Origin of the sequence: Streptomyces sp. NPDC020801 (assembly GCF_044334385.1) — a bacterium.
Classification (GTDB): Bacteria; Actinomycetota; Actinomycetes; order Streptomycetales; family Streptomycetaceae; genus Streptomyces.
This window is the reverse complement of sequence record NZ_JBIRST010000003.1, coordinates 461374-518171: the sequence shown is the minus strand read 5'-3', so window position 1 is coordinate 518171 and position 56798 is coordinate 461374. Positions and strand designations below refer to the sequence as shown.

51 protein-coding genes and 1 riboswitch (1 of these 52 running past the window's edge) are annotated in these 56798 nt (G+C 72.7%); of the genes, 31 read left to right on the top strand and 20 right to left on the bottom strand.

Translation table 11 applies throughout. From position 1 onward, the window contains the following. A protein-coding gene (locus tag ACH4UM_RS09730; protein WP_398175871.1) for a rhomboid family intramembrane serine protease crosses the window boundary here: on the bottom strand, positions 1 to 724 show its 5' portion. The gene continues 62 nt to the left of window position 1, outside the view; only the first 724 of its 786 coding nucleotides appear in the window; the start codon lies at positions 722 to 724; its stop codon lies beyond the left edge, outside the window. Positions 725 to 880: 156 nt separating this feature from the next. Here ACH4UM_RS09730 and ACH4UM_RS09725 point away from each other — a divergent pair, with 156 nt between their 5' ends. The 5 genes from ACH4UM_RS09725 to ACH4UM_RS09705 all read left to right on the top strand — a co-directional run bounded on the left by ACH4UM_RS09725 (position 881) and on the right by ACH4UM_RS09705 (position 6348). Beyond that, a complete protein-coding gene (locus tag ACH4UM_RS09725) occupies positions 881 to 1120 on the top strand; it encodes a hypothetical protein (RefSeq protein WP_189702999.1) in 240 nt (79 codons plus the stop codon). 61 nt (positions 1121 to 1181) lie between these two features. After that, positions 1182 to 2531 (top strand): NYN domain-containing protein, encoded by a 1350-nt coding sequence (locus ACH4UM_RS09720; protein ID WP_398175869.1) that lies wholly within the window; start codon positions 1182 to 1184, stop codon positions 2529 to 2531. A gap of 237 nt (positions 2532 to 2768) precedes the next feature. Next, complete coding sequence (locus ACH4UM_RS09715) at positions 2769 to 3803, top strand: NlpC/P60 family protein (protein WP_398175867.1); 1035 nt, start codon at positions 2769 to 2771, stop codon at positions 3801 to 3803. 263 nt (positions 3804 to 4066) lie between these two features. After that, positions 4067 to 5125 carry an NlpC/P60 family protein gene (locus ACH4UM_RS09710; RefSeq protein WP_398175865.1) on the top strand — a complete coding sequence of 353 codons (1059 nt, stop codon included), beginning with the start codon at positions 4067 to 4069 and terminating at the stop codon, positions 5123 to 5125. A 32-nt stretch (positions 5126 to 5157) separates the two neighbouring features. Further along, positions 5158 to 6348: a hypothetical protein gene (locus ACH4UM_RS09705; protein WP_398175863.1), complete on the top strand. Its 1191-nt coding sequence runs from the start codon at positions 5158 to 5160 to the stop codon at positions 6346 to 6348. Positions 6349 to 6357: 9 nt separating this feature from the next. On the opposite strand, the gene ACH4UM_RS09700 is transcribed toward ACH4UM_RS09705, so the two are convergent. Then, a complete protein-coding gene (locus ACH4UM_RS09700) occupies positions 6358 to 7602 on the bottom strand; it encodes a glycosyltransferase 87 family protein (protein WP_398175861.1) in 1245 nt (414 codons plus the stop codon). Positions 7603 to 7730: 128 nt separating this feature from the next. Between ACH4UM_RS09700 and ACH4UM_RS09695 the strand changes: the two genes are divergently transcribed. Beyond that, positions 7731 to 8873, top strand: coding sequence for a glycosyltransferase family 4 protein (locus ACH4UM_RS09695; RefSeq protein ID WP_398175859.1), 1143 nt, complete (start codon positions 7731 to 7733; stop codon positions 8871 to 8873). 127 nt (positions 8874 to 9000) lie between these two features. After that, a complete protein-coding gene (locus ACH4UM_RS09690) occupies positions 9001 to 10587 on the top strand; it encodes a GMC oxidoreductase (RefSeq protein ID WP_398175941.1) in 1587 nt (528 codons plus the stop codon). 13 nt (positions 10588 to 10600) lie between these two features. On the opposite strand, the gene ACH4UM_RS09685 is transcribed toward ACH4UM_RS09690, so the two are convergent. After that, positions 10601 to 12397 (bottom strand): AMP-dependent synthetase/ligase, encoded by a 1797-nt coding sequence (locus ACH4UM_RS09685; RefSeq protein WP_398175857.1) that lies wholly within the window; start codon positions 12395 to 12397, stop codon positions 10601 to 10603. A gap of 318 nt (positions 12398 to 12715) precedes the next feature. Between ACH4UM_RS09685 and ACH4UM_RS09680 the strand changes: the two genes are divergently transcribed. From ACH4UM_RS09680 to ACH4UM_RS09655, 6 genes are all read left to right on the top strand, one after another. After that, entirely contained in the window at positions 12716 to 13513 is a 798-nt protein-coding gene (locus ACH4UM_RS09680; RefSeq protein ID WP_398175855.1) for a metallophosphoesterase, read from the top strand. Between the two features lie 159 nt (positions 13514 to 13672). After that, positions 13673 to 14170, top strand: a complete 498-nt coding sequence (locus ACH4UM_RS09675) for an SRPBCC family protein (protein WP_398175853.1) — start codon at positions 13673 to 13675, stop codon at positions 14168 to 14170. 395 nt (positions 14171 to 14565) lie between these two features. Then, positions 14566 to 15744 (top strand): ArsA family ATPase, encoded by a 1179-nt coding sequence (locus ACH4UM_RS09670; RefSeq protein WP_398175851.1) that lies wholly within the window; start codon positions 14566 to 14568, stop codon positions 15742 to 15744. 57 nt (positions 15745 to 15801) lie between these two features. Next, positions 15802 to 16341, top strand: coding sequence for a DUF5304 family protein (locus tag ACH4UM_RS09665; protein ID WP_398175849.1), 540 nt, complete (start codon positions 15802 to 15804; stop codon positions 16339 to 16341). 129 nt (positions 16342 to 16470) lie between these two features. Further along, positions 16471 to 17424: an ROK family glucokinase gene (locus tag ACH4UM_RS09660; RefSeq protein WP_398175847.1), complete on the top strand. Its 954-nt coding sequence runs from the start codon at positions 16471 to 16473 to the stop codon at positions 17422 to 17424. 313 nt (positions 17425 to 17737) lie between these two features. Beyond that, complete coding sequence (locus ACH4UM_RS09655; RefSeq protein ID WP_398175845.1) at positions 17738 to 18496, top strand: endonuclease/exonuclease/phosphatase family protein; 759 nt, start codon at positions 17738 to 17740, stop codon at positions 18494 to 18496. Between the two features lie 168 nt (positions 18497 to 18664). Here ACH4UM_RS09655 and ACH4UM_RS09650 read toward each other — a convergent pair whose 3' ends face one another. Both ACH4UM_RS09650 and ACH4UM_RS09645 read right to left on the bottom strand, forming a co-directional pair. Next, complete coding sequence (locus tag ACH4UM_RS09650; protein ID WP_398175843.1) at positions 18665 to 19408, bottom strand: hypothetical protein; 744 nt, start codon at positions 19406 to 19408, stop codon at positions 18665 to 18667. Then, a complete protein-coding gene (locus ACH4UM_RS09645) occupies positions 19401 to 20180 on the bottom strand; it encodes an alpha/beta hydrolase (RefSeq protein ID WP_398175939.1) in 780 nt (259 codons plus the stop codon). Before ACH4UM_RS09645 ends, ACH4UM_RS09650 begins: the two co-directional genes overlap by 8 nt. 179 nt (positions 20181 to 20359) lie before the next feature. On the opposite strand from ACH4UM_RS09645, the gene ACH4UM_RS09640 reads away from it, so the two are divergent. The 5 genes from ACH4UM_RS09640 (at position 20360) to ACH4UM_RS09620 (ending at position 25426) form a co-directional block, all read left to right on the top strand. Next, positions 20360 to 21136, top strand: a complete 777-nt coding sequence (locus ACH4UM_RS09640; protein WP_398175937.1) for a lysophospholipid acyltransferase family protein — start codon at positions 20360 to 20362, stop codon at positions 21134 to 21136. A 62-nt stretch (positions 21137 to 21198) separates the two neighbouring features. Beyond that, positions 21199 to 22479, top strand: coding sequence for a MacS family sensor histidine kinase (gene macS / locus ACH4UM_RS09635; protein WP_398175841.1), 1281 nt, complete (start codon positions 21199 to 21201; stop codon positions 22477 to 22479). Beyond that, positions 22476 to 23153 (top strand): response regulator, encoded by a 678-nt coding sequence (locus ACH4UM_RS09630; protein WP_398175839.1) that lies wholly within the window; start codon positions 22476 to 22478, stop codon positions 23151 to 23153. Before macS ends, ACH4UM_RS09630 begins: the two co-directional genes overlap by 4 nt. 154 nt (positions 23154 to 23307) lie before the next feature. Continuing rightward, positions 23308 to 24336 carry a 6-phosphofructokinase gene (locus ACH4UM_RS09625; RefSeq protein WP_398175837.1) on the top strand — a complete coding sequence of 343 codons (1029 nt, stop codon included), beginning with the start codon at positions 23308 to 23310 and terminating at the stop codon, positions 24334 to 24336. A 94-nt stretch (positions 24337 to 24430) separates the two neighbouring features. Further along, the gene (locus ACH4UM_RS09620) at positions 24431 to 25426 is read left to right on the top strand and encodes a 2-hydroxyacid dehydrogenase (RefSeq protein ID WP_398175835.1); all 996 of its coding nucleotides are present in this window, start codon (positions 24431 to 24433) and stop codon (positions 25424 to 25426) included. Here ACH4UM_RS09620 and ACH4UM_RS09615 read toward each other — a convergent pair. Both ACH4UM_RS09615 and ACH4UM_RS09610 read right to left on the bottom strand, forming a co-directional pair. After that, positions 25378 to 27288 (bottom strand): anthranilate synthase family protein, encoded by a 1911-nt coding sequence (locus ACH4UM_RS09615; RefSeq protein WP_398175833.1) that lies wholly within the window; start codon positions 27286 to 27288, stop codon positions 25378 to 25380. The genes ACH4UM_RS09620 and ACH4UM_RS09615 overlap by 49 nt on opposite strands. 129 nt (positions 27289 to 27417) lie before the next feature. Next, positions 27418 to 27480 carry a trp operon leader peptide gene (locus tag ACH4UM_RS09610; protein ID WP_358864531.1) on the bottom strand — a complete coding sequence of 21 codons (63 nt, stop codon included), beginning with the start codon at positions 27478 to 27480 and terminating at the stop codon, positions 27418 to 27420. A 93-nt stretch (positions 27481 to 27573) separates the two neighbouring features. On the opposite strand from ACH4UM_RS09610, the gene ACH4UM_RS09605 reads away from it, so the two are divergent. The 3 genes from ACH4UM_RS09605 (at position 27574) to ACH4UM_RS09595 (ending at position 30754) form a co-directional block, all read left to right on the top strand. Continuing rightward, positions 27574 to 28935 carry a glycoside hydrolase domain-containing protein gene (locus ACH4UM_RS09605; RefSeq protein WP_398175831.1) on the top strand — a complete coding sequence of 454 codons (1362 nt, stop codon included), beginning with the start codon at positions 27574 to 27576 and terminating at the stop codon, positions 28933 to 28935. Positions 28936 to 29003: 68 nt separating this feature from the next. Beyond that, entirely contained in the window at positions 29004 to 30356 is a 1353-nt protein-coding gene (locus ACH4UM_RS09600) for a class II 3-deoxy-7-phosphoheptulonate synthase (protein WP_398175829.1), read from the top strand. Between the two features lie 155 nt (positions 30357 to 30511). Continuing rightward, on the top strand, positions 30512 to 30754 hold the full coding sequence (locus ACH4UM_RS09595) for a bacterioferritin-associated ferredoxin (protein WP_398175827.1): 243 nt from the start codon (positions 30512 to 30514) through the stop codon (positions 30752 to 30754). A gap of 171 nt (positions 30755 to 30925) precedes the next feature. On the opposite strand, the gene bfr is transcribed toward ACH4UM_RS09595, so the two are convergent. Then, complete coding sequence (gene bfr / locus ACH4UM_RS09590) at positions 30926 to 31405, bottom strand: bacterioferritin (RefSeq protein ID WP_398175825.1); 480 nt, start codon at positions 31403 to 31405, stop codon at positions 30926 to 30928. Positions 31406 to 31559: 154 nt separating this feature from the next. Between bfr and ACH4UM_RS09585 the strand changes: the two genes are divergently transcribed. Then, complete coding sequence (locus ACH4UM_RS09585; protein WP_398175823.1) at positions 31560 to 32216, top strand: sulfite oxidase-like oxidoreductase; 657 nt, start codon at positions 31560 to 31562, stop codon at positions 32214 to 32216. Between the two features lie 18 nt (positions 32217 to 32234). On the opposite strand, the gene ACH4UM_RS09580 is transcribed toward ACH4UM_RS09585, so the two are convergent. The 5 genes from ACH4UM_RS09580 to thiO all read right to left on the bottom strand — a co-directional run bounded on the left by ACH4UM_RS09580 (position 32235) and on the right by thiO (position 37462). After that, complete coding sequence (locus ACH4UM_RS09580; protein ID WP_398175821.1) at positions 32235 to 33125, bottom strand: deoxyribonuclease IV; 891 nt, start codon at positions 33123 to 33125, stop codon at positions 32235 to 32237. A gap of 56 nt (positions 33126 to 33181) precedes the next feature. Next, on the bottom strand, positions 33182 to 35131 hold the full coding sequence (gene pknB / locus ACH4UM_RS09575; RefSeq protein WP_398175819.1) for a Stk1 family PASTA domain-containing Ser/Thr kinase: 1950 nt from the start codon (positions 35129 to 35131) through the stop codon (positions 33182 to 33184). A 109-nt stretch (positions 35132 to 35240) separates the two neighbouring features. Beyond that, on the bottom strand, positions 35241 to 36035 hold the full coding sequence (locus tag ACH4UM_RS09570) for a thiazole synthase (protein ID WP_398175817.1): 795 nt from the start codon (positions 36033 to 36035) through the stop codon (positions 35241 to 35243). A 3-nt stretch (positions 36036 to 36038) separates the two neighbouring features. Then, the gene (gene thiS, locus ACH4UM_RS09565; RefSeq protein WP_398175815.1) at positions 36039 to 36251 is read right to left on the bottom strand and encodes a sulfur carrier protein ThiS; all 213 of its coding nucleotides are present in this window, start codon (positions 36249 to 36251) and stop codon (positions 36039 to 36041) included. Continuing rightward, entirely contained in the window at positions 36248 to 37462 is a 1215-nt protein-coding gene (gene thiO, locus ACH4UM_RS09560; protein WP_398175813.1) for a glycine oxidase ThiO, read from the bottom strand. The genes thiS and thiO overlap by 4 nt, the downstream gene beginning before the upstream one ends. Beyond that, a riboswitch (TPP riboswitch) is annotated at positions 37460 to 37571 on the bottom strand. It overlaps the preceding gene by 3 nt. 53 nt (positions 37572 to 37624) lie before the next feature. Between thiO and ACH4UM_RS09555 the strand changes: the two genes are divergently transcribed. The 6 genes from ACH4UM_RS09555 to ACH4UM_RS09530 all read left to right on the top strand — a co-directional run bounded on the left by ACH4UM_RS09555 (position 37625) and on the right by ACH4UM_RS09530 (position 43242). Next, entirely contained in the window at positions 37625 to 37975 is a 351-nt protein-coding gene (locus ACH4UM_RS09555; protein ID WP_398175811.1) for a hypothetical protein, read from the top strand. A 32-nt stretch (positions 37976 to 38007) separates the two neighbouring features. Continuing rightward, positions 38008 to 39237, top strand: a complete 1230-nt coding sequence (locus ACH4UM_RS09550) for an NAD(P)/FAD-dependent oxidoreductase (RefSeq protein ID WP_398175809.1) — start codon at positions 38008 to 38010, stop codon at positions 39235 to 39237. 57 nt (positions 39238 to 39294) lie between these two features. Beyond that, entirely contained in the window at positions 39295 to 39660 is a 366-nt protein-coding gene (locus ACH4UM_RS09545) for an Rv2175c family DNA-binding protein (RefSeq protein ID WP_398175807.1), read from the top strand. 781 nt (positions 39661 to 40441) lie between these two features. Then, positions 40442 to 41104, top strand: a complete 663-nt coding sequence (thiE, locus tag ACH4UM_RS09540; protein ID WP_398175805.1) for a thiamine phosphate synthase — start codon at positions 40442 to 40444, stop codon at positions 41102 to 41104. Between the two features lie 186 nt (positions 41105 to 41290). Beyond that, positions 41291 to 42214: a methylenetetrahydrofolate reductase [NAD(P)H] gene (gene metF, locus ACH4UM_RS09535; protein WP_398175803.1), complete on the top strand. Its 924-nt coding sequence runs from the start codon at positions 41291 to 41293 to the stop codon at positions 42212 to 42214. Between the two features lie 56 nt (positions 42215 to 42270). Next, positions 42271 to 43242, top strand: coding sequence for a hypothetical protein (locus ACH4UM_RS09530; protein WP_398175801.1), 972 nt, complete (start codon positions 42271 to 42273; stop codon positions 43240 to 43242). Between the two features lie 58 nt (positions 43243 to 43300). Here the strand turns inward: ACH4UM_RS09530 and ACH4UM_RS09525 are convergent, their stop codons facing one another. From ACH4UM_RS09525 to ACH4UM_RS09510, 4 genes are all read right to left on the bottom strand, one after another. Next, positions 43301 to 44851 carry a phytoene desaturase family protein gene (locus tag ACH4UM_RS09525; protein WP_398175799.1) on the bottom strand — a complete coding sequence of 517 codons (1551 nt, stop codon included), beginning with the start codon at positions 44849 to 44851 and terminating at the stop codon, positions 43301 to 43303. Positions 44852 to 45286: 435 nt separating this feature from the next. Further along, positions 45287 to 45916 carry a TetR/AcrR family transcriptional regulator gene (locus ACH4UM_RS09520; RefSeq protein ID WP_398175797.1) on the bottom strand — a complete coding sequence of 210 codons (630 nt, stop codon included), beginning with the start codon at positions 45914 to 45916 and terminating at the stop codon, positions 45287 to 45289. A 73-nt stretch (positions 45917 to 45989) separates the two neighbouring features. After that, a complete protein-coding gene (locus ACH4UM_RS09515; RefSeq protein WP_398175795.1) occupies positions 45990 to 48074 on the bottom strand; it encodes a YhgE/Pip family protein in 2085 nt (694 codons plus the stop codon). Beyond that, complete coding sequence (locus ACH4UM_RS09510; RefSeq protein ID WP_398175793.1) at positions 48046 to 48912, bottom strand: ATP-binding cassette domain-containing protein; 867 nt, start codon at positions 48910 to 48912, stop codon at positions 48046 to 48048. Before ACH4UM_RS09510 ends, ACH4UM_RS09515 begins: the two co-directional genes overlap by 29 nt. Positions 48913 to 49073: 161 nt before the next feature. On the opposite strand from ACH4UM_RS09510, the gene ACH4UM_RS09505 reads away from it, so the two are divergent. From ACH4UM_RS09505 to ACH4UM_RS09495, 3 genes are all read left to right on the top strand, one after another. Beyond that, positions 49074 to 49637, top strand: a complete 564-nt coding sequence (locus ACH4UM_RS09505; RefSeq protein WP_398175791.1) for an SAV_6107 family HEPN domain-containing protein — start codon at positions 49074 to 49076, stop codon at positions 49635 to 49637. 186 nt (positions 49638 to 49823) lie between these two features. Further along, positions 49824 to 50594 carry a methyltransferase gene (locus ACH4UM_RS09500; protein WP_398175789.1) on the top strand — a complete coding sequence of 257 codons (771 nt, stop codon included), beginning with the start codon at positions 49824 to 49826 and terminating at the stop codon, positions 50592 to 50594. Positions 50595 to 50890: 296 nt separating this feature from the next. Then, entirely contained in the window at positions 50891 to 51280 is a 390-nt protein-coding gene (locus ACH4UM_RS09495) for a DUF3040 domain-containing protein (RefSeq protein WP_398175787.1), read from the top strand. Positions 51281 to 51691: 411 nt separating this feature from the next. Here ACH4UM_RS09495 and ACH4UM_RS09490 read toward each other — a convergent pair whose 3' ends face one another. The 3 genes from ACH4UM_RS09490 to ACH4UM_RS09480 form a co-directional block, all read right to left on the bottom strand. Further along, positions 51692 to 54076 (bottom strand): DUF3488 and DUF4129 domain-containing transglutaminase family protein, encoded by a 2385-nt coding sequence (locus ACH4UM_RS09490; protein ID WP_398175785.1) that lies wholly within the window; start codon positions 54074 to 54076, stop codon positions 51692 to 51694. Positions 54077 to 54143: 67 nt separating this feature from the next. After that, entirely contained in the window at positions 54144 to 55535 is a 1392-nt protein-coding gene (locus ACH4UM_RS09485; RefSeq protein WP_398175783.1) for a DUF58 domain-containing protein, read from the bottom strand. Beyond that, positions 55535 to 56572 carry an AAA family ATPase gene (locus tag ACH4UM_RS09480; RefSeq protein WP_398175781.1) on the bottom strand — a complete coding sequence of 346 codons (1038 nt, stop codon included), beginning with the start codon at positions 56570 to 56572 and terminating at the stop codon, positions 55535 to 55537. The genes ACH4UM_RS09485 and ACH4UM_RS09480 overlap by 1 nt, the downstream gene beginning before the upstream one ends. Positions 56573 to 56798: the final 226 nt, after the last annotated feature.

Here is a 56798-nt window from a genome sequence, read left to right as displayed (position 1 = left end):
CACCGGGCAGGCCCGCCGTGCCGCCGAACCGTACCCACGCATAGGCGAAGCCCAGCCCGAAGCCCACCACGTGGGCCAGGTAGGCCACGCCCGGTCCCTGGGTGGAGCGGCCGGCCGCCAGCCACTGCAGGGCCGCCCAGAAGGGCAGGACCACCCAGGCGGGAAAGCGCAGCGGCAGAAAGAACAGGAAGGGAAAGAGACTGGTCACCCGCGCCCGGGGGAACAGGTACAGGAATGCGCCGAGGACCGCCGAGATCGCTCCCGAGGCCCCCACCAGGGTCTGCCCGGAGGCGGCGTGGGCGGCCGCGTAGCCCAGCAGGGCGAGGTAGCCGCAGCCTACGTAGAACAGCGTGAACTGCAGGCGGCCCATGCGTTCCTCGGTCATCGCCCCGAAGACGTAGAGGAAGAGCATGTTGCCCAGCAGATGCACCCAGCTGCCGTGCACGAAGAGGGCCGTCGCGGGGGTGAGGGCGGCCCGTGGGGCTCCGGTGAACAGTTCGGCGGGGATCACGCCCCAGCGCCGGAAATAGGCCCGCTGGGCGAGCAGCAGCCGCTCACCGGTGCCGTAGGCCGGATCGAGGCCCGCCGCCGGGCCCACCACGAAGATCAGGCAGCACAGGACGATCAGGGCGGACGTCACCGGCGCCGGTACGGCCCGCACCGCCCGTACCGCCCTGAGCGCCCTGGCTGTCCGGAGGGCCACCGCGTTCCTGTCGCCGATCATGTGAACAGAGCATGGCGTAACGGGACGCACCAGCACAGACCGCCTCGCCGCCGCGGACACTCGGGCGGTGAGTCGCCGCCAGGCCGTAGGGTTACGAGCCATACGCCCAGGGAAGCTGGCGCGTCACGGAGACTAGAAGGAAAGCGAACAGCCACGATGACGGTTCCCCTGCCGACCGCCACGACGCGGTGGCGCTGCGCCCTCTGCGGCAACCTCACCCGCTTCGACGTGACGCGCTCGTCGAAGGTCGTCGAGTACGTCCATCTCGACCTCGCCGGAGAGCCGAAGGTCGAGGAGCGCGAGGTGGTCAGTGAGACCATCGAGTCGGTGCGCTGCCGCTGGTGCAACGCCGTGGACCAGGTGGAACTCGTGGACAGGCCGGGCGCCGGCTCCTGAGCGGAGCGGGCCCGCACAGGGATCCCCCGCCGGGGGATCCCGCAAGGCAATGGGGTGACGGATGGTGGAGACACAAGGCGGGGAGCCGGCCGACGGCGCCGCTGAGGTGCTCGACCGTCCGCTGCCCGACGGGGTGCGCCGCCGGGTCGTGCAGATCGTGTCCGATGCGTTCGGCCGGCTGACCGTCGGCGAGCTGCCCGCGCAGCTGCGGCAGTACGCCCGGTTCGCGCCCAACCGCCGGGCGAAGTTCGCGGGCAACGCGATGGCGGCGGCGCTGGAGACGGACACGCTGTTCCGGCAGCGCATCGCCGAGAAGTTCAGAGAGGCCCAGCCGGAGCTGTCCGGCGCCCTGGACTCCGGCTCGCCGCCCCCGGCCGCGGACCCGCTCGACGTGGCGGCCGCGGCCTATGTACTGCGGCCCGCGGGCTGGGTGAAGCAGGTGACGGCCGCCGGCGAGGAGGCCCAGCGGGCGGACGCCGAGCGCGTCGACGAGGAGAGCCGGGCCGAGCTCGACCGGCTGCGCGCCGAGGTCGCGGCGGCCCGCGAACAGACCCGCACCGAGACCGAACGGCTGCGTGCCGAGCTGGACGCGGCCAAGAAGGAAGCCGAGTCACTGCACCGCAAGCTGCGCGCCGCGCTCAGCGACGTCAAGCGGGGCGAGGCCGCGTTGCGCAAGACGCAGGGCGAGATCGAGGCGGTGCGCGCCGAGGGGCAGGCCCAGGTGTCGGCCGCCGAGAGCGAGGCGCGGCGGCTCAAGGCGCGCCTGGGCGAGTCGGAGTCCGCCCTGGAGGCGACCCGCAGAGCGGCCCGCGAGGGGCGCAGCGTGGAGGACATGAGGGTGCGGCTGCTGCTGGACACCGTCCTGGATGCGGCCCAGGGGCTGCGCCGCGAGCTGGCCCTGCCGCCGGTGTCGGTGCGGCCGGCCGAGACCGTGGACGCGGTCGAGCCGGGGCGGATGACGCCCAAGGACATCGCCGCCCGTGCGCTGTCCGAGCACGACCCGGCCATCCTCGACCAGCTGCTCGCGCTGCCGCAGGCCCATCTGGTCGTCGACGGCTACAACGTCACCAAGACCGGCTATCCCCAGATGCCGCTGGAGAAGCAGCGGCTGCGGCTGCTCGGGCAGCTCTCGCAGCTCGCCGCGCAGACCGGCGCCGAGGTCACCTGTGTCTTCGACGGTGCCGAACTGGCCGCGCCGGTGCTGCTCGCACCGCCGCGCGGGGTGCGGGTGCTGTTCTCCAAGCCGGGTGTCACCGCCGATGAGCTGATCCGTCAGCTGGTGCGCGCCGAGCCGCCCGGCCGGCCGGTCATCGTCGCCTCCACCGACCGCGAGGTGGCCGACGGGGTCGCGAAGGCGGGCGCGCGGCCGGTGGCGTCGGTGGTGCTGCTGAAGCGCCTCTCGCGCGGCTGAAACCGGTCATAACGCAATCTACGCCTCATTCCCAACGTAGCGGCTTAATGCCTGAATTGACGGACCTGTCACGCCACTCAGCGTCAACCGGGTCTCACCTCTTGTGAGTTGAGTGCAAAGAATGGCTTGCGTGGCGGGATTTTTTGCTGTGGGATTTGAATTCATCACGATGAGGTCACTAGGGTCTGGCGTCGAACCTCCGAGCGGGTGATCACTCAGAAGAAGGAGCTCGCTTCCGTGGCGTCCCACCGTCGACCCAAGCAGCCGAGCCGCACTCGCGTGACCGTGCTCACCACCGCGGCCGCTGCTGCCGTAGCCCTCAGCGCTCAGGCCGCCAACGCCGCGCCCAGTGCGAAGCCGAGCAAGGACGAGGTCAAGTCCAAGGTCGACGCCCTGTACGAGCAGGCGGAGCAGGCCACCGAGAAGTACAACGGGGCCAAGGAGAAGCAGGAGAAGCTCCAGAAGGAGATCTCCACCATCCAGGACAACGTCGCCCGCGGCCAGCAGGAGCTCAACAAGCTGCGCGACAGCCTCGGTTCGATGGCCGCCGGCCAGTACCGCTCGGGTGGGATAGACCCCTCGCTCCAGCTCTTCCTCTCCTCCAACCCGGACGACTACCTCGACAAGGCCTCCACGCTCGACCAGTTGAGCGGCCAGCAGGTGGACGCGCTGAAGAAGATCCAGGACAAACAGCGCGAACTGGCCCAGGAGCGCGCCGAGGCCACCGAGAAGCTCAAGGACCTCGCCGCCACCCGTACCGAGCTGGGCAAGAAGAAGAAGGAAGTCCAGGGCAAGCTCGCCGAGGCGCAAAAGCTCCTCAACTCCCTCACGGCTCAGGAGAAGGCCCAGCTCGCCGCAGAGCAGAGCAGGGCCAGCCGCGCCAGCCAGCGCAGCGCGCTGGACGGCAACACGCCCCCCGCCTCCGGCCGCGCCGGCGCCGCCTTCTCCGCCGCCCAGAGCAAGATCGGCACGCCCTACGTCTACGGCGCCTCCGGCCCCTCCTCCTTCGACTGCTCGGGCCTGACCTCCTGGTCCTACGCACAGGCCGGCGTCTCCATCCCGCGCACCTCCGAGGCGCAGGCGAACATCGGCACCCGGATCTACTCGCAGAGCCAGCTCCAGGTCGGCGACCTGGTCTTCTTCTACGGCGACCTGCACCACGTCGGCCTCTACGCGGGCAACGGCCAGGTGCTGCACGCCCCGCACACCGGAGCCGTCGTGCGTTACGAGACGATGGCCGACATGCCCTTCCAGTTCGGCGTCCGCGTCTGACGCCGGACCCCGCTTCGGGAACCTCCCGGATCAAGGCGCCGTGCCGCCCGAACGAGCGAATCACGTCGGCCCACGCTGACCCCACGCCCCGCCCCTGACCTGTGTCAGAGGCGGGGCGGCCGCGTTCTGTGCCGGCCCGCGTCTTTGGCCGCTGCGTGTCCGCGCGGTTACTGTCTGGCGCGTTTCCCCCCGCAGCCGGGGCGCACTGCGCCCCGGCACCGGGGGAAGAGCCATGTCAGCCAGTGGAGGGAGTTCGGCTTCCCGTGGGGTTCCATCGCCGTCTTGCACCGTCCGGCTTCGACCGGGGCGCCGGCGCCGCGTTCTGCGTCCTGTCCGCCGCGGCCGCCGCCCTCGCCGCCGTACCGGCCACCTCCACCTCCGCAGTCGCCGCACCGCACGGCGACGCCCGGGCCGAGGTGAACCGCCTCTACCAGGAGGCCGAGAAGGCGACCGAGGCCTACGACAAGGCCGACGAGCGCGCCGGTGTGCTGCGCCGCCAGGTGCGTGACTGCCAGGACCGCATCGCGCGCCGGCAGCAGCACGTCAACGCCCTCAGGGAGACGCTCGGTTCCCTGGCCGGTGCCCAGTACCGCTCCGGCGGCCTCGACCCGTCCCTGGCGCTGCTCTTCGCCCGGGACCCGGCCGACTACCTCGACAAGGCGGCCGCGCTCGACCGGATCGGCGCGCAGCAGGCCGGCGAACTCCGGGACCTGCAGAAGGCCCTGCGCGAACTCGCCCAGGAGCGCGCCGAGGCCGCCCGGGCCCTCGCCGAACTGGACAAGAGCCGCGAGGCCGTCGTCACCCACAAACGGACCGTCGAGCAGAAGCTCGCCCGGGCCCGGCAGCTGCTCAACTCCCTCTCCCCGGCGGAACGTGACGCCTACGACCGGACCTCACGCTCCGGCCGCGACGGCTTCATGGCCGGGCTGTCGGGACTGTCCGGCATGTCCGGCGCCGACGACGGCCCGGCCGCCTCCGGCCGTGCGGCCGCCGCGCTGGCCGCCGCCCGCTCCGCCCTCGGCCGCCCCTATGTCTGGGGCGCCAGCGGCCCCTCGGGGTTCGACTGTTCGGGTCTGATGCAGTGGTCGTACGCCCAGGCCGGGGTGCATCTGCCGCGCACCTCGCAGGAGCAGCGGTACGCCGGCCGGCGCATCCCGCTGTCCCAGGCCCGGCCGGGCGACCTGGTCGTCTACCGGTCCGACGCCGGCCATGTCGCGATGTACGCGGGCCACGGCCGGGTGATCCACGCCCCCTATCCGGGCGCGGCCGTGCGCTACGACCCCGTGAACATGATGCCCATCTCGTCGGTCACCAGGGTCTGACGGCCGCCGCGAAGCCGCCGTACGATCGGGAAGTGGCTGGTCGAAGGCGGGTGTCGGGATCCTCGGTAGGGGCGGTGTGCCTGCTGCTGTCGTCCCTGGTGGCATGCGGCGGGCAGTCCGCGACCGACACCGCCGGGCACCAGGTGCAGCGGGTGCTCGACCGGCGGGCGGCGGCGGTCCTCCACCACGACCCGGCGGCGTACGCCGCGACCGGCACCCGTGCGCCGTACGCGAACCTCGAAGACGTGCCCTTCGCGGACTTGTCCTACCGCCTGACCGCGCTGCACCGCACCGGCCACACCGCCACCGCCGAGGCCGAGCTGCGCTACCGGGTGACCGGCTACGACACGGCGCCCGTCACCACCGGCCGCACCCTGACCCTGTCCACCGGGGCGGACGGGACGTGGCACGTCGACTCCGACCGGCCCGAGAAGAAGTCCGCCCAGCAGCTGTGGGACCAGGGCGCGGTGTCGGTGGTCCGGGGGCGGCGCAGCATCGTCCTCGGTGTGGGACAGAGCGGTGGGGCGCTGCACGGCTACGCCGGCCTGGCGGACAACGCGGTGCCGGCGGTGTCGGACGCGTGGGGTACGGACTGGAGCCGGCACGTCGTCGTACTGGTCCCGAAGTCACTGGAGGGCATGGCCGGACTGCTGGGCTCACCGGCCTCCGGCTACCGCGGCATCGCCGCTGTCACCACCGGCGAGGCGGGAGGCACGGGCCGGGCCCCCGCGGACCGGATCATCGTCAACCCCGACGCGTACGGCATGCTCGGCCCACTCGGCAGACAGGTCGTGCTCACCCACGAGGCGACCCACGTCGCCACCCGCGCCCACACCGGCCGGGCCACCCCTTTGTGGCTCTCCGAGGGGTACGCCGACTGGGCCGGCTACCGCGGCACCGGACGCACCCCGGACGAGGTCGCGCCCGAGCTCCAGCGGGCCGTGTCCGACGGGCACGTGCCGGCCGCGCTGCCCGCCGACGGGGAATTCGGCTTCGCCGGCGACGCGACCCGGCTGGCCCAGTCCTATGAGAGCGGCTGGATGGCCTGCCGCATGATCGCCGCCCACTGGGGCGAGAGGCGGCTGGACGACTTCTACCGGGCCGTCGGTGCCCACGGCAGCCGGGCCGGGGCGGTCGAGGACGCGCTGCACAAGGTGCTCGGGACGACGCTGGAGCAGTTCACCGAGCGGTGGCGGGAGTATCTGCGGGCACAGCTGGGGTGACGCGGGCCGTCAGGGGGAGGTGGAGGTCTCCCTGCTGCGGGAGGCCTGATCGGGCAGGGCCGCCGGGGCCGTCCGGGAGGCCGTGGCGCGCCACAGCTCCCGGCCGGCCCCCACGCAGGCGGCCACCAGCAGGGCGTTGCGGACGAGCAGCAGCGTGACGCCCAGGCGGTCGCTCGCGACCACGTCCGCGAAGTACACCGGGAACTCCAGCACCGTCACCGGGGCCGCCGCCAGGACCAGCGCGACCGGCAGCCGCATCCGGCTCTCCCGGAAGCACAGGCAGACGGCGCCCGTCCCCACCAGCCACACCAGGTACTGGGGGCTGATCACCCGGCTGGTGGCCGTGAACAGCAGCACCGCCGTGAACGCGGCGTCCGCAGGCGTGTGCGGCCCGAACCGCCGCGCCCGCAGCCGCCACAGCAGCAGCCAGCCGAAGGCGGCCCCGGTGAGCGCCAGCGCGGCGGTGCTGACCACGTCGACGTACGGCCCCAGGAACTCCACCGAGCCGTAGTTGAGCAGCACCTGACCGCTCCAGCCGAAGTGCCGGGCCACATGGAAGACCAGCGCGCCCAGCGACTCGACCTCCGTGCCCCGGTCGCGCTGGGCGGTCAGGAAGGACAGGGAGCCGGGCAGGGCGAGCGCGAACAGCGACGCGAGCGCGGCCACCGTCACCGCCGCCGCGGACCACGCCCGGCGCCGGGCCGTCCCCCGCACGCCCACGAGCAGCAGCACCGGCCACGCCTTGAGCAGCGCCCCGAGACCGGCCAGCGTGCCCAGCGCGCGCGGATGCCGGACCCCCGCCAGCAGCGCCGCCACCGCCACCGCGGTCACCATCACGTCGTAGCGCGTGTAGAGGGTCGGGCCCAGCAGGCCCGCGCCCGCCGTCCACACCCAGGCGCCGCGCAGCGGGCGGCCGGGGCGCCGGCCGCCGTACAGCAGCAGGCACAGCACCACCAGGTCGGCCAGCAGCGCCAGGACGGCGAACGCGGTGGCGTAGCCGAGGAAGGGCAGCACGGCGGGGGAGAGGATCGCCAGGGCGGCGGCCGGCGGGTACTGCCAGGTGATGTCGTCCAGCGGGAAGGAGCCCTGCCGCAGCACCTCGTACCAGCCCCGGTAGATCACCGACACGTCGCCGGTGACGTCCGGGCCGGGGAGGACGAGGACCCCGAGCGCGAAGAGCAGCAGCGCCAGGCGGGTCGCGCCCCAGGCCGTGAGCAGTCCCGCCAGGCTCCGCGGCGTGCCCGTCCCGTCCACCTCAGCCCCCGTCCGTCCGCTTTCCGCCGTCCCGCCGAGGACCACATGATCTCCCCACGAGCCGTGCCCCGGCCATGAGGCACGGCCGCGGCCGGCCGGCACTCCCCTGTTGGGTAGGGTCGGCGGCGATGCACAAGACCCTCATCGTGACCAATGACTTCCCGCCCCGCCCGGGTGGCATCCAGGCGTTCCTGCACAACATGGCGCTGCGGCTGGACCCGGAGCGGCTGGTCGTCTACGCCTCCACCTGGAAGCGCGGCCGGGAGGGCGCCGAGGCGACGGCCGCCTTCGACGCGGAGCAGCCCTTCACCGTCGTACGCGACCCCACGACGATGTTGCTGCCGACCCCCCGGGCCACCCGGCGCGCGGTCGGGCTGCTGCGGGAACACGGGTGCGCATCGGTGTGGTTCGGGGCGGCGGCGCCGCTCGGGCTGATGGCGCCGGCACTGCGGAAGGCGGGCGCGAAGCGGCTGGTGGCCACCACCCACGGCCACGAGGCCGGCTGGGCCCAGCTGCCCGTGGCGCGCGGCTTGCTGCGCCGGATCGGTCAGTCCACGGACACGATCACCTACCTCGGCGAGTACACCCGCTCCCGGATCGCCGGCGCGCTGACGCCCGAGGCCGCCGCGCGGATGGTGCAGCTGCCGCCGGGGGTGGACGAGAAGACCTTCCACCCGGGGTCGGGCGGCGACGAGGTGCGGGCCCGGCTCGGGCTCACCGGCCGGCCGGTGGTCGTGTGCGTCTCCCGGCTGGTCAGGCGCAAGGGGCAGGACACCCTGATCCGGGCCATGCCCCGGATCCTGGCCGCCGAGCCGGAGACGGTGCTGCTGATCGTCGGTGGCGGGCCCTACGAGAAGGACCTGCGCGGGCTGGCGCGGGAGACCGGGGTGGCCGGCTCGGTGCGCTTCACCGGCCCGGTGCCCTGGGCGGAGCTGCCCGCGCACTACGGCGCCGGTGACGTCTTCGCCATGCCCTGCCGTACCCGGCGCGGCGGACTCGACGTCGAAGGGCTCGGCATCGTCTACCTGGAGGCGTCCGCGACCGGGCTGCCCGTCGTCGCCGGGGACTCCGGCGGCGCACCCGACGCGGTGCTCGACGGGGAGACCGGCTGGGTCGTGCGCGGGGGTTCTCCCGAGGGCGCCGCCGACCGCATCGTCGCCCTCCTCGGGGACGCCGGGCTGCGTCGCCGCATGGGGGAGCGGGGCCGGCAGTGGGTCGAGGAGAAGTGGCGCTGGGACCTGCTCGCCGACCGCCTCGAGGAGCTGCTGTAAAAGTTTGCCCAAAGGGGTTGCCCCGAACCCGGTCGCACCCCTAGGCGGAATCGAAAAATCCGCACATGCTGCGCGCATGACAGTAAAACTGATGCAGCGTCAGCTGACGAGACGTCACATCCTTGGTATGGCGGCCCTCCAGACGGCCGCCACCCTCGGCTTCACCCGAGTCGGCCTCCAGTCCGCACGGGCCGCCGAGCCCGCAGCCGTCGAATCCGCCCCCGCCATCGTCGTCGGCTCCGGCTACGGCGGCGCCGTAGCCGCCCTCCGCCTCGGCCAGGCAGGCATCCGCACCCTCGTCCTGGAGATGGGCCGGCTGTGGAACACCACCGGCTCCGACGGCAAGGTCTTCTGCTCCACCCTCGCCCCGGACCAGCGCTCGATGTGGTTCCGCACCCGCACCGAGGCCCCACTGGCCACCTTCCTGTGGCTGGACCTCGTCAACAAGGACATCAGCCCCTACCCCGGTGTCCTCGACCGCGTCCACTTCGACGCCATGTCGGTCTACGTCGGCCGGGGTGTCGGCGGCGGCTCCCTGGTCAACGGCGGCATGGCCGTAACCCCGCTCCCCGCGTACTTCGCCGAGCAGTTCCCGACCGTGGACGTGAACGAGATGTACGGCACCTACTTCCCGCGCGCCCGCGCCATGCTCGGCGTCAACTCCGTCGGCCCGGCCTGGTTCGAGTCGACCGAGTGGTACCGGTTCGCCCGCACCTCCCGGAAGGCCGCCGCCAACACCGGCCTGAGGACCACCTTCGTGCCGAACGTCTACGACTTCGGCTACATGGAGCGCGAGGCGGCCGGCACGGCCACGAAGTCGGCGCTCGCCGGGGAGGTCATCTACGGCAACAACCACGGCAAGAAGAGCCTCGACAAGACCTACCTCGCGGCCGCCCTCGGCACCGGCAACGTCACCATCCACACCATGGAGAGGGTGCGGAGCGTCGGCCGGGCCCCCGACGGGACGTACGTCCTGACCACCGACCGCATCGACGACACCGGCACCGTCGTCGGGACCGGTCAGTACGGCTGCACCTATCTCTTCCTCGGCGCCGGCAGCCTCGGCACCAGCGAACTCCTCGTCCGCGCCCGGGACACGGGCACCCTGCCGGACCTGAACTCCCGGGTGGGCGCCGGCTGGGGCACCAACGGCAACACCATGCTCGGCCGCGCCAACCACCTCTGGGACACCGTCGGCGCCCATCAGGCGACCATGCCGGTCATGGGCATCGACGACTGGGCCAACGCCGACAACCCCGTCTTCGCCGAGATCGCCCCGCTGCCCATGGGCTTCGAGCACTGGGTCAGCCTCTATCTGGCGATCACCAAGAACCCGGAGCGGGCCTCGTTCACGTACGACACCGCGAGCGGGTCGGTGAAACTGGGCTGGAGCGCCGCCCAGAGCGCGGTCTCCGTACGCATGGCCAAGAAGCTTTTCGACCGGATCAACGCGGCCAACGCCACCATCTACCGCTACGACCTCTTCGGCTCGCCGAGCAAGGTCTTCGCCGACGACTTCACGTACCACCCGCTCGGCGGCTGCGTACTCGGCGAGGCGACCGACGACTACGGCCGGGTGAAGGGCTGTTCACGGCTCTACGTCACCGACGGCTCGCTCGTGCCCGGTTCGATCGGAGTGAACCCCTTCGTGACCATCACGGCCCTCGCCGAACGCACGATGGCGCGGGTCCTCGCCGAGGACACCGCGCCATGAGCAGGCTGCCGCGCTACTTGGCGTAGATCGCCTCGATCTCGTCCGCGTAGTCCTTCGCCACCACGTTCCGCTTCAGCTTCAGCGACGGGGTGAGGTGGCCCGACTCCTCCGTGAACTGGGAGGGCAGAATGCGGAACTTCCGCACCGATTCCGCCTTCGACACCGCGGCGTTGCCGTCGTCGACCGCCGCCTGGATCGCCGCGAGCAGATCCGGGTCCTCGCGCAGCGACGCCGCGGTGGAACCCGCCGGCTTGCCGTGCTCGGCACACCAGCGGCCCAGGAACTCCTCGTCAAGGGTGATCAGCGCGCCCACGAACGGCCGCCCGTCGCCCACCACCATGCACTCCGCGACCAGCGCGTGCGCCCGGATACGGTCCTCGATCACGGCCGGGGCGACGTTCTTGCCACCCGCGGTGACGATGATCTCCTTCTTCCGGCCGGTGATCCTGAGGTAGCCGTCCTCGTCGAGGGTGCCGATGTCACCGGTGTGGAACCAGCCGTCGGCCAGCGCCTCGCCGGTCGCGCCCGGGTTGTTCCAGTACTCCTTGAACAGGTGCTCGCCGTGCAGCAGCACCTCCCCGTCGTCCGCGATGCGGATCACCGAGCCGGGCAGCGGCTGCCCCACCGTGCCGATCTTCTGCCGGTCCCAGGGGTTGAACGCGGTCGCCGCGCAGGACTCGGTCAGGCCGTAGCCCTCGAGCACCGTGAAGCCGATGCCGCGGAAGAAGTGCCCGAGACGCTCACCCAGCGGGGCGCCGCCGGAGATGGCGTACTCGCCACGGCCGCCGAGCACCGCGCGCAGCTTGCTGTAGACCAGCCTGTCGAACGCCTTGTGCTTGATCCTCAGGCCGATCGACGGACCGGACGGCGTGTCCAGCGCCTTGCTGTACGCGATCGCCGTGTCTGCCGCCTTGTCGAAGATCTTGCCCTTGCCGTCGGCCTGTGCCTTGGCGCGCGCCGAGTTGTAGACCTTCTCGAAGACCCGCGGAACGCCGAGGACCAGCGTCGGCCGGAACGCGGCCAGCTCGTCGGTGAGGTTCTTGATGTCCGGGACGCAGCCCAGCTTGATCGGCGCCATCATCGGCGCGATCTGCACCAGCCGCCCGAAGACGTGCGCGAGCGGCAGGAAGAGCAGCACCGAGCACTCGCCGGTGCGGAAGAGCGGACGCAGCCGCTCGACGATGTTGCCGCACTCCGCGAAGAAGCTGCGGTGGGTGAGCACACAGCCCTTGGGCCGGCCGGTGGTGCCGCTGGTGTACACGATGGTCGCCGGATCGTCGGCCTTCGCCAGCGAACTGCGCTCCTCGACGGCCGCGTCGCTGATGCCCTGTCCTGCCCGGCCCAGCTCCTCGATCCCGCCGGCCTCGATCTGCCAGACGTTCTTCAGCGCGGGCAGCGTGGCGCGCACCGACTCGACGGCGGCCGCGTGGCCGTCCAGCTCCACCACGCAGGCGGTGGCGCCCGAGTCGCTGAGGATCCACTGCACCTGCTCCGGCGAGCTGGTCTCGTACACCGGCACGGTGATCGCGCCGGCGCTCCAGATCGCGAAGTCCAGCAGTGTCCACTCGTAACGCGTCCGGGACATCAGGCCCACCCGGTCGCCGGGCTGGATGCCGGAGGCGATCAGACCCTTGGCGGCGGCGTGCACCTCGGCGAGGAAGGCCGTGGCCGTCACGTCCTGCCAGGCACCGCCCACCTTGCGTGCGATGACGGCGACGTCGGGGTGCTGCGCGGCGTTTCTGCGGACGATGTCGGTCAGATTGCCGTCCGCAGGGACCTCGTACAAAGCCGGAAGGCTGAACTCGCGCAAGACTGCTGCTCCTCATAGGGCGCCGGCGCCACGACGTTGTGTGATGCGACGGTGCGGTCCAAGGCTCGGTCTGGTGCCCGGGGCTTCGCCAGGGAGCCACTGCAGGCTCGGTGGTTGAAATCCAGAGCACGACTGGACGGCCCGGACGTTACCCGCCGGTATGGCTTCTTCGACAGGGGGTTCCGGCGAGATGTTCGCTGCGTCACACGGATTGGTGTTCCTGTGCGCACAGTAGTCGACCCGCTAACTGACTGGCCAGTAACCCCAGGTTCGGCCGCCACTGTTCACGTATGCCCCACACGCCTACCCTTGATCGCCATGGCACCCACACCGGCCGGTGACGGCAGGACACGCATCCACGTGGTCAGCGATGTGCACGGCAACGTCCGCGACCTGGCCAGAGCCGGCGAGGGTGCCGACGCCCTGATCTGTCTCGGCGACCTGATCCTCTTCCTCGACTACGCCGACCACTCGCGCGGGATCTTCCCCGACCTGTTCGGCGTGGAGAACGCCCACCGCATCGTCGAGCTGCGCACCGCCCGCCGCTTCACGGAGGCCCGCGAGCTCGGCGCCCGCCTCTGGGCCGGCATCGAGGGCGACCGTGCCGCCGTGATCGAACAGGCGGTACGAGGGCAGTACGCGGAACTCTTCGCCGCGTTCCCGACCCCGACGTACGCCACCTACGGCAATGTCGACATGCCGCCCCTGTGGAAGGAGTACGCCCACGAGGGCATCACCGTGCTCGACGGCGAGCGGGCGGAGATCGGCGGCCGCGTCTTCGGCTTCGTCGGCGGCGGCCTGCGCACCCCCATGCGCACGCCGTACGAGATCGACGACGAGGAGTACGCGGCGAAGATCGAGGCGGTCGGTGAGGTCGACGTGCTGTGCACCCACATCCCCCCGGACGTACCCGAACTCGTCTACGACACCGTCGCCCGCCGCTTCGAGCGCGGCAGCCGGGCCCTGCTGGACGCCATCCGCCGCACCCGCCCCCGGTACGCGCTCTTCGGCCATGTCCACCAGCCACTGGTCCGCCGGATGCGGATCGGCTCGACCGAGTGCGTGAACGTGGGCCACTTCGCCGGCACCGGCCGGCCCTGGGTCCTGCGGTGGTGAGCGTTCCAGCCGATCACGCAGGTGGGGGTGGAGTCCGGCGGGCAGCCGCGCGGTAGCCTTCACGCTGCACACACGTGCGCACGACGACCTCTTCCCCATGGCTCGCGACGAGCAGGGGGGAGACCCCCGATACGGCCCGCATCTGGAGGAGCCACGGCGATGGCGGAACACACCAGCTCGAGCATCACGATCGAGGCGGCACCGGCCGACGTCATGGGGGTGATCGCCGACTTCGCCCGCTACCCCGACTGGACCGGCGAGGTCAAGGAGGCCGAGGTCCTCAAGACCGACGACCGGGGCCGCGCCGAGCAGGTCCGCCTCGTCATGGACGCGGGCGCCATCAAGGACGACCAGACCCTGGCGTACACCTGGACCGGCGCCAACGAGGTCTCCTGGACCCTGGTGAAGTCCCAGATGCTCCGCTCCCTGGACGGCTCCTACCTGCTGAAGCCCGCGGGCGCCGGCGCGACGGAGGTCACCTACCGCCTCACCGTCGACGTCAAGATCCCCATGCTCGGCATGATCAAGCGCAAGGCCGAGAAGGTCATCATCGACCGCGCGCTGGCCGGGCTGAAGCAGCGGGTCGAGTCGGGCGAACCTGGCGAGGCGGCCGAGGCGGCCGGGTCGGCCGGGTCGAGCGAGCCGGGCGAGAAGTAGTCACGGCGTCCGCGGCTGCGGGCGGGCCGCCGGGGGTGCGCTGTTTGGGGCGGTGACCGGTGGCTGCCCATGGCCCGACGGCGAGGGCTCTCGACGGCACCTGTCCCTGGCTGCCGGTCGTGGGTGGGCCGCCGGGGGGCAAGCCGTTTCGGGCGGTGACCGGTTGCCGTGCAAGCACTGGGGGCAACGGCCCACCCACGGCACATCTCCCCGGGCGCCGGCCGCGAGTGGGCCGAAGGGGCGCGCCGGCGCGGAGACGGCAGGGGGCAGGGGGGTCCCCTGCTCGTGAAGAGCCTGGGGGGAGCGCGGAGGCGCCGAGCACCATCGCCGTCCCGACACCGGCCGGGGCGCCCCGTAGGCGACCGAGCCATCAAACACAGCTACCGTTCAACCTCATGCGCACCCTGCTGATCACAGGCCCAGGCGGTTCCGGCCGTACCACGGTAGCCGCGGCCACCGCGATCACCGCCGCCCGCGAGGGCACCCCCACCCTCGTCCTCACCGCCGACCGCACCGACACTCTCGGCGCCGTGCTCGGCGTGCCCACGGGTGCGACCCCGGCCAGCGTCGCGGAGAACCTCACCGCCTGGCGTCCCGACGCCGCCGCCGGCTTCCGCGCCGACCTCGCCGCCTTCCAGGAGCGAGCCGCGAACGTCCTGGACCTCCTCGGAGCCTCCCGCCTGGACGCCGAGGAGGTCACCCCGCTGCCCGGCGCCGAGGAGCTGGCCCTGCTGCGCGCGCTGCGGGACGCGGCCCTCTCGGAGCGGTTCGAGCTGCTGGTCGTCGACCTGCCGCCCGTCCCGCAGGCCCTCGCCCTGCTCGCGCTGCCCGAGGAGCTGCGCCGCTATCTGCGCCGGCTGCTCCCGGCGGAGCGGCAGGCGGCCCGCGCGCTGCGCCCGGTCCTCGGCCGGCTCGCCGGTGTGCCCATGCCGGCGGAGTGGCTGTACGAGACGGCCGCCCGCTGGGACGTGGACCTGGCCGCCGTCGCCGCGGTCGTCGCCGACCCCGGCACCGCCGTCCGCCTGGTCGCCGAGCCCGGCCCGGCCGGCACCGACGCCGTCCGGGACGCCGCCCTGGGGCTGGCCGTTCGAGGCCTGACCACCGAGTCCCTGGTCGCGACCCGGGTGCTGCCCGAGGCCCCCGCGGACTCCTGGCTCGCCGGCCCGGTCGCCCAGCAGCGCAAGGCGCTCGACGAGTGGCGGGAGACGTACGACGTCCACCCGGCGGTCCACCTGGGCCGGGACCCGCGCGGCCCGGACGACCTGGCGGCCCTCGCGGTGCCCGGCGTCAACCCGGCGCCCGCCCCGGTCGAGTGGCCCGTCGCCGACCGCCCCGCCGAGGACGGCGACGGCCGGGTCCTGGTGTGGCACATCCCGCTGCCCGGCGCCATACGCGACGAGCTGGACCTCATCCGGCGCGGCGACGAACTCGTGCTCACCGCCGGGCCGTTCCGCCGCGTCGTGCCGCTGCCCTCGGCGCTGCGCCGGTGCACCGTCGACGGGGCCGCCCTGCGCGAGGGAGAGCTGCGCATCCGGTTCGTTCCGGACCCCGCGCTGTGGCCCCGCGAGAGGTGAAGCGAGCACCCCCGTTCGGGTAACGTCGTAAGGACGAAACGTAGTCAGGAGCCCGCCATGAGCGAAGAGCGCCCACCGTCCGACGCCGCTCAGGAGGAGACCGGCGACGAGGTCCGGGCGACCGACGCCGACGCCAATGCCGACGCCGATGCCTGGGCCACGGCCTGTGCCGAGGACCTCGCGGCGGAGAAGGCCAGGCGCCGCGCCGAGCACGGCCCGCCGCCCGGCTCGGCCGCCGAGGAGCTGCGCCGGCTCGTCGACACCGTCGCCGACAAGCTCTCGTCGATCCAAACGCCGCTGCTCGGCCCGGTCGCCGGACCGGCGGCCCAGCAGGTGGTCCGGCAGGTCGTGCAGCAGGCCAAGGCGGCCGTGGAGCCGGTCATAGACCGCAACCCGGACGTCTTCGACCACCTCGCGGCGGCCGGCGGTGAACTGCTCGCCGCCTACCGCTCGGCCGTCGCGGCCCAGGAGCGGCGCTGGACGAGCGGCACCAGCGCCCCGGAGGACGACCTGAAGAACCTGGAGGACCGTGACCGGGACCGCGGTCGCGACCGGGGCGAGGGCACCGGTGGCGGGGAGCGCATCGACCTGGACTGACCGGGCCCACCGCCCGCGAAGGGACCCTTGGGGCCGCCCGGCCCGTTCACCGGTCGGACGACGCGAATTCCACGGCAGGGCCTCGGGTACGGTTGGCCGTAGCGGGGCTCGACCGAAACTGAGGGATTCATGGGACTCACCATCGGCGTCGACATCGGCGGCACGAAGATCGCGGCCGGCGTGGTCGACGAGGAAGGCAACATCCTCTCGACCTTCAAGGTGCCCACTCCCACCACGCCCGAGGCCATCGTGGACGCCATCGCCTCGGCGGTGGAGGGCGCAAGCGCGGGGCACGACATCGTCGGCGTGGGCATCGGTGCCGCCGGATACGTCAACCGGCAGCGCTCCACGGTCTACTTCGCGCCCAACATCGACTGGCGCCAGGAGCCGCTGAAGGAGAAGGTCGAGGCCCGCGTGGGCCTGCCGGTCGTCGTGGAGAACGACGCCAACGCCGCGGCCTGGGGCGAGTACAAGTTCGGCGCCGGCAAGGGCCACCGCAACGTCATCTGCATCACGCTCGGCACCGGCCTCGGTGGCGGCATCATCATCGGCAACAAGCTGCGCCGCGGCCACTTCGGCGTGGCCGCCGAGTTCGGGCACATCCGGATGGTCCCGGACGGTCTGCTGTGCGGCTGCGGCTCGCAGGGCTGCTGGGAGCAGTACGCCTCGGGCCGCGCCCTGGTCAGATACGCCAAGCAGCGCGCCAACGCCACCCCGGAGAACGCCGAAGTGCTGCTTTCGCTCGGCGACGGCACCCCCGACGGCATCGAGGGCAAGCACATCTCGATGGCCGCCCGGCAGGGCGACCCGGTGGCCGTCGACTCCTACCGCGAGCTGGCCCGCTGGGCCGGTGCGGGCCTGGCCGACCTGGCCTCCCTCTTCGACCCCTCCGCCTTCATCGTCGGCGGCGGCCTCTCCGACGAGGGCGAGCTGGTCCTCGACCCGATCCGCAAGTCGTACAAGCGCTGGCTGGTCGGCGGCAACTGGCGCCCGGTCGCCGACGTGATCGCCGCGCAGCTGGGCAACAAGGCCGGCATGGTGGGCGCGGCGGACCTGGCCCGGGAGCCCGACCCGATCATGTGACACGGGTTTGTCGGCTCGGTCGCCTGCGGGGCGCCCCAGCCGGTGTCGACAGGACGATCGTGCTCAGCGCTTCGAGCCTTCGCGCTCCCCCAAGCTCTTGACGAGCAGGGGGACCCCCATGTCCTCTCGACACCGGCGGCGCCCCTTCGGCTCCCTCGCGGCCGGCGCCCGGGGAGATGTGCCGTGGGTGGGCCCTTGCCATGGATGAGCCCTTGCCGTGGGCTCGTGCACAGCCGGCGGTCACGGTCGCAGCCACCGGTCACGGCCCAGAACGGGGCGCCGCCGCGGCCCGACCGTGACCGGCACGCGGCGTATGTTGATCGTCATGCTGCTGCCCAACTCCAGCACCGAGTCCGAAGGTTCCGCCGTCGTCCGCGTCCTGAGCTACAACATCCGCTCGATGCGGGACGACACCGACGCCCTCGCCCGGGTGATCAGCGCCTGCGTGCCCGATCTCGTCCTCGTCCAGGAGGCGCCGCGCTTCTTCCGCTGGCGCAAGAAGCTCGCCCGGCTCGCGGCCGCCTCCGGGCTGGTGATCCTCACCGGGGGCGCCACGGCGGCGGGCCCGGCGATCCTGTGCTCGCTGCGGGCCACCGTCGAGCGCACCGAGGACGTACTGCTTCCGCTCACCCCCGGCCGGCACCGGCGGGGCTTCGCGACGGCGGTGGTCCGGTTCGGCGGCGCCCGGGCCGGGGTGCTCAGCTGCCACCTCTCCCTCGACAGGGAGGAGCGGTACGAGCAGGGCGGCATGCTGCTCGACCGGCTGGCCGGGATGGGTACGGAGCACGTGATCGCGGGCGGCGACCTCAACGAGCGGCCGGATGGCGCGACCTTCAGGCGTCTGGCCGGCCGGCTCCAGGACTGCTGGGCCACCGCACCCAGCGGCGCCGAGCACACCTGGACGCCCGCCGACCCCTACCAGCGCATCGACGCGGTCTTCGCCGGCCGCGGCATCGAGGTGCTCGGCTGCGGCGTGCCGCTCGGCCATCCCGGAGTGACCGAGGCGGACCTGCGGGCGGCCACGGACCACCTTCCGGTGCTGGCCGCCCTCAGGATTCCCGCGGTGCGCTAGTGCTGCGGCCGGAAAGGTTCACCGGCTCGCGACGCCCGGCACGGCACCTCGCCGTGTTGTCGCATCACCCGAGTACATCCGCAGTACGCGGGCGATGCTCCGCCTTGCGATGCACCGCACCGGACGCCGCGAGCTTTCCGGCAAACTTTCCGGCCACAGCACCAGGGATCAGACCACGGCCCCGCGGCCCGGGTCGTCGTCGTCGTCCTCGTCGTCCGTCTTCATCCGCGTCACCAGCGTCGCGAAGCCGCCGAGGAAGCCGCCGATGGCGAGGGTGGTGAGCCACCAGGTCATGTCCCAGCCGAACAGCACGGCCAGCAGGAGCAGGACGGGGCCGCCGACGACCCCCAGCCACGCGAACTTCGCGGTCACGTCCGCGTCCGGCAGCGGCGGCGGCTCCGGCGGTACGAAGTGGCCCTCGTCGTCCTCGTCGAAGTCCTCGTCGGACGGCTCACGCACCGCGTAGTCGCGGGGACCGACGCCGGGCGCGAAGGAGATGGAGCCGCCGAGCGGCCTCGCCGCGGCCGGCCTGCCCTCCTTCGGCCTGTCTTCCGCCGGCCGCTCCTCGCCGGGCATCTGCTGCTCGGGCGTCCCGCCCGTTCCGTCCGTCCCGCCCGTCCCGGTCGGGGCGGTCGTGCCTGTCGTGGGGTTCGTGCCGGTCGCTTCGTTCGTGTCGTCGGCGTCGATGTCCGGCAGCTTCAGATCCTCGACGGGCCGGTAGGGCTTCGCGCCCGGCGGGTCCGGCGGTTCCTTGCCGTACCCGGCGACGATCGCGGCCCAGGCGGCCTCCTCGTCGAGGGGGGCGCCCGCGCTCCCGGCGGGCCCGACCGACTCGACCGGCTCGACCGGCCCCACCGGCTCGCGGTCCCCGCGGTTCTCGCGTTCCTCGCGGTCGGAGTCGTGCTCAGCCACCTGCGGCCGTCCCTTCCTTGCCGACGCTGGGTGCGAGCCGGCCGATGAAGGCGAAGCTCTCCTCGAAGATCCGGTCCGCGTCGTGGTCCAACGTCGCGACGTGGTAGCTCTGTTCCAGCAGGATCTCGGTCACGTCCACCGAGGAGACCCGGCCGAGGATCCGGGCCGAGTCGGCGGGCGGCACCACATGGTCCTGGGGGCTGCGCAGGAGCAGCAGCGGCTGCGTGACCTGCGGGAGCTCGCCGTCGAGCAGCCGGAAGAAGGTTCTGAGCGAGTGGGCGGCGTGCAGCGGCACCCGGTCGTATCCCAGCTCGGCGGCGCCCTCCTTGGCGATGTCGCTGGCGATCCCCTTCGTCGTCCGCACGAGGTGGCGGGCCACCGGAAGGGCGTACGCGGACAGGCCGTGCACCTTGTTGGCCGGGTTGACGGCCACGACCCCGGCGACCGAGTCCCCGTGCCGGGCGGCCAGCCGCAGCGCCAGGGCGCCCCCCATGGAAAGACCGGCCACGAACACGTGCGCGCACTTCTCGCGCAGGGCGCGCAGCTCGCGGTCCACCTCCGCGTACCAGTCCTGCCAGCCGGTGAGCTGCATGTCCTCCCAGCGGGTGCCGTGCCCGGGCAGCAGCGGGAGCGACACGGTCAGAGCGCGCTCGGCGAGGAACTCCGCCCAGGGACGCAGCGACTGCGGGGAGCCGGTGAAACCGTGACAGAGGAGGACGCCGACCTCCCCGCCCTCATGGCGGAACGGCTCGGCTCCGGGGAGGACCGGCACGTCGGTCTCCTGTTCGTGGAAGGGGCTGGGCACGTCGATCGCGGGCACGCCGACGATTGCAGGTACTTCACCGTACGCGACGGCACTGACACCGACCAGGGCCGTCGGCTCCTTCGGCGGCACTTGGGGTTATGGTCTGATCGACACACACAGGAGGCACTCGGTTGTTCTACGGCACGATGAAGGTCGCCATCGGCGGGCCGCTGAAGCTCGCCTTCAGGCCCTGGGTGGAGGGACTGGAGAACATTCCGGCCGAGGGCCCCGCCATTCTGGCGAGCAATCACCTGTCCTTCTCGGACTCGTTCTTCCTGCCCGCGGTGCTCGACCGCAAGGTCACCTTCATCGCGAAGGCCGAGTACTTCACCACCCCCGGGGTGAAGGGCCGGCTGACCGCCGCGTTCTTCAAGGGCGTCGGCCAGCTTCCCGTGGACCGCTCCGGCGCGCGCGGCGCGGGTGAGGCGGCGGTCAGGAGCGGCATCGAGGTGCTGGAGCGCGGCGAGCTGTTCGGCATCTATCCCGAGGGCACCCGCTCGCCCGACGGCCGCCTCTACCGCGGCAAGCCGGGCGGCCTGGCGCGCGTGGCGCTGGCCACCGGGGCGCCCGTCATCCCGGTGGCCATGATCGACACGGAGAAGATCCAGCCGCCCGGGAAGGTCGTCCCCAAGCTGATGCGTCCGGGCATCCGTATCGGCAAGGCGCTGGACTTCAGCCGGTACCAGGGCATGGAGCACGACCGCTTCGTGCTGCGCGCGGTGACCGACGAGGTCATGTACGAGATCATGAAGCTCTCCGGCCAGGAGTACGTCGACATGTACGCGACCGCCGCCAAGCGGCAGATCGCGGAGGCGGCGAAGGCCGAGAAGGAGGCCGAGAAGGCGGCGAAGGCCGCGCTCGAGAAGGCGGCCAGGGAACAGGCCGCCAAGGAGCAGGCCGCCAAGGAGAAGAACGCGGAGTAGGGGAGCAGGGGAGCAGGGGAGCGGCGGCGTAGGCGAGCCGCCGAGGACGAAAAGGGGGGGGCATGCCCAGGCGTGAGCGTGTCATGAGGATGTCGGTCGAGCAGCCGCTGTGGCGTGCGCTCGCCGGATACCGGGTGCTGACCATGTTCTACGCGGTGGGCCTGTTCGCCACCGCCTACGACCGGTTCCCGCGCCCTGGCGTCGCCATCGCCTACTACTGCGTCCTTTTCGTGTGGACCCTCGCCACCCTGCCCAGGGTGGCGAGCGCGGCCAACTGCACCAGGCGCTTCCTCGCGCTCGACCTCGCCCTGGCGCTGACCGGCATCCTCCTCACACCCGTCGCCGACGCCCCCGCGCGGATCGCGGACGGCGGCCCGACGCTGCCGTCGATATGGACCGCCGGTTCCGTCCTCGCCTTCGCCATCAAGGGCGGCTGGCGCTGGGCCGCGTTCGCCTCGACGGCGGTCGCCGTCGTCAACCTGGCCGAGCGCGGCACTCCGGCCCGTGACACCGTGCACAACGTGATCCTGGTGTGGGTCGCCTCCATCGCCATCGGCTACGTCGTCGAGGTCGCCCGTGCCTCCGAGCGCACCCTCGCCCGCGCCCTGGAGATCGAGGCCGCGACCCGCGAACGGGAGCGACTGGCCCGGGACATCCACGACGGCGTGCTGCAGGTGCTGGCGATGGTGCAGCGGCGCGGGGCGGTCATCGGCGGCGAGGCGGCGGAGCTGGGCCGGCTGGCCGGGGAGCAGGAGGTGGCGCTGCGCACCCTGGTCTCCGGTGGGCTGGTCCCCGTCTCCCGGGTCTCGGAGGACGCGGCCGAGGGCGCGGTGGTCCGGCTGGTGGACGAGGAGCCCGACGAGAGCGGCCCGGTCGACCTGCGCGCCCTGCTCGCCCCGTACGCCGGCTCCCGGGTCAGCCTCGCCGAACCGGGTGCCCCGGTGCCGCTGCCCGCCCCCGTCGCCCGCGAGCTGGCCGCTGCCGTCAAGGCCGCGCTGGACAACGTCCGCAGGCACGCGGGCGAGGGCGCGCGGGCCTGGATCCTGGTCGAGGACGAGCCGGAGTCGGTGGTCGTGACGGTGCGGGACGACGGGCCCGGCATCCCGTCCGGGCGGCTCGCCCAGGCCGAGGGCGAGGGCCGGCTCGGCGTGGCGCAGTCGATCCGGGGCCGGCTGCGCGACATCGGCGGCACCGCCGAACTGATCTCGGTCCCGGGCCAGGGCACCGAGGTCGAACTGAACGTACCGAAGCACGCGAAGGACGCGAAGCGCGCGAACGATGTGAAGCACGCGAAGGACGCGAAGGACGCCACGAAGGCGCGGGGGAAGGCGGAGAGCCGATGAGCGGTGAGCGGGACCCGATCAGGGTCATGGTGGTCGACGACCACCCGATGTGGCGCGACGCCGTCGCGCGCGACCTGGCCGAGTCGGGCCTGGAGGTGGTCGCCACCGCCGGGGACGGCGAGCAGGCGGTGCGCCGCGCCAAGGCGGCCGTCCCCGACGTGCTCGTCCTGGACCTGAACCTGCCGGCGAAGCCCGGCGTACAGGTCTGCAAGGAGCTCGTCGCCGCCAATCCGGCGTTGCGCGTGCTGGTGCTGTCCGCGAGCGGTGAGCACGCCGACGTCCTGGAGGCGGTGAAGTCGGGTGCGACGGGCTATCTGCTGAAGTCGGCCTCGACACAGGAACTGCTGGACGCGGTGCGCCGTACGGCCGTGGGCGACCCGGTGTTCACGCCGGGCCTCGCCGGCCTGGTCCTCGGCGAGTACCGCCGCCTCGCCGCCGAGCCCGCGCCCGCCGCGGACACCGACGGTCCGAAGGCGCCCCGGCTCACCGACCGGGAGACGGAGGTGCTGCGCCTGGTCGCCAAGGGACTGAGCTACAAGCAGATCGCCGAGCGCCTGGTCATCTCCCACCGCACGGTCCAGAACCATGTGCAGAACACCCTCGGCAAGCTCCAGTTGCACAACCGCGTCGAGCTGGTGCGGTACGCCATCGAGCGGGGGCTTGACGGCGAGTAAGCCCGGGTACGCCACCCGGTCACTCTTTCGGGTGGATTTACCCTGACCAACTACCAGACATTTCACCGGAATTGACCCTCCAGTGCGCCCTTGAGTGATGTGCGTCACCCCTAGCGTGACCCCCACCAGGCAACCGTGGTGAAGGGACATTTCCATGCGGGTCGGAGTACTGACCGGAGGCGGTGACTGCCCCGGACTCAACGCCGTCATCCGGGGCGTCGTCCGCAAGGGCGTGCAGGAGTACGGCTACGACTTCGTCGGTTTCCGGGACGGCTGGCGGGGCCCCCTGGAGAACGACACGGTCGGCCTCGACATCCCCGCGGTGCGCGGCATCCTGCCCCGCGGCGGCACCATCCTCGGCTCCTCGCGCACCAATCCCCTCAAGCAGGAGAACGGCATCCGGCGGATCAAGGAGAACCTCGCCAAGCAGGAGGTCGAGGCGCTCATCGCGATCGGCGGCGAGGACACCCTCGGGGTGGCCGCGCGGCTCAGCGACGAGTACGGCGTGCCCTGTGTCGGCGTGCCCAAGACCATCGACAACGACCTGTCCGCCACCGACTACACCTTCGGCTTCGACACCGCGGTCGGCATCGCCACCGAGGCGATCGACCGGCTGCACACCACCGCCGAGTCCCACATGCGGGTCCTGGTCTGCGAGGTGATGGGCCGTCACGCCGGCTGGATCGCCCTCCACTCCGGTCTGGCCGGCGGTGCGAACGTCATCCTCATCCCCGAGCAGCGCTTCGACCTGGACCAGGTCTGCGCCTGGATCGCCTCCCGCTTCAAGGCGTCGTACGCCCCGATCGTGGTCGTCGCCGAGGGCGCCATGCCGAAGGACGGCGACATGGTCCTCAAGGACTCCTCACGCGACTCCTTCGGGCACGTACGGCTGTCCGGGGTCGGCGAGTGGCTGGCCAAGGAGATCGAGAGGCGGACCGGCAAGGAGGCCCGGACGACCGTGCTCGGGCACATCCAGCGCGGCGGCACCCCCAGCGCCTTCGACCGCTGGCTCGCCACCCGCTTCGGGCTGCACGCCATCGACTGCGTCCACGACGGCGACTTCGGCAGGATGGTCGCCCTGCGCGGCACCGGCATCGTCCGCGTCCCGATCGCGGAGGCCACCGCCAGGCTGAAGACGGTGGACCCCAAGCTGTACGAGGAGGCCGGGGTCTTCTTCGGCTGACCTCCGCCGCCCGACTCGCGTGTGACCTCCACTGGACCGGCAACCTGGGTATGGGCCGTATTCTCGGCCCATACCCACCAGAACGGGAGCCGTGATGGAGATCCTGGCCTTCGGAGTGCAGGCCGACGAAAAGCCCCTGATCGAGCACGCCTTCCGGGACCACCACGAGGTCCGCTGCGTGGAGGTCTTCCTCAACGAGGACACCGCCCCCATCGCCGCCGGCTACGAGATCGTCTCCTCCAGCGTCAACGCCGACCTCGGCGCCACCGTCCTTCAGACGCTCGCGGCGGGCGGCACCCGGATGATCGCCCAGCGCTCCACCGGCTTCAACAACATCGACCTCCACGTCGCCGAACGGCTCGGCCTGACGGTTGCCCGGGTGTCGTACTACTCGCCCTACGCCGTCGCCGAATTCGCCTGGACCCTCGCCCTCGCGGTCAACCGGCGCATCGTGCGGGCCTCCACCCGCACCCGCGACTTCGACTTCCGGCTCGACGGCCTGATGGGCCGTGACCTGCACGGCCGCACCGCCGGTGTGATCGGCACCGGCAAGATCGGCGAGGCGTTCGCCCGGATCGCCCACGGCTTCGGCATGCGGCTGCTCGGCTGGGACATCGCCGAGAACCCCGCCTGCATGGAACTCGGCATGAAGTACGTCTCCCGGGACGAGCTCCTGGCCGAGTCCGACCTGGTCTCCCTGCACGTCCCGCTGATGCCCGAGACCCAGAACCTCATCGACGAGGCCGCCCTGAAGGCGATGAAGGACGACGCGATCCTGGTGAACTCCAGCCGCGGCGGCCTGATCGACACCGCGGCCCTCGTCGCCGAACTGCGCGAGGGCCGCTTCACAGGCGTCGGCCTGGACGTGTACGAGGCCGAGGCGGGCCTCTTCTTCGTCGACCGGTCACTGGAGGCGATCGAGGACGACACCCTGGCCCGCCTGGTCACCTTCCCGAACGTGCTGGTCACGTCCCACCAGGCGTACTACACCGAGGACGCCGTCCGGCAGATCGTCGACACCACGGTGCGCAACGTACTCGACTACAAGGCGGGCCGCCGATCGGAGAACGTGCTGGTGCCGCGGAGCTGACCCACCAGCTCGGTGACGATCGCCGCGCCGTTGAGCGTCAGCACCGACTCCGGGTGGAACTGCACGCCCGCGACTGGATTCATGGGCGCGCCTCCGGCACGACCTGGCCCGCGCAGGGCGTGCACCTCGCCGGTCGCGCTCCGGCTCACCTCGATGCCCTGCGCGGCCAGCTCCGCGTGCGCCTCGTCGTCGCAGCGTGCCACGAAGCTGTTGTAGAAGCCGACCGTCTCGGTACGCCCGAACAGGTCGACGGTGGTCTGCGCGCCCTGGTACGGCACCTCCTTGCGGACGATTTCCAGGCCCAGCTCGGCCGCGATCAGCTCGTGCCCGAGGCAGACGCCGAGAACGCCGTGCGCGTGTTCCCCCCGGATCACCTCGGCGGTCAGCGCCCGCAGCAGGCGCATCTTCGGGTCGGTCAGGTCGCCGGGGTCGCCGGGGCCGGGCCCGATGACGACCGGCCCCTCGTGCGCGAGCACGGCGTCGTGCAGGCCGGCCTCGTCGTAGCGGCGCACGGTCACCTCAAGACCCGAGGACCGCAGCACGTGCGCGAGCATCGAGGTGAAGGTGTCCTCGCCGTCCACGACCAGGGCGTGCCCGGTCAGTTCGGCCCGCCGCTCCTGCATCCGCAGCCAGAACGGCGCCAGCGAGGCCCGCCGCCCGTCCAGCGCCGCCCGCACCCGCGGGTCCCCGGCCAGCCGCGGCAGTGCCCGCTCCGCACCCGGGCGGGCGGGCCGTACGCCGAGCGCCGCCAGTACGCCCGCCGCCTTGGCGTGCGTCTCCGCGACCTCGCCGGCCGGGTCCGAGCCGCGGACGAGGGTGGCGCCGACGGGAACGCGCAGCCGCCCGGCCGCGTCGATGTCGGCGGTGCGGATGAGGATGGGGGAGTCCAGGGTCTGCGCGCCGCCGGAGTCGCGGCCCAGGAGCGCGAGAGCCCCCGCGTAGTACCCGCGCCCTCCGGCCTCGTGGCGCTCGATGACCCGGCAGGCGTTCTGCACGGGCGAGCCGGTGACGGTCGCCGCGAACATGGTCTCCTTCAGCACCTCGCGCACGTCCAGGGACGACCGGCCGCGCAGCTCGTACTCGGTGTGCGCGAGGTGCGCCATCTCCTTCAGCCGCGGCCCGACGACGACCCCGCCCATGTCGCCGACGGTGCACATCATCTTCAGTTCCTCGTCGACGACCATCGACAGCTCCTCGATCTCCTTGCCGTCGGCGAGGAAGTCCAGCAGCTGCCCGGGCGTCGGCCCCTGGGCCGGATAGCGGTACGTACCGCTGATCGGGTTCATGACGACCGTGCCGCCGGACATCCGCACGTGCACCTCGGGACTGGCACCCACCAGCGTCCGGTCCCCGGTGTGGACCACGAACGTCCAGTACGCACCCCGCTCGCCCTCCAGCAGCCGCCGGAACAGCGCCAGCGCGTCGGCCCGGGAGAAGTCCGGGATCTCACCCTCGTAGGTCCGGCGGATCACGAAGTTCGCGCCCTCGCCCGCGCCGATCTCGTCGTGCAGCACCCGCCCGACGATTGCCGCGTACTCCTCGTCGCCGACGTCGAACCCGCCGCCCTCGACGCGGACCTCGTGCGCGGGGAGCTGAGCCAGCGCCTCGGCGAGCGGGACCGCGTACGTCTCGTCGGGGGTCAGCACGGTCAGCGGGGTGCCGTCGTCGCGCACGTCGAAGCCGCGCTCGCGGATCTGGCGGAACGGGACCAGCGCCAGGCCCTCGTCCGGCAGGTCGGCCAGGCGCTCGCGGGTGCTCACCGGGCCGAGGAACAGCTCGACCAGGTCGTGGTCGTGCCCCGGGGTGCGGCGGCGGAGCAGGGCGAAGGGGCGGGGATCGTGCAGCAGCCGTGCCAGGTCCATGGTTCCTCTTCCGTGGATTTGGTCGAATCCGTCGATGTCGAGTCGATGTCGGTGAGGAACGGCCGCCCGGGCGCCGAGAACGCCGAAGGCCGCCCCTCGGGCGGCCTTCGCGAAGTGGGTTACGCGCAGTCAGCGGGCCGCCGGAGAAGCGGTCCACCACCAGTTCTGGTTCTGGGTCGAGTGCGCGAACATGCCCGGCACCCTACCACCCGGTCCGGCCCGACTCCGGTCCGCCCACGCCTTCGCCCGGACGCACCACACGCCGGTTTCCCGGGGGCGCGCGGGGTGGAAGAGGGCGTCCGTCACACGAGAGCCGATTGCCGTCCCGGTTCTCCCAGTCCTTCTTCCGCGCCCTTCTTCCCCCGCCCCAGTTCCGCAGCCCCTCTTCAACAGCACTCGTGCCCGACCGAGGAGTCAGCCATTTCCGCACCACGATCACCATGGCCACGCCGCCGGACCGGACTACGGGCCCTGCGCGCGCTCACGACACTGACCGCCTGCGCGGCCCTCGGCGCCGGCGCGCCCGCCACCGCCGCGCCCTCGCCCGACCACGGCACCAGGACCGTCGACTACCGCGGCCACACCTTCACCGTTCCCGCCGACTGGCAGGTCGTCGACCTCGAACGGGACCCGACGGCCTGCGTCCGCTTCGACCGGCACGCCGTCTACCTCGGCACACCGGGCGAGCGCCAGGACTGCCCGGCCCGCGCCACGGGACGCACCGAGTCCCTCTGGGTGCAGCCCGCCACCACCCCCACCAAGAGCGCCGTGACCGAGAACCGCACGGCCCAGGTCTACCGGGCGAGCGCCGACGGAATCGCCGTGACGGCCGTGTACGGCGGCGACCGGGAGCGGATCCGGCGGGTCCTGGACAGCGCCGGACTGCCCGTGGCCGCCGCCCGCGCCGAGAAGCCGGCCGGGGCCGCCCCCACGAACACCGTCCCCGCCGTCGCGACCACCCACCAGGGCAGGGGCTTCGACGCCTGCACCGCGCCGGGCCAGACGTCCATGAACGCCTGGAAGACCGCCTCGCCCTACTCGGCGATCGGCATCTACATCGGCGGTGTCAACCGTGCCTGCAACCAGACGAAGCTGACCGCGCAGTGGGTGCAGACGCAGTACGCGAACGGGTGGCGCTTCTTCCCGCTCTACGTCGGGCCGCAGTCCAGTGCCAGCAGCTGCGGGGACGCCTGCACCGCCATCACCGATCCGGTGCCGCAGGGCAGGGCCGCCGCCGAGGACGCGGTCGCGCAGGCCGGCGCGCTCGGGCTGGACAAGGGCACCGTGATCTACAACGACCTGGAGCAGTACGACCGGGGCGGAACCGTCACCGCACAGGTGCTCGACTACCTCAAGGCCTGGACCGTACGGCTGCACGAGCTGGGCTTCCGTTCCGGTGCGTACGGCAGCGTCTCGTCCCTCGTCGCCGACCTGGTGGCCAACGCGAGGACGACCACCCTGCCCGACGTGATCCACTTCGCCCGCTGGAACGACGACGACACCACCGCCGACCCGGCCCTCCCGGCCAGCCTGTGGCCGGACCACCAGCGCATCCACCAGTACGCGGGGGACCAGAGGGAGACGTACGGTGAGGTGACCATCAACATCGACCGCAACCAGCTGGACGTCGGCAGCGGTACCCCGTGAGTCCGGGATCTGTCTCAAACAATGAGCAGATGAATGGCCTCGCGAGGCGACCCCGTAATGTTTAGGGGGTGACCGTGAACGCTAAGACCAGCGCCGGCGCTGGCAACACCTGGCGAGACCTGCCCGCGGCGCAGCAGCCCGAGTACCCCGACCCCGAGGCTCTGCGCGCAGTGATCGCGGACCTCGAGTCGTATCCGCCGCTCGTCTTCGCGGGCGAGTGCGACCAGCTGCGCGCCCGGATGGCGGCCGTCGCCAAGGGAGAGGCGTTCCTCCTCCAGGGCGGCGACTGCGCCGAGGCCTTCGACGCGGTGTCCGCCGACCAGATCCGCAACAAGCTCAAGACCCTGCTCCAGATGGGCGCCGTGCTGACGTACGCCGCCTCGGTGCCGGTGGTCAAGGTCGGCCGGATCGCCGGCCAGTACTCCAAGCCGCGCTCCAAGCCCACCGAGACCCGCGACGGGGTGACGCTGCCGACCTACCGGGGCGACTCCGTCAACGGCTTCGACTTCACCGAGGCGGCCCGTGTCCCGGACCCGGAGCGGCTGAAGCGGATGTACCACGCGTCCGCCTCCACGCTGAACCTGGTGCGCGCCTTCACCACCGGCGGCTACGCCGACCTGCGCCAGGTGCACGCCTGGAACCAGGACTTCGTGAGGTCCTCCCCGTCCGGTCAGCGCTACGAGCAGCTGGCGCGGGAGATCGACAACGCGCTGAACTTCATGCGGGCCTGCGGCACGGACCCGGAGGAGTTCAAGACCGTCGAGTTCTACTCCTCGCACGAGGCGCTGCTGCTCGACTACGAGTCGGCTCTCACCCGGGTCGACTCGCGCACCGGACGGCTGTACGACGTCTCGGCGCACATGGTGTGGATCGGTGAGCGCACCCGGCAGCTGGACCACGCGCACATCGAGTTCGCCTCGAAGATCCGCAACCCCATCGGCATCAAGCTCGGCCCGTCGACGACGGCCGAGGAGGCGCTGCAGTACATCGAGCGCCTCGACCCCGACCGGGAGCCGGGCCGGCTGACCTTCATCGTCCGGATGGGCGCCGACAAGATCCGCGACAAGCTCCCCGAGCTGGTGGAGAAGGTCACGGCGTCCGGAGCGGTGGTGGCCTGGGTGACCGACCCGATGCACGGCAACACCTTCGAGGCGGCCTCGGGGCACAAGACCCGCCGCTTCGACGACGTGCTCGACGAGGTCAAGGGCTTCTTCGAGGTGCACAAGGGCCTTGGCACCCACCCGGGCGGGATCCATGTCGAGCTCACCGGTGACGACGTCACCGAGTGCGTGGGCGGCGGCGACGAGATCTTCGTCGACGACCTGCACCAGCGCTACGAGACGGCCTGCGACCCGCGGCTGAACCGCAGCCAGTCCCTGGACCTGGCGTTCCTCGTCGCGGAGATGTACCGGGACCAGTAGAGGTACCGGGATCGGTAGTCACCCTGGGGCGCGGATCACACGGGATCCGCGCCCTTCCCACTTTTGCGTCCACTCCGGGGCGGGTAAGGTTAGGTTTGCCTCACCGGAAAACGGGACGGCAGTGATACAGCGATCCCGTCGGGAGGTGAATCCGCGTGTACGTCTGCAGCTGCTTCGGCGTCACCGAGGCGCAGGTGAAGAAGCACGCGGGGGACGGTGCCTGCACCCCCCGCCAGATCGCCTCCGCCTGCAAGGCCGGCACCGACTGTGGGTCGTGCGTACGTCGGATTCAGGCCATCCTCGGCCGTGGGGCGTGCCCGCGCCGCGAGACGGCCGGCCAGGGCAGGCCGTTGCTCCCGGAGCTCGACGAGGCCACGGGCCTCCCCGAAGCCGCCTGACCCGGAGCCCGTGCTGCGACCGGAAAGGTTCACCGGCTCGCGACGCCCGGCACGGCACCTCGCCGCGTTGTCGCAGCACCCGAGTACATCCAGTACGCGGGCGATGCTCCGCCCTGCGATGCACCGCACCGGACGCCGCGAGCTCTCCGGCAAACCGCTCCGGCGACAGCACTAGCTCTCCGGCTGCTCGATCAGCTGGGCGATGTAGAGCGCCTCGCCGAGCTTGTCCAGCAGCTCCAGCTGGGTGTCCAGGTAGTCGATGTGGTGCTCCTCGTCCGCGAGGATGTCCTCGAAGATGTTGGCGGACGTGATGTCGCCCTTCTCGCGCATCATCTTGATCCCGCGCCGCAGCCGGTCGATGGCCTCGGCCTCGATCTGCCGGTCCGCCTCGAACATCTCCTTGACCGTCTGCCCCACCCGGACATGGAAGAGCCGCTGGTAGTTGGGCAGGCCCTCGAGGAACAGGATCCGGTCGGTGAGCACCTCGGCATGCTTCATCTCGTCGAACGACTCGCGCCGGGTGTACTTGGCGAGCTTGTACCAGCCGAGGTTCTCCTGCATCTTCGCGTGCAGGAAGTACTGGTTGATCGCGGTGAGCTCGCCGGTGAGCTGTTCGTTGAGGAATTCGATGACCTCTGGGTCGCCCTGCATCGCAGAGGCTCCTTCCGCGCGGGGAACTGGCAGGCTGCGCCGCATGATTTCACCGGCGCACACGACCGTCCAGTAAGTACATGCTTAGTACGAGTTGCCCGAATCGGTCCGGGGCTGGTCATGTGCACCCCCTCCGGTCTGTCAGGATGGAGGCATGGGTCAGCCGGCGGAACGCGCATCTGGGGACGCGTCTGGAGCAGTGCCGGGGGGCGCGGCGCAGCCGGAGCTTCCGCCGGGGCAGCGACTTCAGCGGGGCTGGCCGGTGACGCACTACGGGCCGGTGCCCAAGTTCCGGCCGGAGCGCTGGGAGTTCCGGGTCTTCGGCGCCACCGCCGACGGCGAGAAGCACTGCTGGTCGCACGAGGAGTTCACGGCCCTGCCGTACACCACCGTGGTGGCCGACCTGCACTGCGTCACGAAGTTCAGCATGCTCGGCGCCGAGTGGGGCGGCATCCCCGCCCGCACCATCCTGGACATCGCCCCGCCCGGGCCGAACGTCACCCATGTGATGGTGTGGGCGGAGTACGGCTTCAGCTCCAACCTGCGCCTTGCGGACTTCGCCGCCGAGCGCACCCTCTTCGCCACCCACAAGGACGGCGAACTGCTCACCGCCGAGCACGGCTTCCCGCTCCGCCTGATCGTCCCCCACCTGTACGCCTGGAAGGGCCCCAAGTGGGTGCGCGGCGTGGAGTACATGACGGCCGACCGCCGAGGCTTCTGGGAGGAGCGCGGCTACCACAACATCGGCGATCCCTGGAAGGAACAGCGCTACTCCTACCAGGAGGAACCGGAGGACGGGCCCGAGCTGTGACGCCGTGGACCGGCCTCCTCAGCCGTCCCTGAGCTTCTTCAGGCGCTCCACGTCCGCCGCATGACCCTCCTTGCCGCCCGGGGTCTCGATGATCAGCGGGACGCCCTCGGTGGCGGGATGGGTCATCAGGGCGCGGAAGGGGTCCTCGCCGATGTGGCCGGAACCGATGTTCTCGTGCCGGTCCTTGTGCGCGCCGACCACGTCCTTGGAGTCGTTGGCGTGAATCAGCCTCAGCCGGCCCGGACCGACCGTGTCCACCAGCAGATCCAGGGTCTGGTGCATGCCGCTCGGGCCGGTCAGGTCGTGTCCGGCGGCGAAGACGTGGCACGTGTCCAGGCACACGCCCAGCCTCGGATGGGCGTCCAGCGCCTCGAAGTACGGCCCGAAGTCCCAGGTGCGGGAGCACAGGGAGGCGCCCTGGCCCGCGGTCGACTCCAGGAGCAGATACGGGTCGTCGTCGTGGGTGAGCTCGTCCAGCAGCGGCAGCAGGTGTTCCCGCACCTGCTTCAGCGCCACGGCACGGTCCCGGCCGCCGGTCGCGCTCCCGGTGTGGACCACCACACCCAGCGCGCCGATCTCGCGTCCGCGCCGCAGCGAGTGCCGCAGGGACTGAACAGACCGCTCCACGGTCGCCTCGGTGTGCGAGCCGAAGTTGATCAGGTACGGGGCGTGGACGTACGCCGGGATCGACTCCTCGGCGCAGGCCGCGCGGAACGCCTCGTCCTGCCGGGCGCTGCCCGCGGGCGTGGCCCAGCCGCGCGGGTTGGCGACGAAGACCTGCACGGTCTCGGCCCCCAGCTCACGGGCGTAGGACAGACCCACCGAGTTCAGGCCGCCGGCGACGGGTACATGGCCGCCGACGGGGTTGCGGGCGGGGCCGGGGAGGGTGTGGGACCGCTGACTGCTCACCTGCCCAGGGTGTCATGCGTCCCGCGGTCCCCGGTCACCGGATCCTGCCCCTCCGGTCACCTGATGGTGATCGTGATCGTCGAGCCCTTCGGTGCCTGGTCGCCGCCCTTGACCGACTGCTTCTTGACGGTGTCGCCGAACAGCCCGAGCAGACCGCGGTCCTCCTCGACCTTGAAGCCGGCGTCCTGCAGGGTCTTCTTCGCGTCGTCGACGCTGTCGCCGGTCACATCCGGCACGTCCACCATCTCCGGGCCCTTGGACAGGGTCAGCGTGACCGTGTCGCCCTCGGCGGCCTGGCCGCCGCCCGTGGGGGTCTGCTGGGCGACCTGGCCCTTGTCGAACTCGGAGTTCACCTGCCCGGAGGCGACCGTCACTTTCAGGCCGGCGTTCTCCAGATCGGACTTCGCCTGGTCCAGGTCCTCGCCGGTGACGTCCGGCACGTCCACCGGGCGGCCCTTGCTGACGGTGAGCGCGATCGCCGAGCCGGCGTGCCGCTTCGTGCCGGCGCCCGGGTTCGTGCTGATCACGGAGCCCTCGGCGACGTCCTCGCTGAAGGCCCGGCTCACCATGCCCGGCTCCAGACCGTCCTTCCTGAGCAGGTCCCGTGCCTCGTCCAGCGGGCGGTCCTGCAGGTCGGGCACCTTCACGGTCTCCGGCCCGTCGGAGATCGTGAGCGTCACGGAGTCGTTGCTGCGGATACGGGCACCCGCCTCGGGGTCCGTACTGATGACCGTGCCGCGCCTGACCGTGTCGCTGTAGGCGTGCTTCACGTTCTTGACGTCGAGACCGGCCGTCCTCAGCCGCTGTCTGGCCTGCGTCTCGGTCTTCGCCAGCAGCGGCGGCACCTTGGTGAACTGACCGGAGTTGATGTACCACACGCCCCCGCCGAGCCCGAGGACCAGCAGGACCGCGGCGACGATCGTGAGCAGGCCGCGCCGGGGCCGCCGCGCCGGCTGCCGTGGTGCGGGCGCCGGGGGAGCCTCCAGGCGGCTGGTGCGGTTGAGCGCGGCCTCGGCCGCGGCCCGCCGCTCGCCCTCGTCGTCCTCGTTGACGGGGAGCGGGCGCGGCATCGTCAGCGCGCGCGGGACGACGCTCGTACGGTCCTCGGCGTTGTCGTGCTCCCCGGGCACGGCCCGCGGCGGCACCGCGTCCAGCTGGGCCGCGCTGAGCGGCGCGCGGGCCTCGCGGACCCGCGCGAGCAGCGCGACCGCGTCGTGCGGCCGGACGTCCGGGGTGCGCGCGGTGGCCGCCGCGACCAGCTCGTCCAGCTCGAACGGCAGCCCCGGCACGGCGGCCGACGGGGGCGGCACGTCCTCGTTCAGATGCTGGTAGAGCACCTGGGCGGGGTTCTCGCCCTGGTGCGGCTTGCCGCCGGTCAGCATCTCGTACAGGACGACCCCGCACGCGTACACGTCGACCCGCGGATCGGCGGTGCCGTGCTCGATCTGCTCCGGGGCGAGGTAGGAGACGGTGCCGAGGACCGCGCCGGTGGTGCTCGTGACCGTGTCCACGGCCCGCACCAGCCCGAAGTCGGCGACCTTGACCCGGCCGTCGTCACCTATCAGGACGTTCTCCGGCTTCATGTCGCGGTGCACGAACCCCGCGCGGTGCGCGGCGCCCAGCGCGGCGAGCACCGGCTCCAGGATGTCCAGGGCGGCGCGCGGCTGCAGCGCCCCGCGCTCGCGCAGCACGTCGCGCAGGGTGCAGCCGGGGACGTACTCCATGGCGAGGTAGACGTACGACCCGTCGGCGCCCTGGTCGAAGACCTGCACGACGTTCGGGTGGTCCAGGCGGGCGACCGACTTGGCCTCCCGGATGAATCGCTCGACGAAGGCCCCGTCGGCGGCCAGCGCCGGATGCATCACCTTGAGCGCGAGGACACGGTCGAGGCGGGTGTCCAGGGCCCGGTAGACCGTGGCCATCCCGCCCACCGCGATCCGCGCGTCGACGCGATAACGGCCGTCGAGCACCTGCCCGACGAGGGGGTCCTGAAGGGTCGTATCCACGCAGGTGAGTGTACGAGCCGGCACGGACACAACGCCCCTTCAGTTGCAATGGGGGCTGTACTGCGACCGACCTGTGACGCTTCCCGCGCGCCGGGCGCCGCCCCCCGTGCTAGAAGGCCGGCCGCTCCGGATCCAGCCGGGCCAGTCCCTCGGTGGGAGACGACGCCTCGGCGAAGTGCCGCTTCGGGATGCGGCCCGCCAGCCTGGCCAGCCGGCCGGCCTCCACCGCGTGCCGCATCGCCTCGGCCATGAGCTGCGGTTCCTGCGCCCGGGTCACCGCCGAGGCCAGCATCACGCCCGCGCACCCCAGCTCCATGGCCAGCGCCACGTCCGAGGCCGTACCCGCCCCCGCGTCCAGGATCACCGGCACGCGCGCGTGCTCGACGATCAGCTGGAAGTTGTGCGGGTTGCGGATGCCGAGCCCGGAGCCGATCGGCGAGCCCAGCGGCATGATCGCGGCGCAGCCGACGTCCTCGAGCCGGCGGGCCAGCACCGGGTCGTCGTTCGTGTACGGCAGCACCGTGAAACCGTCGTCGACCAGCGTCTCGGCCGCGTCCAGCAACTCGATCGGGTCCGGCAGCAGGGTGCGCTCGTCGGCGATGACCTCCAGCTTGACCAGGTCCGTGCCGAGCGCCTCACGTGCCAGCCGGGCCGTGAGGACGGCCTCACCGGCGGTGAAGCACCCGGCCGTGTTGGGCAGCACCCGGATGCCCAGCCTCTCCAGCACCGACAGCACGGAGCCGTGCACCGAGGGGTCCACCCGGCGCATCGCGACCGTGGTCAGCTCGGTGCCGGAGGCCGCCAGCGCCCGCTCCAGCACCTCCAGGCTGGGCGCGCCGCCCGTCCCCATGATCAGCCGGGACGAGAAGGACGTACCACCGAGGACGAAGGGATCGTCGGCCATGGGTCAGCCTCCTTGGACGGCGGTCAGCACTTCGACGCGGTCGCCCTCGGCCAGGGCCGTGGACGACCACCGCGTGCGCGGGACGACGGTCTCGTTGAGGGCGGCGGCCACCCCGGAGGGCGCCGCGGTCAGGGTCTGTACGACGGTGTCGAGGGCCGTGCCCGGCGCGATCCGGAGGGGCTCCCCGTTGACCGAGATGGTGACGGAGACGTTCATGCGGGCTGCTCCGTGCGTGCCGGGTGTGCCGTGTGTTCGGTGAGCTCCGTACGCTCCGTGAGTGCGGTGGCGGCACGGAAGCGCCGTGGGGTGAAGGGGCGGGCCTCCTCGGGCAGTTCGCCGGTGGTCAGCGCGTGCGCCATCGCGTCGCCGGTGACCGGTGTGAGCAGCACTCCGTTGCGGTAGTGCCCGGTTGCCAGCAGCAGCCCGTCCAGCTCGGTCGGGCCGAGCAGCGGCGCGTTGTCGGGGGAGCCGGGGCGCAGTCCCGCGCGGGTCTCCGTAAGCGGCAGCTCGGTGATCCCCGGGACCAGCTCGTGCGCGTCGCGCAGCAGTTCGTACACCCCGCCCGCGGTCACCGTCGTGTCCCAGCCCAGCTCCTCGCTGGTGGCCCCGACCACCAGCTCGCCGCTGAGCCGTGGCACCAGATAGACATGGCTGCCGCGCACCACGGCCCGCACGGTCCGGTTCAGGAACGGCGCGGACCGCCTGGGCACGGTCAGCCGCAGGACCTGGCCCTTCACCGGCCGCACCGGCGGCAGCACCTCGTCCGGCACACCCGTGAGCTGCCCGCTCAGACTTCCCGCCGCGAGCACCACCTGCCCCGCGCCCAGCTCGGTGCCGTCGCGCAGCACACAGCCCGCGGCCCGGTCGCGGGCCACGACGAGCGACTCGGCCCAGCCGCGGTGGAAGACCACCCCGGCCCGTTCACACGCGGCCACCAGCGCCCCGGCCAGCAGCCGGGGATCGATCTGGTCGTCCCCGTCGACCCGGAGCCCGCCGCGCACGCCCGGCGCGAGCATCGGCTCGAGGCGCCGGCAGTCCCGGCCGGACAGCCACTCGGAGTCCAGGCCCGACTGGCGGTGCAGCGCGTGCAGTTCGCGCAGATGGGCCCGGTCGTCGGCGTCCAGCGCCACGGCGAGCGTGCCGCATCTGCGGTAGCCGAGGTCGTGGCCGGTCAGCTCGGTCAGCTCGGCCGCGAAGTCCGGATAGCGGCGGGCCGAGGCCAGGTTCAGCCCGAGCAGGGTCTGCTCGCCGTAGTGCAGTTCGGTGACCGCGGCGAGCATCCCGGCCGCCACCTGCGCGGCCCCGCCGCCCGGCTCGGGGTCCGCCACGGCGGTGACGAACCCGCGCTGCGCCGCGCGCCAGGCCGTCACCAGCCCGATGATCCCGCCCCCGATGACCAGGACGTCTGACGTACGTGAAGACGACATGGGCGTCCAGCCCCTCCCTTCGCCGGCATGACCCGGATCAGGTTCGTACGGTCGGAGGCCGCCAGCCTCCCTCTCAGCCCGGTGCGTCCGGGCTCCCGCGAGTGCTTGTACGGTGGCCACCCTAGCCCGCAGAGCATCGAACCCGTAAGGGAGCCTCCCGCCATGCCCCGCTCGCTGGACGGACTCGTCCTGAGCCCCGTCGCCGACCAGGCCCCGGGCCAGGTGGGCACGCGCACCCGGTTCACGTACCACGAGAAGGACGGGGAGATCTGGGCCGAGTACGCGGGTGGCGACGTCGTACGGGGCCATCTGGTGGGTACCCGGGAAGGTGACCGCCTCGACTTCCGGTACGTCCAGCTGGGGCACGACGGGACGACGTCCTCCGGGCACTGCGTGTCGACGGTGGCCGAACTGTCCGACGGCAGGGTGCGGTTGGAGGAGACCTGGCAGTGGGAGTCGCGGCCGGGCAACGGAACGAGTGTTGTGGAGCAGGTCACCCCGCACGCCCCCTGACTGACGATTTGTCAGTTGACTATGGTGATCAGGTGAGCGACCAGACGCAGGAACAGGGCACGTCACAGCCGCGGCGCGTGGTCGTCGTGGGCGCGGGCATGGCCGGCGTGCAGACCGCGGTCGCCCTGCGCGAGCAGGGCTTCACCGGCACCGTGACACTGATCGGGGCCGAACCCCACCAGCCCTACGACCGGCCGCCGCTGTCCAAGGCCGTTCTGCTCGGCAAGGCCGAGGGCTCCGCCTTCGACGTCGACTTCGAGGCGCTCGGCCTCGAACTGCGGCTCGGCTGCGAGGCCCTGGCCGTGCGCACCGACACCCATGTGCTGGACACCCCCGCCGGGCCGGTGCCGTACGACGTCCTGGTCCTGGCCACCGGTGCAGAACCGATCCGGCTGCCCGGCACCGAGGGCGTCCCGGGCGTGCACCTGCTGCGCACCCTGGACGACGCCGAACGGCTGCGGCCGGTACTCGCCGGGCAGCACGACATCGTGGTCGTCGGGGCCGGGTGGATCGGCGCCGAGTTCGCCACCGCCGCGCGCGAGGCGGGCTGCGCGGTGACGGTCGTGGAGGCCGCGGACCGGCCGCTGGCGGGGGCGCTGCCGGCCGAGGTGGCCGCGCCGATGACCGCCTGGTACGCCGACAGCGGCATCGAGCTGCGCACGCACGCGCGCGTGGAGCGCGTCGAGCCCGGCGCGGTGGTGCTCGACGACGGCACGCGGCTGCCCGCGGGCGCCGTCGTGGTCGGCATCGGGGCGCGCCCCGCGACGGCCTGGCTGGCGGGCTCCGGCATCGACCTGGGCGAGCACGGCGACGTCCTGGCCGACGACCACCTGCGCACCTCGGCGGCGGACGTGTACGCGGTCGGCGACTGCGCCTCCTTCCCCTCGGGGAGGTACGGGGAGCGCCTGATGGTCCACCACTGGGACAACGCGCTCCAGGGTCCCCGCACCGTCGCCGCCAACGTCGTGGGTGAGGCGTCCGCGGTCTACGACCCGGTGCCGTACTTCTGGTCCGAGCAGTTCGGCCGCTTCGTGCAGTACGCCGGCCACCACCCGTCCGCCGACACCGCCGTCTGGCGCGGCGACCCCTCGGGGCCGGCGTGGACGGTCTGCTGGCTCCGCGAGGGCCGGCTGGTCGCCCTGCTGGCGGTCGGCCGGCCGCGTGACCTGGCGCAGGGCAGACGGCTGATCGAGGCCGGCACGCCGATGGCCGCGGAGCTGCTGGCGGACCCGGCGCGGCCGCTGAAGGCGGCGACGGCGTAGGCCCGGGTGGACGGGCCCGGCTTCCGAGTGTCAGTGGCAGATGGCAGGCTTGATGCCGTGACCGAGATTGAAGCAAAGATCGATGCTCTCGTCCCCGCCTGGCTCACCCTCCCCGACATCGCCGAACAGCTCGGCGTCGAGGTGACGCGTGTGCGGCAGCTGGTCAAGGAGGGCCAGCTCATCGCCGTACGTCGCGGTGAGAACCGCGCGCTGCACGTTCCCGCCGCCTTCATCGACGGGGACAAGGTGGTCAAGGGCCTGTCCGGGACCCTGACACTCCTGCGGGACGACGGCTTCACGGTCGAAGAGATGATCGAGTGGCTCTTCACCCCCGACCCGTCCCTGCCCGGCACCCCCGCGCAGGCGCTCAGCGAGAATCGCGGCACGGAGGTGAAGCGCCGCGCCCAGGCGCTCGCCGTCTGACCATCCGACCACCGGAACAACACTCAGGAAGGCACGGGCCCCGCGAGCCGGGGCCACGGCCGGAGCCATGGCCGGGGCGCTCGAGAGCGGCGAGGGCGCCCCGCTCGGCCGGGGCGCTCGAGAGCGGCGGGGGCGCCCGGGCGAGGTCCGCCGCGGGGGCCGTGGGTCCGGGCATCCGTCCCGGCCCTGCCCCGTCCGGCCCCGCCCCGTCCGGACCTGGGCCCGGGGAGGGCGTCCCGAACGGGCCCCTGCCCGGGCGGTTCCCGCGCCGTACCCGATGGGCTCGTGCTGTACCTGGCGGGTCCGCGCCCTGCCCCAGCCGGTCCTCGCCCTGGTCGGGCTGTCCGGGCCCTGCCGCAGCCGGTCCGCCCTGCTCGTGCGGTCCGCCCTGCTCGTGCGGTCCCGCCCGTACCTGGGCGGTCGTCCGCACTCTGCCTGGGTGGGCTTGTGCCGTACCCGGCGGTCCCGGCCGTACCCGGTGGTGCCATGCCGTACCCGACGGGTCCGCACACTGCACGGGCGGCGGACCCGTGCTGCACTCGGTGGGTCCATGCCCTGGCCGCGGCCGGTGGCGTCCGGGTCCGCAGTGGGTGATTGCGTGCCGGCCGAGGCGCCGGGCGGGCCGGGTAGGGTCCGTTACGGGCCGGCGGGGCCGGCGGGCCGCCGTGACCGGTGGGCCGTGCCATGACGGGCGGTGGCGCCGCACCGTCGCCCTTCCAGCGTCGAACACCGAGCACGAACGCACACCGCACACCTCATCGACAACCGGGGGGACCCACGCATGTCCGACACCGCCGCAGCCACCGTCCGCGACCGGCTCGCCGACGCTCGGCTGTATCTGTGCACGGATGCCCGCAGGCGCCAGGGAGACCTGCCCGAGTTCCTGGACGCGGTGCTGGCGGGGGGCGTCGACATCGTCCAGCTGCGCGACAAGGGCATGGAGGCGGGCGAGGAACTGGAGCACCTGAAGGTGTTCGCCGAGGCCTGCGCCCGGCACGGCAGGCTGCTCGCGGTCAACGACCGCGCGGACGTCGCCCATGCCGCCCGGGCGGACGTGCTGCACCTCGGCCAGGGCGACCTGCCGGTCGCAGCCGCCCGCGCGGTGCTCGGCGACGACGTCCTGATCGGCCGCTCCACCCACGCCGAGTCCGAGGCCGCGGCCGCCGCCGCGCAGGACGGCGTGGACTACTTCTGCACGGGCCCGTGCTGGCCCACCCCCACCAAGCCGGGCCGCCACGCTCCGGGCCTCGGCCTGGTCCGCTACACCGCCTCCCTCGGCACCGACCGGCCCTGGTTCGCCATCGGCGGCATCGACCTGGGCAATCTCGACGAGGTGCTGCACGCCGGCGCCCGCCGCGTCGTCGTGGTCCGGGCGATCACCGAGGCCGACGACCCCGGGGCGGCGGCGGCGGAGTTCGCCGGGCGGCTGAGGCAGGAGGCGTGAAGGGGCGCTGCGCCGGGCCGGGCAGGGGAGATCGGGCGGCCGCGTCGTCTCACGTGCCGGACGCCTGAGGCCTTCCAGGCGCCCCGAACGGGCCGGGCTGTCCGATGGGTGGACAACAAACCGACAATTCAGGCAAATTTCCAGGACTCGGTTGGGGGACCGCCGCCCCCTGGATAACCTGCGGGTATGGCCCTCGGAACCGCATCCACCAGGACTGATCGCGCACGTACCGTGCGTGACATCCTCGCCGCCGGCAAGACGACGTACTCCTTCGAGTTCTCGGCGCCGAAGACCCCCAAGGGCGAGCGGAACCTGTGGAGCGCGCTGCGCAGGGTCGAGGCGGTGGCCCCGGACTTCGTCTCCGTGACCTACGGCGCGGGCGGCTCCACGCGCGCCGGCACGGTCAAGGAGACCGAGCAGATCGTCGCCGACACCACGCTCACCCCGGTCGCCCATCTCACCGCGGTCAACCACTCCGTGGCCGAACTGCGCAACATCATCGGCCAGTACGCCGACGCCGGCATCCGCAACATGCTCGCCGTGCGCGGCGACCCGCCCGGCGACCCGATGGGCGAATGGGTCCCGCACCCGCGCGGGCTGACCTACGCGGCCGAACTCGTCCGGCTCATCAAGGAGTCGGGCGACTTCTGCGTCGGCGTCGCGGCCTTCCCCGAGATGCACCCGCGCTCGGCCGACTGGGACTCGGACGTCGAGCACTTCGTGGACAAATGCCGCGCGGGCGCCGACTACGCCATCACACAGATGTTCTTCCAGCCGGAGTCGTACCTGCGCCTGCGCGACCGCGTCGCCGCGGCCGGCTGCGAGACCCCGGTGATCCCCGAGGTCATGCCGGTCACCAGCGTCAGGATGCTCGAGCGGCTGCCCCAGCTCAGCAACGCCGCCATCCCGGACGCCCTGAAAGAGCGGATCCTCACAGCGAAAGACGATCCGGCGGCGGTACGCTCGACGGGAATCGAATTCGCCACGGAGTTCTGCGCTCGGCTGCTGGCCGAGGGAGTGCCCGGACTGCACTTCATCACGCTCAACAACTCCACGGCGACGCTGGAAATCTACGAGAACCTGGGCCTGCACCACCCACCGCGGGCCTAGACCGGCCGCACCCGCGTACGACACACTGCGTAGCGGCCACTGGGAGAGGGGCGTACATGGGCTGGACGGTCCTCTACATCGCGTTCGGTGTTGTCGCGCTGTGGCTGCTCGGCGAGGTGCTGCTGCAGTACAAGGCGCGGCTGCGCTGGCGGCTGCTCGCCTTCGCCGGCTTCCTCGGCGTCGTGCTCGGCGTGCTGATCCCCTCCGTCGTCGTCATCGGTCTGGGTGCGGCGGCCTTCGCGATCGGTCAGACCTACGTCACGCTCTCCTTCCGCCGCGGCTTCGCCGCCGGCTGGGCGGTCAGGCACCCGGACCCGGGCACGGAAGGCGCCAAGCGCCGCCGCGGCCGGGGCGAGCGCCAGGACCCGACCCTGGAGGTCTCCGACCTCGATGCGGCCGACGGCGCCCTCGGCGGCTCGGACGCCATGACGGCCAGGGACGGCCTGTCGTACGGGAACGACGACGACTACGAACGCGACGACGTCTTCACCCCGGCCCGCCCCGCCGAGGCCACCGCCGTCTACGAGCCGCAGCCCCTGCCCGACGAAACCGGCTCCTACGGCGTCTACGGCGCATCCGGCCAGCCGGCCGGCGCGCAGTCGTCCTACGCGGGCGCGGCCCAGACCCAGGACCAGTACGCCACGGCCGCCCAGGGCGCCGACCAGAACTACGCGTACGACTACTCCGGCTACGGGCAGCAGAGTTACGGCTACGACACCACCGGCCAGCAGCAAGCCGCCTACTCCGACCCCTACAGCGGCACCCAGACCTACGGCGGCGGCTCCTACGACACCACCTACGGTGGCCAGCAGGGCTACGGCCAGCAGGGCTACGGCACCCAGGACCCCTACGCCAACGGCGGCTACGGCGGCGAGACCCCGGCCGGCGGGGTGTGGGTCCCGCAGCAGCGCAGCGACGAGACCTACGGCGGCGAACTCCCGCCCGAGCAGCAGTCCTACCCGTACCAGGGGGGCGGCCACCAGCAGCCGCAGCACGGCACGGGCTTCGACGAGCAGTACCGTTTCTGAAGCGCGCAGTACCGTTTCTTGAAGCCGGCTGCCGAGCCGGAGGGCCGGGGCCGAAGGCTCACCGGGAGCCGCGGAACTCGGGGCCCTCCACGATCAGCCCGGCCACCAGCGCGCCCGACATTCCCGCGTGCGGCAGTCCGCCGCCCGGGTGCGACCAGCCGCCCACGGTGAACAGTCCCTGGAGCCCGGTGGAGTTCGCCGGGTGCAGCAGCCGTCCCCCCGCCGCGGCGAGCGCCGGCGCGGGCACGGCTCCCCCCTCCGCGCCCGTGGCCTGCGCGATGTCGGCGGGGGTGCGCACCTCGCGCCACAGGAGGCGGTCGCGGAGCCCGGGTACGGCACGCTCGGCGGCGGTGATCATACGGTCGGCCTGCGCGTCCATGACTTCCCTGCCGGCCCGGTCCCCTTCTCCCGGTTCTCCCGGTTCTCCCGGCGCTCCCGGCAGCGCCGCAACCGTGGCCGTGAGCGTGACCGCTTCGTGCTCCGGGTCCGGGACCAGTGCCGGATCGCCGGGGCGCAGCACCGTGACCGTGGGGTGCCCGGGCAGCCCGGGGGCGGCCGGACCGAACAGGGCGTCGAGTTCGGCCCCGCGGTCTCCGGTGTGCACCACCGTGCGGTGCGCCGCGTCCTCCGGCCGCCCGCCGCGCAGCGCCAGCAGCACCGTCAGCCGACTGGCCGCCCCCGGCTGCGGCGGCACCTCGCCCTCCCCCCGCAGCGCCGTCCGGTCCGGGGCCAGGCGCTCCAGCGCACCCGGCGTCACACCGGCGACCACGAACTCCGCCTCCGCCGCCTTTCCGCCGGCGAGCTCCACACCGGCAGCCCGGCCGTCCTTCTCCAGGATCCGCGTGACCTCGGCGCCGAAGACGAACCCGACCCTGCGGGCCAGACACCGCTCGTGCACGGCGCGCGCCAGCTCGCGCAGGCCGCCGCGCACGTACCAGGTGCCGAAGGCGTGCTCCAGGTACGGCAGCACGGCCGCGCTCGCCGGAGCGGTGCGCGGGTCGAGGCCGTACGCCAGCACGTGGCTCTCCAGGAGTGCGGCCAGCCGCGGATCGCGCAGCTCCCAGGCGCCGACCTCGGCGAGCGTGCCGGCCCGGCGGGTGCGCAGCAGCCGCTTGTGCGGAACCGACGGATAGGGCTCGCGCCCGGCCAGCACCTGCCAGTTGGGCCACAGCGGCTCCTCCAGCAGCGGCCGGCGGGTGCGGTCCCAGGCCTCGCGCGCCCGTACCAGGAAGTCGCCCCAGCGCTGCCCCGCGCCCGCCCCGAGCGCCTCGTCCAGCGCCGAGACGACACCCGCGCGGGAGGCGTTCGGCAGGGACACCGTGGTGCCGTCCGCGAAGACGTGCCGTGCCGACGGGTCGACCTGGACCAGCTCGACGCGGTCCTCCAGCGGCTCCTTGCCGGTCTTGACGAACAGGTCGCGGTAGACCGCGGGCAGCGGCAGCAGCCCGGGGCCGGTGTCGAAGGCGAAGCCGTCCCGCTCGAAGCGGCGCACCGCTCCGCCGTACGTCTCCGTACGCTCGTACACCGTCACCCGGTGGCCCGCGACGGCCAGCCGGGCAGCGGCCGCCATCGCGCCCAGTCCGGCGCCGATCACCGCAATCCGTGCCATGCCCGCGACTGTATCGACCGCCCCCGACAGCCCCGGCTCCGGGGGCGGTGACCAGCGGCTTTTCCCGGCCGGGGGCGCGGCGCCCTGAGGTTGAGCGCGCAGGGGTGAGTATCCGTACCTAGTCGGTGAGATGAGTACGCGGGCGGATGGGGGCCGACCTGCGCGAACGGGAGAGTGGAGATACGGAAAAGGGCACGGCGCCGGTACCGCCGACACGGGGCGGCGGAACGGCGCGGCCCTGGACCGCTCCTTCCGCCGGCCCATGCCGGCGGGAGCGAGACACGGGGGAACCCGGGGGAACGACCGAACGGGGGCCCAACGGGGGAATCGGGGGAGCACGGGGGAGCACGGGGGAGCACGAGGAAGCGCCGGTGTGGGGCGGCCGCGGGGGACGCGGCCACGGCACACCGGCGCTCTTGCGCGTGCGTCGATCCGTCAGCGGCTGCCGCTCATCCGGCCCTGCAGGAGGCGGGACAGCGCCGCGTGGACGTCGTCCAGGGAGCGCTCCGGCTGGAAGGACTTCCAGTCCAGCGCGGCCACCAGCACCATGCCCACCAGCGCGGCGGCGGTCAGCGGGACGTCGATCTCCGCGCTGAACTCGCCGCCTGCCACGCCCTCGCGCAGCACGCCCTCGACGACCGCGACCGCCTCCTGCCGCACCACCATGAGCGTGGACTGCCAGGCCCGGTTGGTGCGCCACAGCTCGGCCACGTACAGCTGGGTGAAGGCCGGGTAGCGGTCGATGAAGGCCAGCCCGGCCCGGACCATGGCGTCCAGGGCGTCGACCCTGCTGCCGCCCTCCCGCGCCGTCCGCTCGGCCGCCTCCCGGAGGGAGGCGGTGAGCAGGCCCACGCCGTGCCGCAGCAACTCCTCGAAGAGGACGGACTTGCTCGCGAAGTTGTAGTAGACCGTGCCCTTGGCGACCCCGGCCCGCTCGGCGATCTCGTCCACCGTGGTGGCGGAGAACCCCTGCTCGGCGATGAGCGTGACGGCCGCCTCGTAGAGCTTCTGCCGGGTGGCCTCGCGTCGAGTGCGGCCGCCCGGCGTGGCGCTGCTGCTTTCCATGGCCCCGATTGTCACAGCAACTGACTCCTCGGAGGGTACGGAAGGGATACGGAAGGTGAGGTCAAGGGCGAGATCACAGGCTCAGCTCGGGGTGCAGCCGGTCCAGGGTCCACACCTGGCGGCGCCGGGCCGACAGCGCGGTCAGCGCGAGCGCCGCCGCGGTGAAGCCGGTGAGCACCGCGCACGCCAGCCACACCGGGCCGAGACCGCCGCCCGTGATCAGCCGGCGCAGGGCCTGGACGATGTAGCTCATCGGCAGGAAGGGGTGGATCGCGTTGAAGAAGCCCGGACTCGTCTGCACGGGGTAGGTGCCGCCCGCGGAGGTGAGCTGGAGCATCAGCAGGGCGAGCACGAGGATCCGGCCCGCCGGCCCGAAGCGCGCGTTGAGCCACTGCACGATCGCCGCGAAGCACGCCGCCGCCAGGAAGAGGAAGGCGATGGTGCCTCCCGCGCGCGTCATCTCCAGGCCGATCGCCCAGTGCAGCACCGCCATCAGGGCCGCCGTCTGCAGCACGCCGACCACCACCACCGGCAGCCAGCCCGCGAGCGCGATCCGCCACGACGAGGCACCCGCGGCCAGCGCCCGCCGGTTCATCGGCGGGATCAGCATGTACGCCACCATGGCGCCCACCCACAGTGACAGCGGGATGAAGTAAGGGGCGAACCCCGTGCCGTAGTTGGGCGCGTGGTGGAGATCCCGGGCGGCCAGCTGGACCGGGTCGGCCATGACGCCGGTGCGCTGGTCGCGGTCCTTCTTCCCGTAGTCGGGGATCTGCTTCGCACCGTGGTGCAGCCCGCCGGCCAGCTTCCCCGAGCCGTCCACCAGCTTGTACATGCCGCCGTTCAGGTCCACGGCGCCCGTTGCGAGCTTGCCGACGCCCGTGTCGAGGTCCGACGCGCCGGTCGTGGCCGTGCCGATCCCGGCGTGCAGCTTCTTGGCGCCCGTGGCGACCTTGCCCGCGCCCTCGTTCAGCTTGTTGACCTTCTTGACGGCGTCGTCGAGGTCCTCGGACAGGTGCGGCGCGCGGTCGGCGAGCGCCTGGGCCTGCGTCTGGAGGGTGGCGAGGTTCGCGTCGAGCTTCTTCAGGTCGCCGTCGTCGTCCGCGATCAGCGTGTTGACGTCGTCGGCGATCGTCGCCACGTCCGCCGCGGCGTCCTTGGCCTTCTTCAGGTCCGCGCAGGCGGTGTCGGGCAGCACGGGTTGTTCGCAGCGCCGCGTGTAGATGTCGTCCAGGACGGCGGCCGCCGCGTGGGCGCCCCTGGCGGCGCCCGGGGCCCTGTTCACCAGGGTGTCGAGGTTGTGGCGGATCGCCCTGGCCGAGTCCGCGACCAGCCGCGCGGAGTCGCCGATGGTCTTCTCGTTGTCCTTCAGGAACGGTCCCGCCGTGGCGTCGACGGCGTTGACCTTGTCGGCGAGGGCCTGTGTGCCGTCGGCCACCTGCCGTGAGCCGTCCTCCAGGGCACCCGCCCCGGTGTCAAGCCTGGTGAGGCCCTTGGACAGCTTGCCGGTGCCCTTCTTGGCCTCCGCCAGCCCGTCGGCGAGCTCCTTGGAGCCCTTCTCGGCCTTGCCGATGCCGCCGGTGAGCTTGTCGGCGCCGCCGGCGGCCTTGACCGTCTGGCCGTGGATGTCGGAGAACGAGATGAAGATCTTGTCCAGGAAGGACCGCGAGGTCTTGGTGGAGGCGGCGGCGCGCACCTCGTTGAACACCGTCTTGGAGATCTGCCCGACGATGTAGTTGTTGGCGTCGTTCGTACGGACCTGGAGCGCGCTGGTCTCGGGGGAGTCGCCGGCGCTGGAGGCGATGCGCCCGCTGAAGTCGGCGGGCATGGTCAGCGACAGGTAGTACGTGCCGTCCTCGACGCCCCGGCGGGCCTGGTCGGCGCTCACCCGGTGCCAGTCGAACACCTCGCTCTTCAGCAGCCCCTTGGTGAGGTCGTCGCCGGCCGTGATCCTCCTGCCGTCGGCGGTCGCCCCCTCGTCGTCGTTCACCAGCGCCACGGGGATGCGGTCCAGGCGGCCGTAGGGATCCCAGAAGGACCACAGGTACAGCGCGCCGTACAGCAGCGGCAGCACCAGCAGCGCGACCAGGGCGGCCCGCGGCAGCTTTCCGCGCCCGAAGCGCCTCAGCTCAAGAGCGGCCAGTTTCGGCGAGCGCATCGGCCGCCTCCTCAGCGTCGTCGGTGGCGGCCTCGGCCCGGGGGTCCGTCTCGCCGCCGGTGGTCTGGTCGTTCGTCAGGTCCTCGACGGCCCGGGGGTCCGTCTCGCCGCCGGTGGTCCCGGTGTCCGCCTCGTCCGGCGCCGTCGTCCGCACGGGCTTCGTGGAGACGACCACCGCCCCCTGCGGCGCCTCGCTGCACACCGCGAGCACGGTCGTCCCGGACTCGGCGATCGACCGCAACAGCGCCCAGACCTCGGCCCGTTCGGCGTCCGAGAGCTTGAAGTCGGTGTCGTCGACGGCGAGCAGCCCGGGCTGCGACATCAGCGCCAGGGCGATGGACAGGCGCAGCTCCTCCAGGCGCTCCAGATCGCGAACCGCGGTGCGGGCGCCCTTGGGCAGCGCCTCCAGGTCGAGGCCGGCGGCGTCCAGCGCGGCGTCGATCAGCAGCTTGACCTCGGCCCGCCGCTCGGCCCGGGGCCGCAGCAGCGCGCGCAACGAGGCACCGAACCGGCGCTGCAGCAGCGCCCGTTCGCGCAGGTGCTCGCCGACGGTCAGGGCCGGTTCGAGGTCCGTGACACCGGCGACGTTGGCGAGCGCGCCGGCCCGGCGCAGGGCGGACATGTGCCGGGGCGGTTTGAAACCGCCCACGGTGGCCACTCCCTCGGTGGGTTTCATCCGCCCGGTGAGCGCGAGCAGCAGGCAGGTGCGCCCGGAACCGGACGGGCCCTCGACCGCGATCAGCGAACCGGGCTCCGCGTCGAAACCGATGCCGCGGAACGCCCAGCCGCGGGGCCCGCGCAGTCCGAAGTCGCGGGCCGTGATGCCGAGACCGTCCACGGCTCCCCTCCCCCTAGTTTTTGAACTGACTGGTCAGTGCAAAAAGTACCCCGAACTTTCGATCGAAGCAAAAGGCCAGGTCAGAACGGACTGTCAGTGCCATACCTCACGATGGGCATATACGGCACCCGTGCCGTGACCCAGACGACAGGAGGTTCGTCATGGCCAACTCGTCCGCAGCCGCCGCCCATCGGCGCCGCGCCACCGGCCCTGCCCCCTCACTGACCGGCCCGGCGAGCGACGTGCACCCCGTGCTCCGCCGGGCCACGGCCCCGCCCGCCGCCCTCGATCTGCTCGCCCAGGCCCGCGCCGGGCTCGACGAGGCCGCCGTGCTCACCGCGCCCAACGAGCGGTACGCGACGGCCCATCTCGCCGCCCTGCGCACCGCGGCCGCCGTGCTCGCCGCGCGCGGGCGCCCGGAGCCCACACCCCGGCGCCGGGCCCGGATCAGGAGCGCCTGGGAAGTGCTCCCCGAGATCGCGCCCGAACTCGCCGAGTGGAGCGCGCTGTTCGCCGCGGGCGCCCGCCGCCGCGCCCGGGCCGAGGCCGGCATCCAGGGCGCGGCGAGCCGCCGGGACGCCGACGACCTGATACGCGACGTGGCGATGTTCATCCGTCTCGTCGAGCGGATGCTGGTGCTCCAGCCCGTGCTGCCGCAGCCACGCCAGGACCCGGACGGGACAGGCGTCTCCCGTGCCCCGCGCGACATGCCGGACGCGGGCTGACCCGGCCGGAGGCGTCCCGAGGCCGCACATCCCCTGGTGCGGGACGGAGACAGGGGGCAGGCAGGCCGGGGGAGGCAATAGGGTGGAGGGCGCCTGAAGCCTTCTCTCCTCCCGTGTTCGGGCGGGGAAGGCAGCCCGATCGCTCCGCCGTACAAGAGGCGGTGCCGCCTCGAGGAGTCAACTGCCGTGTCGGACCCGATGCGCCCCCGCGCTTCTCTCCGTACCGCCGTGGTCTGGGAGGTCCTCCAGGACGCCCTGGACCGCCGGGTCAAGGCCACGGGCCGGGAGTCACTGGACGTCCTCGACGCCGGCGGTGGCAGCGGCAACTTCGCCGTGCCCGTCGCCCGCCTCGGCCACCGGGTCACCGTCGTCGATCCCAGCCCCAACGCGCTGTTCGCGCTGGAGCGCCGGGCGGCCGAGGCCGGTGTGGCCGACCGGGTGCGCGGTGTGCAGGGCGACGCCCACGGGCTCTTCGACGTGGTCGAGCGCGGCGGGTACGACGTCGTGCTGTGCCACGGCGTCCTGGAGTACGTCGACGACCCCGCCGAGGGCGTGCGCAACGCGGTCGCCGCCCTGCGTTCCGAGGGCGTCCTCAGCCTGCTCGCCGCCGGGCTCGGCGGCGCGGTGCTCGCGCGCGCCCTGGCGGGCCACTTCAAGGAGGCCCGGCAGGCCCTCGGCGACCCCGACGGCCGCTGGGGAGAGGGTGACCCGATGCCGCGCCGCTTCACCGCCGAGCAGCTCACGGCGCTGGTCGAGGGCGCCGGGCTGCGGGTCGGCGCGGTGCACGGCGTACGAATCTTCGCCGACCTGGTGCCCGGCGTGCTGGTGGACACCGAGCCCGGCGCCCTGGAGGCGCTGTTGAAGCTGGAGGAGGCGGCGGCCGAACTGCCGGCGTTCCACTCCGTGGCCACACAGCTCCACGTGCTCGGCGAGACCCGCGGTCCCGCCGGGGCCTGAGCCGGCCCGCGGGGTGACGGCCGGCGCCCGGGACGGGCCGCTGATCGGCGTCCCGGCCGGGGATGGAGTGCGCCACAGGCCCCCCGATCGTGGGCCTGGCGCCGTATGATCGAGGGAGACCGTCCGGCATGACGGGTCGGCCGCCGGGGAATGGAAGCCTCAGCGAGCCGGGCTGTTCGTGGCGGATTCCGGTTGGCCAATTGGCGCAGAGGGGCGGGTTTCACGGGGGCGATTCCCTGCCTATCCTGAAGGGACCCCCCGGGTCGCCCCGGCGACTGCACGATGAGGAGGACTCCGTGCCGCTCTCGGAGCACGAGCAGCGCATGCTCGAGCAGATGGAGCGAGCGCTGTACGCCGAAGATCCCAAGTTCGCGTCGGCGCTCGAGGGAAGCGGGCTGCGTACGTACACCCGGCGGCGGGTCTACCAGGCGGCTGCGGGCTTCCTCGTGGGTATCGCGCTCCTCATGGCAGGTGTGATCGTCCAGCAGATCTGGGTGAGCGTGGTGGGCTTCCTGGCCATGCTGGGTTGCGCCGTGCTGGCCGTGACCGGCTGGCGCAAGGCTCCCAGGCCCGGCGAGCAGGCCGTCGGCGGCCCGCACGCCCGCCGTCAGGCCCGGCCGAAGCGCTCCATGATGGACCGCATCGAACAGCGCTGGCAGCGCCGCCGGGACGAGCAGGGCCACTAGGCGCGAGAGCAGCGCCCCTGGACACACCGAGGGGGTGACCACCGACGGTGGTCACCCCCTCGGCATGTCCTGGATGCCGGTTTTCCGGCCGGTCCGGTCCGCCGGGCCGTCCCTGGCCGTGCCGCGCGGGCGGACCGGGCGGGCGGACCGGACCGACAGCGACTCCCGGGGCCGAGGGGCCGCCGTCACTGCACGTCACCGCCGTCCCGGGGTCTCCCGGGCCCTCGGTTCCTGCGCCACCGGGCCCCTGCGCCCCCTCGGAGCCATGGCGCCGACGCAGGTGGCACCGGCAGTACCGGCCTTCGCGCGGAGCCCCGAACCGGGACCGTGGCGCGTCGGGGGTGGTCCCGGAGCCACACGCCGAAGCCCGTGGTCCCGGAGCCACACGCCGAAGCCGCTGTACCGCCCCTCTCAGCCCTGCTGCCCCGACGGCCTGCGCAGCGTCGGGCGGGCGGCCGCCGCGCGGGACCGGAGGGCGGCCCACCGGGCCGAGGCCGTCCAGGCCAGCCGTGCCGTGGAGCGGGGGGCGAACGTGGCGCGCGCTCTGGTGCCGAGGGAGGCCGTGCCGCGCAGACCCTCGGTGACGCTGCGGACGTCCTCGGCGAGCCCCGCCACCGGACGCGGGCACGGCGCGTAGAGGACCTGTTCCACGGCGTCGGCCAGCCGGTGCACCGAGGCGGCGGTCACCGGATCGAGATGCCCGAGGCGGACGATCCGGGCGGCCGCCCCGCGCGGCGTCTGCGACTCGTCCGGCAGGATCCCGAAGTCCCAGGCCGTGTCGGTCAGTTCCTGCCAGACGGCCAGGGTGTGCGGCGCCACGTCCGCGGCACCGCGCCCGTGCGCGCCGAGCCGGACCGAGCGCATCCGCCGGCGCCACAGCAGGGGCGACAGCGGGAGCACGACGACGGCCAGGCCGCCCAGCGCCCAAGCCAGGACCGCGTACCACCTGGGGCCGCCGTCGTCGTGGGGAAGCGCCGCCTGTGCGGACGGGATCGCGCACTCCTGCAGCCGCTTCAGTTCCGGCGAGCAGCTCTGGCTCGCCGAGGGAGCGGTGGAGGGCGCCGTGCTCGCACGCTGGGAAGGCGCCGCCTGGTCCGGAAGGGTGGTGCCGGGTGTGTCCGACTGGGTGTAGGACGGCACCGTGCCGCGCGTCGGAGTGGGCTCGAAGCGGGTCCAGCCGATGCCCTCGAAGTACAGCTCGGGCCAGGCGTGGGCGTCCTTCAGCCCCACCGCGACCGTGCCGTCGCCCTGCGGGGACCCGGGCGCGAAACCGACCGCGACCCGGGCCGGAATGCCGAGGGTGCGGGCCATCGCGGCCATCGCGAAGGAGAAGTGGACGCAGAAGCCCCGCTTGTCCTTCAGGAACCGCGCGATCGCCTCGGAGCCGCTGCCGGTCTCGACCTGGGTGTCGTACTGGAAGCCGCCGTCGACGGCGAACCAGTCCTGGAGCTTGACCGCCTGCTCGTAGTGGTTCGCCGCGCCGTGGGTGACCGCGCGCGCGGTCACCGAGACGATGCCCGGCAGCGACCTGGGCACCTGGGTGTACTCGCGTTTCAGGGACGGCGACGGCTCCGGCGCATCGGCGAGCTGCTCCGCCGTCGGCTGCACGTCCAGGCTCTTCACCTGGTACGTCAGCCCGCGCGTGTTCTGCCCGTGGTCGCCCACGAGGGTCATGCCCACGGGCTCGTAGCGCCAACTGCCCTTGATCCGCACGCCGCTCGGCGGGTAGGGCATCGGCAGCCAGTCCTGGGCGTACCAGTCGGCCGCCGCGACGGTCGTGGTGATCTCCGCCCGCTTGACGTCGCCACCGAGACCGGCCGGGGTGGGGAACGGGTCGGGCACGCCGACGATGTGCCGCTGGGACGGCTTCCAGGTGGTGCCGTCGAAGTCGTCCAGGGACACGATCCGCAGGTACAGGCCGGAGGTGTCGGCGGAGTTCGTGCGCAGGGTCATGACCGTGCGGTCCTCGTCGACGTTCAGGCTGTCGCGCAGTGACACCAGCGGGTTCACCGCGGAGATCGTGCCGCCGCCCCCGACGCCCGCGCCGACACCCGTCCCGGCCGGGCCCAGCAGACCGCCGCTCATCGCCGGCAGGACGAGGGGCACCATCAGGGCGACGCCCAGCGCGAACGCGCCGATGCGGCGCCCGGTGCGCACCGGCGCCACCGCGCCGCTCGGCTCCCCGGCCGGAGTGCGCGGCGCCCCGGCGAAGACCCGGCCCCACTGCGAGAGCCGGTCCCGGCCCTCGGCCAGCAGCAGCATCAGATAGCCGGCGGCCGCGACCACGAACCACAGCCAGTCGGCGCCGCCGCCGGACAGCCCCGCGGCCACGGAGTACAGCGCGAGCAGCGGCAGGCCCGCCGGGGCCGCGCTGCGGAAGGTCACCGCCAGGGTGTCGACGATCAGCCCTATCACCAGCACGCCGCCGACAAGCATCAGCCGGATGCCGTCGGTCAGCGGTGCCGGGATCGCATACCGGCCGACGTCGTCGCCGCCCTGCCGCAACAGCGCGGCCAGGTGGCGGAGGGCGCCGGGGCCCGGGACCAGCCCGAGCAGGGCCTGGCCGCGGGCGAAGACCAGCGTCAGCAGCACCAGGGTGACCAGGGCCTGCGCCGCCACCGTCAGCGGCCGCGCCAGCGGCACCCGCCTGGCCGCCGCGCCGACGCCCGTCTGCACCGCCAGCATCAGCGTGGCCTGCACGATCCAGGTCGCGGGGGAGACCAGCGGCAGCAGCGCACACGCCGCCATCAAGGTGGCCGCCGCAGCGCACAACGCCAGCCGGCTCCGCCCGCTCATGACCGTCCCTCCCGGACGGCCGCCGCCCGGCCCGCCGCGTCACTCATGACCCACCCCGCCGCACCGCTCACGACCACCCCTTCCCCAAGCCCGGACCGCCCGCCGTGCCCGCCGCGCCGAGGCCCGTGCGGTCCCGGTCCGCCTGGCGCCACACCTCGTCCAGGGGGGCGCCGCGTGGGACGCTCACGGCCGTCCAGCCCGCCTCGCGCAGCATCCGCAGCCGCTCCCCGGCCAGGGACACCGGGCCCGGCACGCCGGCCGGTTCACGCACCCAGGCCTCGCTGTCGAGCACGAAGGCGACCGCGCCGCCGCTGCGCCGGCTCATCCTGGCGGCCAGCGCGGCCTGCTGTTCGTCGAGGTCGCCCAGGAAGGCCACCAGCAGCCCCTCGTTGCCGCCGCGCAGCACGTCGTACGCGCGGGACAGTCCCGCCCCGTCCGAGTGGTCGATCACCGCGAGGGTGTCCAGCATCAGCCCGGCCGCGTCCGCCGACTCCTGGCTCGCGCCCGCGAACCCGTCACCGCCCTCGCCGGGCACCGAACTGCCGGTGTCCGTCAGGAGCCGTACCGAGAAGCCCCGCTCCAGCATGTGCACCAGCACCGACGCGGCGCCCGACACCGCCCACTCGAAGGCGGAGTCCGGCCCGGCACCCCGGAAGGCGAGTGCCCGGGTGTCCAGGAGCACCGTGCAGCGGGCGCGCTGCGGCTGCTCCTCGCGCCGCACCATCAGCTCGCCGTAGCGCGCGGTGGAGCGCCAGTGCACACGGCGCAGGTCGTCGCCGTACCGGTACCCGCGCGGGATGACGTCGTCCTCGCCCGCCAGCGCCAGCGAACGCTGCCGTCCGTCGCCGTACCCCTTGGCCTCGCCGCTCAGCCGCACCGGCGCCAGCGGCTCCACGCGCGGGATGACGGTGAGGGTGTCGTACGTCGAGAAGGAGCGGGTCAGCTCGCACATCCCGAACGGGTCGGTCAGCCGCAGTTGCAGCGGCCCGAGCGGATAGCGGCCGCGCAGGTCGGAGCGGACCCGGTAGGACACCTCACGGCGGCCGCCCGGCTCCACCCGGTCGAGCACGAAACGGGGCCGCGGCCCGAGCACGTAGGGCACCCGGTCCTGGAGCATCAGCAGGCCCGTGGGCAGGCGGGAGACGTTGTCCATCCGCAGGTGCACCCGGGCCTCGCTGCCCGCCGGCACGCGCGCGGGGGAGAGCCGCCGGCTGCCGGCGACCCGGTAGCGCGTGCGGTAGAGCACCGTCGCGCAGACCAGCGGCAGCACCGCGAGCAGCAGCCCGACCCGCAGCAGGTCGGGCTGGCCGAGGACGTACGCGCAGACCGCGGCGGCCACTCCGGCGGCCAGGAAGGAACGTCCGCGGGTGGTCAGGCCGGCCAGCGCGGTGCGGACGCCGCCCCCTTCGCCCCGGTCGTCCTCCGCGCGCGCCGTCCCCGCGGTGGCCACGGTGGCCATCACAGCCTCCGCGGCTGCTGCCGGCCGAACTCCGGCGCGGTGCGGCCCAGGCCGAGCCCGGCCTGCTGCTGGGGCGCCGCGGGCACCGGGGTGTGCTGCAGGATCTCCTGGACGACCTGCTCCGCCGTACGGCGGTTGAGCTGGGCCTGGGCGGTGGGCAGCAGCCGATGGGCCAGGACGGAGACGGCGAGCGCCTGCACGTCGTCCGGCAGCGCGTACTCCCGGCCGCTCAGGGCGGCGGACGCCTTCGCCGCGCGCAGCAGGTGCAGCGTCGCGCGCGGGGAGGCGCCGAGTCTGAGGTCGGAGTGGGTGCGGGTGGCGGCAACCAGGTCCACCGCGTACCGCCGGACCGGTTCGGCGACGTGGACGCCGCGCACCGCCTCGATCAGCTTCACCACGTCGTGAGCGTGCGCCACCGGCTGGAGGTCCTCCAGCGGAGAGACACCGCCGTGCACGTCCAGCATCTGCAACTCGGCCTCGACGCTCGGATACCCCACCGACACGCGGGCCATGAAGCGGTCCCGCTGGGCCTCGGGCAGCGGGTAGGTGCCCTCCATCTCGACCGGGTTCTGCGTGGCCACCACCATGAAGGGGCTGGGCAGTTCGTAGGTCTGCCCGTCGATGGTGACCTGGCGCTCCTCCATGGACTCCAGCAACGCCGACTGGGTCTTGGGCGAGGCGCGGTTGATCTCGTCGCCGATCACGATCTGCGCGAAGATGGCGCCCGGCTTGAACTCGAAGTCCCGGCGCTGCTGGTCCCAGATGGACACACCGGTGATGTCCGAGGGCAGCAGGTCGGGCGTGAACTGGATGCGCCGCACCGAACAGTCGATGGACCGTGCCAGCGCCTTGGCGAGCATCGTCTTGCCCACCCCGGGAACGTCCTCGATCAGAAGATGTCCCTCGGCCAGCAGCACGGTCAGCGAAAGCCGTACGACCTCGGGCTTGCCCTCGATCACTCCTTCCACCGAACTGCGGACCCGCTCCACAGTGGCGGTCAGATCAGTGAGGCTCGCTCGATCGTCATAGGTCGTCACCCGGCCCTCCTCGGCCCTTACCCGCGCCCTTGGAAGAGCAGGGGGTTCCCCAAACTTTCCGGGCCGGCGCGCTGCTGCGCGGACCGGCCCGCCCCGAAACACGGACACCACGCGGGAAAGGTCCCGCGTGACGCCGCACCCCGCATTCTTGCCGCCGTTACCGATTCGTGTCACTCGCCTGTGGACAACTGGCCGCGATATGTCGGGTCTTAGGGCCTTTTGCAGA

Coding starts and splice junctions, on each gene's coding strand:
- ACH4UM_RS09725 (WP_189702999.1), top strand. CDS start 881: ATGACGGTTCCCCTGCCGACCGCCACGACGCGGTGGCGCTGCGCCCTC.
- ACH4UM_RS09720 (WP_398175869.1), top strand. CDS start 1,182: ATGGTGGAGACACAAGGCGGGGAGCCGGCCGACGGCGCCGCTGAGGTG.
- ACH4UM_RS09695 (WP_398175859.1), top strand. CDS start 7,731: ATGCACAAGACCCTCATCGTGACCAATGACTTCCCGCCCCGCCCGGGT.
- ACH4UM_RS09690 (WP_398175941.1), top strand. CDS start 9,001: ATGGCGGCCCTCCAGACGGCCGCCACCCTCGGCTTCACCCGAGTCGGC.
- ACH4UM_RS09680 (WP_398175855.1), top strand. CDS start 12,716: ATGGCACCCACACCGGCCGGTGACGGCAGGACACGCATCCACGTGGTC.
- ACH4UM_RS09675 (WP_398175853.1), top strand. CDS start 13,673: ATGGCGGAACACACCAGCTCGAGCATCACGATCGAGGCGGCACCGGCC.
- ACH4UM_RS09670 (WP_398175851.1), top strand. CDS start 14,566: ATGCGCACCCTGCTGATCACAGGCCCAGGCGGTTCCGGCCGTACCACG.
- ACH4UM_RS09665 (WP_398175849.1), top strand. CDS start 15,802: ATGAGCGAAGAGCGCCCACCGTCCGACGCCGCTCAGGAGGAGACCGGC.
- ACH4UM_RS09660 (WP_398175847.1), top strand. CDS start 16,471: ATGGGACTCACCATCGGCGTCGACATCGGCGGCACGAAGATCGCGGCC.
- ACH4UM_RS09655 (WP_398175845.1), top strand. CDS start 17,738: ATGTTGATCGTCATGCTGCTGCCCAACTCCAGCACCGAGTCCGAAGGT.
- ACH4UM_RS09640 (WP_398175937.1), top strand. CDS start 20,360: ATGAAGGTCGCCATCGGCGGGCCGCTGAAGCTCGCCTTCAGGCCCTGG.
- macS (WP_398175841.1), top strand. CDS start 21,199: ATGCCCAGGCGTGAGCGTGTCATGAGGATGTCGGTCGAGCAGCCGCTG.
- ACH4UM_RS09630 (WP_398175839.1), top strand. CDS start 22,476: ATGAGCGGTGAGCGGGACCCGATCAGGGTCATGGTGGTCGACGACCAC.
- ACH4UM_RS09625 (WP_398175837.1), top strand. CDS start 23,308: ATGCGGGTCGGAGTACTGACCGGAGGCGGTGACTGCCCCGGACTCAAC.
- ACH4UM_RS09620 (WP_398175835.1), top strand. CDS start 24,431: ATGGAGATCCTGGCCTTCGGAGTGCAGGCCGACGAAAAGCCCCTGATC.
- ACH4UM_RS09615 (WP_398175833.1), bottom strand. CDS start 27,288: ATGGACCTGGCACGGCTGCTGCACGATCCCCGCCCCTTCGCCCTGCTC.
- bfr (WP_398175825.1), bottom strand. CDS start 31,405: ATGCAGGGCGACCCAGAGGTCATCGAATTCCTCAACGAACAGCTCACC.
- ACH4UM_RS09585 (WP_398175823.1), top strand. CDS start 31,560: ATGGGTCAGCCGGCGGAACGCGCATCTGGGGACGCGTCTGGAGCAGTG.
- ACH4UM_RS09570 (WP_398175817.1), bottom strand. CDS start 36,035: ATGGCCGACGATCCCTTCGTCCTCGGTGGTACGTCCTTCTCGTCCCGG.
- thiS (WP_398175815.1), bottom strand. CDS start 36,251: ATGAACGTCTCCGTCACCATCTCGGTCAACGGGGAGCCCCTCCGGATC.
- thiO (WP_398175813.1), bottom strand. CDS start 37,462: ATGTCGTCTTCACGTACGTCAGACGTCCTGGTCATCGGGGGCGGGATC.
- ACH4UM_RS09555 (WP_398175811.1), top strand. CDS start 37,625: ATGCCCCGCTCGCTGGACGGACTCGTCCTGAGCCCCGTCGCCGACCAG.
- thiE (WP_398175805.1), top strand. CDS start 40,442: ATGTCCGACACCGCCGCAGCCACCGTCCGCGACCGGCTCGCCGACGCT.
- metF (WP_398175803.1), top strand. CDS start 41,291: ATGGCCCTCGGAACCGCATCCACCAGGACTGATCGCGCACGTACCGTG.
- ACH4UM_RS09530 (WP_398175801.1), top strand. CDS start 42,271: ATGGGCTGGACGGTCCTCTACATCGCGTTCGGTGTTGTCGCGCTGTGG.
- ACH4UM_RS09525 (WP_398175799.1), bottom strand. CDS start 44,851: ATGGCACGGATTGCGGTGATCGGCGCCGGACTGGGCGCGATGGCGGCC.
- ACH4UM_RS09520 (WP_398175797.1), bottom strand. CDS start 45,916: ATGGAAAGCAGCAGCGCCACGCCGGGCGGCCGCACTCGACGCGAGGCC.
- ACH4UM_RS09515 (WP_398175795.1), bottom strand. CDS start 48,074: ATGCGCTCGCCGAAACTGGCCGCTCTTGAGCTGAGGCGCTTCGGGCGC.
- ACH4UM_RS09505 (WP_398175791.1), top strand. CDS start 49,074: ATGGCCAACTCGTCCGCAGCCGCCGCCCATCGGCGCCGCGCCACCGGC.
- ACH4UM_RS09490 (WP_398175785.1), bottom strand. CDS start 54,076: ATGAGCGGGCGGAGCCGGCTGGCGTTGTGCGCTGCGGCGGCCACCTTG.
- ACH4UM_RS09485 (WP_398175783.1), bottom strand. CDS start 55,535: ATGGCCACCGTGGCCACCGCGGGGACGGCGCGCGCGGAGGACGACCGG.